Below are 57,671 nucleotides of genomic sequence, written 5' to 3'. Positions count from 1 at the left end.
GTCGCCGTCGATCGCGACCGCGGCGCCGGTGAAGCGCTCGTCCGGCTCGTTGAGGAAGTGCTCGAGGACCCACGTGTCGTTCGAGGAGTTGTAGCGGTAGATCTCGAGCACGCTGTGTCGCTTGTAGCCGATCACGAGGTAATCGTCGGACAGGGCGAGCGCGATGTCCTTGAAGCTGCTGAGCGCGGGGTAGCTGAGCGGGATGCGGGTGAGCGCGTGGCTGATGTTCTGGCCGTTCTCGCGCACCGCGCCGTTGCAGTTTCGCTGACCGCCGACCAGGGGGCACTCCGCCCATGAGCCGTTGGTCTTCCGGGCGATGAACACGGAGTTCGCGTGCGGCGAGGTGGAAGGGCTCGGGCCTCGCGTCGCGAACGCGAGGAAGCGGCTCGAGATGGCGAGCTGGCTCCCGGCCTGGAGGCTGAACTGGGCGACCCCCGGGAACTGGTAAACGCGCTCGGGCGTGGCGCTCGTCCCGTTCATCAAGTAGACGGCCCCCTGCATCGTGCTGGGGAACGTGGGCTCTGGCTCCCCGCTGATCTTCACGTGCTCCTGGAGCGCGCCCACCAGCGTGTAGGTCCCTGCCCGCGCCAGGGTCGTCCCGGCCTCGGGATAATCGGTGTTGCCGTGCGGCGTGGGCTTACCCACGACCACGCCGGCCGACGCTTGAGCGGCGACCAGACCGACACAACCAGCGAGCACCCCGGCGAGACTTCGGACCTTGATCTTCCTGGAAACCAAACTCATGAATCAACCTTCTTCTTTGAAACGAGGAAAGCGCCGGCTCAGGCTCGCGCGCACGGGAAGCGTGCGTCGCGAGCCCAAGCTGCGTCGATCCTCTCCGTCACTACATCCGTGAATCGCCGCGTCGCACCGACGCGGGAAGAAGCCGCTCGCGTCGACCGCGCGCTCCGCGGGCCGCTCCCGTGGGTGAAAGACGGACGCGCGCGTCGCGGATCGGGCTTAAAAGGCGCCGACTTCGCCGAGCAGCGCCCCGTTCTCGAGCAGGTACACACGGCCTCGAGGGGTCGACTCGCCCGCCTCCCAGCGCGATTCGACGGAGAGGTCGAAGGCGCCGCCGCACCCCGTGCAGCCGTCTCCCGAGCCACCGCCGGCGTATACGTCCGGGAACGGGTTCTCGTCGAAGACGAACGACAGGCGAAGGTGCGCGGCTCCGTCGTCGCCCCGATAGAGCGCCCCGCGCTGCTCGTGGTGGAGGATGCCGTCGGCGCTCGATAAACGCTCGATCACGAGGATCTGCAGATACCCGTCGGCACACTCGCCGCTGCGGTCGATGTACCCCACGGCCGGTGAGCTCTCGGTGTCGGCGACGAGCGACCAGCTCACGGCGCTCCTCATCCCGTTGGCCCATGCCACGTCGAAGCTCCCGGCCCGGCCTGTCGCGTCGAGGGCCTCCTGGCCGCTCACACCGAGGGGCGTCGGGTCGGTGAGGCCATGCTCCACGGCCCGACCAGCCGTCACCGGCAGGGAGTTACAGGGATCGGAGCCGACCTCCCCCGTCTGTCCCCCGGCGTGCGAGCACCCCATGAGCAGCCCCGCCAAGAGCCAGCAAGCGAGTCGTACGTTCATCCAAGCCTCCGCCCCCATTTGCCGCAGCGCACGAGCAAGCGCAAGCGCCGCGTAGCGCAGCCACGCATTATTCTATCGCTCCGATATGCTACCATCGATGCATATATGCGATACAAATGGCCGCAATACGATGAGATCGCAAAGGATTTCTGCCGGGCGCTCCGCGGCCGGCGCTCGCAGCGGCAGCTGAGCGTCCGGCTCGGGTACGGCACGAACGTCGCCTTCGGCTGGGAGTCCGGGCGGCGCTTTCCCACGCTCCCCACCCTGCTGCGCGTCGCGGCTTACAACGGCGTTGACGTCCATCGCGAGCTCTCGGGCTTCGTGCGCCAGGAGTCGGCCTTCGGCGCCGACGTCGCCGTCTCCGACCCGGCCCTCACGGCCACCTTCTTTCAGGTCATCAAGGGAGGGCTGAGCAACGCGGAGATCGGCGCCCGTATCGGGCGCAGCGCGTCCCAGGTGTCGCGCTTCATCGCGGGCGCGTCCCAGCCCCGGCTCCCCGATGCGCTGGCCCTCGTCGACGCGACCACCGAGCGGCTCCTCGACTTCCTCGCCCTCTTCGTGCATCCGGGGCAGTTGCCCTCGGTGGCGCGCGACTTCCGCGTGCTCGAGGAGCGCCGCCGCATCGCGACGGAGCTACCCTGGTCTCACGCCGTCCTGCGCGTCCTCGAGCTCGCGAGCTACGCGGCCCTCCCCCGCCATGACGACGCCTGGGTCGCCGCTCGCCTCGGGCTCCCGGACGACGAGGTGCGTGCGTGCCGCGAAGCCCTGTCGCGGGCGGGCCTGATCCGGTTGCGCGAAGGGCGGTACGCCACCACGGCCGAGACGGTCGACATGACCCGCGGCGCCGCCGAACCGCGACAACGACTGAAATCGCACTGGCTCGACGTCGCCGCGAACCGGCAGCGTCGCGGCGATCCGGGGCTGTATTCCTACAACCTCGTCAGCGTCGCGCGCCGCGACCTCGAGCGGCTGCGGGCCTTGCACGTGCGGTATTTCCACGAGCTTCGACAGATCGTGTCGGATTCGCTCGAGCCCGATTGCGTCGCGCTGGTGGCGATGCAGCTCTTCGAGCTGGGCGCGTGAGGCACGAACCGGGGCGTGTCCTTCCGCCCCAGAATTGCCGGTGGTTCTTCGATCGGCACGTCATTCGACCAGCCCGAGGCGTTCAGTCGGACACGGGGCGTCCGAGCAGGCGCTTCCGAAGCTCGGGGTTGCGGATCCAGCCGGTGATCGCGAGCAAAACGAGCAAGATGATCAGCGGCAGGTACTCCGGAAGCGTAAAGCCGTGGGTCATGTTCGTGGCCAGAGCGCCCGAGTAGTAGCCGACCATGAGCACGAGGCCGATCGCGGAAGAGCGCGGGATGAGGAAGAGGATCGCGAGGCAGATCTTCGTGACGCCGAGCGGCACGGTGATGCCCGCGATGCCCAGCCGTTCGATGAACGCCGCGCCTTCCGCATTCGAGGGGGGCATGAGCTGGAGGATGCCGCTCGCGAACGTGGCGAGGGACAGGAGGCCGGTCAAGATCCACGCGACGATCTTCCCGGCCTTGCCCGGGTTCGGGACGGAGCTCGGATTCCGCGCGCGGGCAAGGAGCTCCGGCGTGCGGAAGTACGCGCCGACCGTCATCACGAAGATGAGGATGAACGGGAACCACGGCCAGTTGCCTTCGACGTCATGCGTGAGGCCGGTGGCCGTCGCGCCGCCGAGCACGCCGACCATCATCACGAAGCCGAGCGTGGCGGTGCGGGGAACAAGAAGGAGAACGGCGGCGATGATCTCGAGCGCGCCGATCAGGTAGCGATGGTCCCAGACGCCGAGCGCTTTCGTGAAGTCGGCGGTGGGGGTGCCATCCTGGATGAAGAATTTCGCCAAACCGGAGGCGAGGATCATGAAAACGGCCAGCAGGACGGTGGGCGTCCAGCCGAGGATTTTTTTGGAGCGGGCAGTCATGTGGCCCCGATGATAGCAAATGAAGCGATCAAGGGAAGAGCAGGTACGCTCCCATCCAGGCCGGCATCGGGATTCGATGAGCGAGAGGTTTACGGGCTCTCCTCCGTCAGTCGTGATGTTCCGGAGGCGGCTCGAGCACATCGACGCGCTCCACTTCGTCGAGGAAGATGCCCATCGAACGACGCCAGTCCTTGCCACATCCGGAACGCCAGCGCAGAGGGCGGGACGCCGGCGATCAGCCCGAGCGCGACGCCGAGCCAGGGGCGGCGCTCGAGTCCTCCCGCGATGACCTTGGAGACGTCGCTCAAGCCGGTGCTCCTTGGCGGCGTGCTACCACGGTGTCGCTTGATTGCGAAGATCCTCGCGGTGCGCGCGGTCGCGCGCTCGATTTCAGCTCGCCGTGAACCCGGCGCGCGCGAGTCGCTCGAGCACCGCGGCGACGCCGTCGTCATCGTTGGAGCTCGTGATCTCGTCGGCGGCGGCGAGCACCTCGGGATGGGCGTTAGCCACGGCGACGCCATGTCCTGCCCAGCCGAGCATCGGCAGGTCGTTGGGCATGTCGCCGAATGCGATGACCTGCCCTGCCGCGATGCCGTGCTCGGCGCAGTACTTCTCCAGCGCGAGCGCCTTGGTGACGCCGGCCGCGGCGACCTCGACGAAGGCCGAGCCCGAGTGGGTGACGCTCGCGAGCGCCCCCGCGTGGGCGCGCGTGATTCGCAGCAGCGCTTCGAGCGGCCAGCCGGCGTGCTGGACGATCAGCTTGGTGACCCCCTCCCTGCAGAGCGCGAGCGCGTCGCCTCGCCGCATGCGCGGATCGTCGCGATCGTTCGGATGCTCGCTGGGAATGACATACCCGTGCTCGCACCCGTACTGGACCCCGGCCTCGATCGCGAAGGCGACGCCGGGTATCGCCCCCCGTAGGCTCTCGATGAGCGCGGATGCGGCGGCTGCCGAGAGGAGATTCTGCCGCAGCACGGAGTCCGTGGCCAGGTCGTAGACGAGCCCGCCGTTGCTGCAGATGGCCGTGCCGCGCAGGCCCGTCCGTGCCGCGACCTGGCGCGCGCGCCGGGGCGGTCGCGCGGTCACCGGCATGAGCGTCAGGCCGGCCGCCTCGGCCATGGCGAGGGCGCTGCGCGTACGCGCCGAAATCGAGCCGTCCGTCCGGAGCAGCGTGCCATCGAGGTCGAAGGCGATGAGTCGGAGCGCTTCCATTCTGGCCAGGGCGACGGATGACACGAGATGGAAGATCGAGAAGCCGATGTGGAACGCCATGTCGACGACGATCCGTCGCCGGAGAGCGTTCGTGACGGCGGCGCGCTCACGACGCGGAGACGATGCCGAGCGGCGCGCGAGCGCGGCGCGGGGACGAGACGAGCGGCAACAGATCCTCGCCCACGCGCACCGCCTCTTCGAGGTTCGGATACCCGGAGAGGATGAAGGTATCGATGCCGAGCGCCTCGTACTCGGCGATGCGCTCGGCCACTTGCCGATGGCTCCCGACGAGCGCCGTACCGGCGCCGCCGCGCACGAGCGACACGCCCGCCCAGAGGTTCGGCGACACTTCGAGCTCGCGTACGCCGAGCTTCTTGCCCGCGTGCAGCGAGAGCATGCGCGCTTGGCCCACCGACTCCATCGAACCGAGCCCGCGCTGCGCCTCTTCGATGGCGCCGGGCGGGATGCCGTCGAGCAGCCGCTTTGCCTCGCGCCAGGCGTCCTCTTCGGTGTCGCGCGTGACGACGTGGACGCGCAGCCCGAAGCGAAGCGTGCGGCCGAGGCCCTCCGCGCGGCGGCGCATCGAGGCGATGCGATCGCGCACCATGCTCGGCGTCTCGCCCCACAGCAGATAGACGTCCGCGTGCTTGGCAGCCACGCGCTCTGCGGCCTCGGAAGCGCCGCCGAAGTAGATGGTGGGACGCACGGCGAGCGGCTCCAAGAGCCCGCCGTTCTCGACGCGGAAGTGCGCGCCTTCGTGGTTCACGCCGGGTCCGCCGAACGCCTTGTCGACCACGTCCAAGAACTCGGCGGTCCGATCGTAGCGCGCGTCGTGATCGAGGAAGTCGCCGTACGCCCGCTGCTCCTTCGCGCTCCCGCCGGTCACGACGTTGAGCAGGAGACGATCGCCCGTGATGCGCTGCATGGTGGCGACGCTCTGCGCGGCCACGGCCGGGTACATCTGGCCGGGCCGGAACGCGACCAGCAGCTTCAGGCGGCGTGCGTGCTGCGCGACCGCCGCGGCCACGAGCCACGCATCCTCGCAGCGCGAGCCCGTGGGGATGAGCGCCGCGAGGAAGCCGGCGCGCTCCGCCGCCAGCGCGACCTGCGTCAAGTAAGCGATGTCCGGCGCTCGCTGTCGCTGCGCTTCGGCCTCGAGGTGGTGTGCGCTGCCGATCAAATCGCGGCCGTCGCCGTGCGTCGGCAGGTACCAGAGAAAGTCGCTGCTCACTGAAGTCTCCTAGCCGCGCCTCCATGCCATCACGATGTCTCGTTCGGATCTTCGTGGATGGTCGCTCATGGATGGCGTAGGCGCGGGCGCGTACCGCCGTGCGGCCGGGCCGCACACTGCAAGCGGCGCGCCCGGAGGCGGAGCCCCCGGCGCACCGGCCGGGAGCAAGGCACCTCTCCTCCCCGGCTACGAGGCTGTGCTGCGAGAGCAGCACTGGAGCGACCCAGCTGCTGAAGCAGTGCTGCCAGGGCACCACCCGGCACTCCAGCTTCGGGCCGGCGTCCCCGGGCAGGTAGTGCGCGAACACCACGCGAGCACCGACCTGGAGCTCAAGCATCCCCATCCGCTACGCCCTCCGTGGCGAACGACGTGGCTCAGTCGCACATCGCTTTGAGAGCGTCGCGTGTGAGCAGCTGTTATGGCCGATGCGCTTCATACTCTGAGAGTAGCGTGCTGATCTGCGCTCGCTCATCATCTGATGGGCCGCTCGTCAAGTCGTCCGCGATGCCCTTCAGCAAGTAGAACTCTGTCTCGTTCCTGATGGCTCCCCGTTTCAAAACTGCTCGATACCTCGACCAGTACCGCCTTCTGACTTCCGAGAATGTAAGTAATCCATTCGCTGCGAGGGCGGTGTCCGCTCGACGGATTTCCTCGCCGCTCAAATGTCCGTATTGCTCCACGATGTCATGAATGGCCTGCTTCAACCCTTGCAGGGCCTTCGAAGGGCCGAGCTCCTCGGCGATTTGCTCCAACACGTTGGCAGGATGGCGTGGATCGTCCGGCGGCATGAAGCTGGGGAACAGGCGGCGCTCCCAAAAGTCGAAGAATGCCCTCAGCTCCTGCCACTCGCGTTGCCTCTCCGGTGACATTTGACGAGCCACGAACATCACCTCTCGAGGGTAGTGCGACCTGTGGGTGTGCTGGCGGTGCGGCGTCAGTACCAGCCGCTCGTCAGACTGTATACCCGGGCTCGCCCTCATGGTCCAGAGGCTCCTCCTGAACATGACGTAGCCATTGAGTGAGCTGGGGCGCGACAGTGCGTGTCGTCGTTGTGCTCGCTTCGGATCGGGGCGGCCGATCGGATGAACAGCTGGTCCCATCGGCCGCCTGCTGCGATCGACGCCGACTCATCGAGCGAGCAACCGGAAGGTGAGGCTGATCCGCGGGCCCGCGGCCTCGACGGCGAGGATCGCATGTTGCCACCCCTCCTGGACGCTGGCGCGCATGATCAGGAGCGAGCCGGGCGCCAGGGCCATGTCGTGCCGCTCCTCCCGGCGAGAGCGCCGGCGGAAGGTGAGCACGCGAGGCGCGCCCAGCGACACGATCGAGGTCGTCGTTCCGGCGACGACGCCGGCGCTGGAATCCGAGTGAAAGCCCATCTTCGCCGCCCCGTCGGCGTAGAAGTTGGCGAGGCAGTTGTTGATCCCGTGCCCCGCCACGCCGGCGATGCGGGCCGCGAGCTCCTGCACGAAGGGCGGCATCTCGCAGTCCGGGTAGGAGATGCCCGAGTAGTTGTACGCCACCCCGCACGAGGCGGTTCGGCGTGAATGCATCCGGTCGTCCCACGCGAGGCACCGCTCCGCCATGTCGAACAGGGCTGTCGGATCGGCGACGAACCCCACCAGGTACTGAGCTTCTAGGTCTTCCGGCATGAGTCGCTGCGATGGAGCCAGCCGCCGACGCCGTGGAGGTTGCGCGCCATACGGCTCTCCGCTTTATCTTAGCCTCGAAACGGCAGATGAGGACGGCTCGCGCGGCTGGCACACCGCGATGAAGATCGCCTCCGCGCGCGCCGGCCGCTCGGCTCAGGCGAGGGACGCGCGCTCCGTCCACGCTCTACGCTCCACGCTTCTCGCGACATCCCCGCCGGCCGGGGACCTCCGGAAATTGGGCGGCGCCGCGAGAATTCTGCTAGGGGGGGCTCATGATCATCGCGCTCACCGGACAGAAGGGTGGGATCGGCAAGAGCACCACGGCCGTGAGCCTCGCCGTGGCCGCGCTGGCGAAGGGCCGGCGCGTGCTCCTCGTCGACGCCGATCCCCAGGGGACCGTCCGTACGTGGGGCGACGTGGCCGCCGAGGCGGGGCACGAGACCCCGACCGTCATGGCCATGGGCGCCTCGATGCACAAGCCGGGGCAGCTGCCGGACGTCGCCGCCGCGTACGACCTCACGGTCATCGATTGCCCCCCGCGTCACGGCGAGATCGCGCGGTCGGCGCTGATGGTCGCCGACGTCGCCATCTACCCTTGCGGCCCCACGGCCGCGGACGCCTGGGCCCTCACCGCCGCGATCGAGGTGTTCCGCGAGGCCGCGGCGCTGCGGAGCGCGCTCAAGGGCTGCATCCTCATCACGCGCAAGCAGGGCCGCACGGCCCTCGGCAAAACGGCGCGCGCGGTGCTCGAGACGTCGGGCCTGCCGGTGCTCGCCACGGAGCTCGGCTATCGCATCGCCTACCAGGAGTCCCTCGCCTGCGGGCAAGGGGTGACGGGCTACGCGCCGCGGGACGCCGCGGCCAAAGAGATCACCCACCTTCTCGAAGAACTGGAGAAGCTTCATCATGGCGAAAAAGCAAGTCGCGGTCTCGCTAAGAAAGCCGCCGTCGCCTGAAAAGGTCGACGCGTTCGTCGCGGGCGGCGAGGGCGGCGCGCCGGCCCCCGACGCGGTGAAGTCGAGGCCCGCCGCCGACAGGCGAGCGCACGACGACAAGACGGCCGAGGCGAAGCAGGAGCGCGCGCCGGAAGCGCGGGCGCCCGAAGCGGCGCCGAGCGTCGAGCCGCCGTCGTCCGTCGCCCCGCCGCCGCCGCAGGCCGGCGCGGCCGCCGAGCCGCAACCGCTCGCCACCACCTCGGAGCCGCCGGCCGTCCCGCCGGTGCTCGTCGGCAACGACGGCCGCGCGCGGCGCGCGGTCACGGTCTACCTGCCCGACCCGCTCGCGGACCGGCTGCTGCTCCACTGCATCGAGCACGACCGCGACGTGAGCAACCTGGTCGGCGAGGCGGTCGAGGTGCACCTCGACAAGCGCCTCGGGCCGGCGCCGGTCTCCGCCGCCCCCGCCGGCGGCGGGGCGGCCGCCGCGCACGAGGCCGCGCCGCCGGGCCCGAGCTACCGCGCCGAGCCGTTCCGCGCGGCGGACACCCGCCCGACTGGGCGCGTCGGCCGGATGGTCCAGGTCGGGCGGGTGCTGATGACCCTGTGGCGGCAGCGGCCCAGGGCGAGCTGACGCGCGCGCCCGGACCCGCCGCGCGACTCCCCCGCTCGAGCTCGAACGAACCCCTGCGCCGACCCTGAACGAACCCCTGCGCGCCGCCGCTCCGGCGTGGCCGGACGGCCCTTGGCAGGCGCGCGGGGGGGGAAAACAAGGATCTTCCTGTCTGCCCGCTATCTCGAATCGGCAGTGAGCCTCTCCGGTCCAAACAGGCCATCCGCGGTTCTGCCGAGTCCCAGCGCACAGCCCGCGTCCACCCTCCAGGCGGCATGACGCGCGTCGCGCCGCGGGCGCGGTCGCACAGGCCGCTCCGCCGGCGCGGCCGCGGACAAGCGCTCTGCCGCGCGCGCGCCGGTCGCTCGCCGCCAGACGCGGTGAGCGCTATCACCGCGCTGTCGTGAGCGCGCCGCGCCCGCCGGGCCGACGCCGCGACTTCCGGGGGGGACGTTGACATTCATGGGGTGAGCGGGCAGGCTCTGAGTCGCCGCGACGCCGCGCGAGAAGCGCACTGCTCCCGCCGCCGAGCGCGCCGTGGCTCCAGCGTCACGGGGCCGTTCGCCGCGGCGGCGATTGACCACCAGGACGAGCGATGACCCAGCATGTTCGGGACGAGGGGACGACCGCGCGTGGGCTCAACCAGAAGGAGGCGCAGGTCACGTCGGACGCCGGGCGCTCCGTCCACGCGATGTTCATGGAGGCGCCCACCGCCATCGCGGTGTTCCGCGGCCCCGACTGGGTGATCGATTTCACGAACCGGCTCGCGCAGCGGCTCTTCCGCGACCGCACCACCGTGGGCAGGCGCCTCTTCCAGTGCGCCCCGGAGCTCGCCGGCTCCCAGGTGGCCGAGCTGCTCGAGCGGGCCTACGGCTCGGGCCAGCCCGCCGCCGCGTGCGAGCTCCTCATCCTGCTCGACCGCGGCGCCGGCGACGGGGCGCTCGCCGAGGGCTATTTCAACGTGACGCTGCAGCCCATCCCGGCCGGCGCCGGCGGGGCGCACAGCGTGGTGCTCTTCGCGGTCGAGGTCACCGACCAGGTGCTCGCGCGGCGCCGCATCGAGCAGCTCGCCGAGCAGCTCGAGCACGAGCGCCACAAGCTGGAGCAGGTCATCCAGCAGATGCCCCACGCGGTATACATCGCGGAGGCCCCCTCGGGGCACCTCGTGATGGGCAACGCCCAGGGCGCCGCGCAGCTGGGCCGCCCCTTCGTCGCGTCGGAGGACGTCGAGGCGTACAGCGCGGCCTACCGCGGCTTCCACGCGGACGGCCGCCCCTACGCGCCGCACGAGTGGCCGCTCGCGCGCGCGGTCCTGCGCGGCGAGCTCGTCCGGGCCGAGCCGGTGGAGATGCTGCGCGCCGACGGCACCCGCGCCATCATCGAGTACAGCGCCGCGCCCATCCGCGACGGCTCGGGGCAGATCGTGGCCGGCGTCGCGGTGGGCGTCGACGCGACGGAGCGGATCCGCGCCCTGCGCGAGGAGCAGCGCCGCAGCGAGCAGCTCAAGGGGCTCGCCGAGGCGTCGCTCGCCGTCAACTCGGCGACGTCGCTCGACCGGATGCTCGCAGAGATCACCGAGCGGGCGCGCGCGCTCATCGGGGCGCACCAGTCGGTCATCAGCATGACCGACGACCAGAACTGGGCGCACGCCATCAACGCCGTCAGCCTCTCGGACAAGTACGCCGCGTACCGCGGCTACGACGCGAGGAGCGACGGGAGCGGGATCTACACGCTGGTCTGCAAGACCAACAAGCCGCGCCGCATGACGCAGGCCGAGCTCGAGGCGCACCCGGCGTGGCGGGGCTTCAGCGGCGAGGCGGCGCGCCACCCGCCGATGCGCGGCTGGCTCGCGGCGCCGCTCATCGGCCGCGACGGCAGGAACCTCGGGCTCGTCCAGCTCTCGGACAAGGAGGAGGGGGAGTTCACCGGCGACGACGAGTCGATCCTGGTGCAGCTCGCGCAGCTCGCCAGCGTGGCCATCGAGAACGCGCGGCTGCGCGAGGAGGCGCTCGCGGCCGAGAAGCGCTTCCGCTCCATGGTCGAGGCGACCGCGGTCGTCGTCTGGCGGACCGATCCGCGCGGCCACGTCGTGGAGGACTCCCCGTCCTGGCGCGGCTTCACCGGGCAGCGCTACGACGAGTGGGTCGACTACGGCTGGCTCGACGCCGTCCACCCCGACGACCGCGCGCGGGCGAACGCCGCGTGGCGAGGGGCCGTCGCGTCGAAGACCCGGTACGAGGTGGAGTACCGGCTGCGCCGGCGCGACGGCTCGTGGGCCGACACCGTCGCGCGCGGCGTCCCGCTGATCGCGGACGACGGCTCGATTTACGAGTGGGTCGGCTGCAACGTCGACGTGAGCGACATCCGGCGCGCCGAGGAGGCGTTCCGGGTCCAGCACCGGCTCGTGCGCACCATCGCCGAGAACGCGACGCTCGGCCTGTTCATGATGGATGCGCACCAGCGCTGCACCTTCATGAACCCGGCGGCCGAGAAGATCACCGGCTTCACGTTCGACGAGATCCGGGCGCTCGATCGCCCCCTGCACGAGATCGTGCACCACACGCGGCCGGACGGCAGCCGCTATCCCATGGAGGAGTGCCCGATCGACCGGGCGCTGCCGCGCAAGAGCCAGGAGCAGGGAGAGGACGTCTTCGTCCGCAAGGACGGCTCCTTCTACCACGTGGCCTTCACCGCGAGCCCGATCCTCGACGGCGACGTCCCCGTGGGCACGGTCATCGAGATCCGCGACATCACCGAGCAGAAGCGCGCCGAGGCGGAGCGCGAGCGCCTCATCGCCGCGCTGGAGCGGAGCAACAAGGAGCTCGACCAGTTCGCGTACGTGGCCAGCCACGACCTGAAGGCGCCCCTCCGCGGCATCGCGAACCTGGCGCAGTGGATCGAGGAGGACCTCTCGGGGACGCTCGAGGGCGAGTCGCGCGAGCACATGAGCCTGCTGCGCGGCCGCGTCCGCCGGATGGAGGCGCTCATCGACGGGATCCTCGACTACAGCCGCGCCGGCCGGGTGCGGCACGCGGCGGAGCCGGTCGACGTGGGCCAGATCCTCGCGGACGTCGTCGAGCTGATCGCGCCGCCGTCCGAGGCGAGCGTCGAGGTCGCGCCGGGGCTGCCGGTGCTGCGGACCGAGCGGATCCCGCTGCAGCAGGTGTTCATGAACCTCGTCAGCAACGCGCTCAAGCACGCGCGGCGCGCCGACGCGCGCGTGCGGATCGGGCACCGCGACGCCGGCCTGCTCCACGAGTTCTTCGTCGAGGACAACGGGCCAGGCATCGCCCCGGAGTTTCACGAGCGCGTCTGGGGCCTCTTCCAGACGCTCGAGGCGCGCGACAAGGTGGAGGGCACGGGAATCGGGCTGTCCGTGGTGAAGAAGATCGTCGAGAGCCGCGGCGGACGCATCTGGATCGAGTCCTCCCCAGGCCAGGGCGCGATCTTCCGCTTCACCTGGCAGAAGCGCGATCCGAGCGACTCCTGAAACGCGGCGCTCGCGCGGCAGAGCGCGAAAGCGGCAGGCTCAGCAGGTGTTCGGAACGCGTCATTGGAGTTGAACCCGACGGACCGGTGGTCCAAGCTCGAACGATGAGACGCCTCGACAGCGCCTGCGCGGGTAGGGCCAGGTCGGAGTGCGTCCGGGCTCACCGGCGGCCGCGAGACCTCCGCGGCGGTCGCCGTGCTGCACTGGGAATTGCCGCGGCGGCGATCGCGCGGAGGTTGACGTTCACGTCCTCCTCGCCAAGGAGATCCAGGAGACCATGAGCGTCGAAGAAAAACTGCTCAACATCCTCCTCGTCGAGGACGACGAGGTCGATGTGATGAACGTCCGACGGGCGTTCAAGCGCAACAACATCTCGAACCCCCTCTGGGTCGCCGGCAACGGCGTCGAGGCGCTGGAGATGCTGCGCAGCGGCTCCATCCCCGTGGAGCGCCGGCTGATCCTGCTCGACCTGAACATGCCGAAGATGAACGGCATCGAGTTCCTCCGCGAGCTGCGGGCCGATCCGGATCTCGTGGCCACGTCGGTTGTCGTGCTGACCACGTCGAACGACGATCGCGACAAGGTGGGTGCCTTCAACCTCAACGTGGCCGGTTATCTCCTCAAGCCCGTCACGTTCCTCAGCTTCGTTGAGCTCATGGCAGCGCTCAACAAGTACTGGAGACTCGTGGAGCTACCGTAGCGAAACTCGCCGTCTTTCTGCCCCCCTTCGCGAGGGGCGGTGAGGCGGTGAGACGCGCGGCGCCACGCGCGCTCGCGCGTCGCGATGGAGCGGCGCTGGCTATTTGCTGCGCTTGACCACGCCGAGCGCCTTCTGCGCCGCCTTGATCGCCGCCTGCGCCTCCTTGCCCTCGGCGCCCGCGAGCGCCGCCGCGATCGCGGTCGCGACCTCGCGCCGGCTGTGCGGGTGCACGTCGGCGAGCTTCAGGTAGAGCTGCGCCTTCTCGGCGAAATCGGCGTCGCCGCGCCGCGCCTCGATCCGCTCGAGCAGGCAGCCCGCCACCGCGGTGTCGTCCATCTTCTTCAGCGCGTCGAGCGCCGCCGCCCGCTTCGCGATCTCCGGCCGCGCCTCGATGAGCTCCACGAGCGGCGCGAGCGCCACGGGGCCGAACGCGCGGATCGCGTCCGCCACGATGCCGGGCTTGTACCCCTCGGCGTAGGCCGACAGGAGCTCGCTCAGCCCGCGGACGTCGCCCAGGTAGCCGAGCGCGTACGCGGCGATCTTCGCCTCCCGGTCGTCCTCGCCGCGGCTCGCCAGCATCCGCGCGAAGGTCTCGACCATCTCGACGTCGCCGAGCTGGGCGAGCGCGTAGGCCGCCTCCTCGCGCACGCCGCGGGCGGCGTCCGCGTAGAAGGCGCGGCGGAGCGCCGGGAGCGCGGCGAGGTCGCCCAGCTCGGCGAGCGCCTTGAGCGCCTCGAGCCGCTCCTCCTTGGTCGGCGCCGCGCCGAGCGCCTTGGCGAGCTCCTGCACGCGCTCCATCCGCGCGGCGCGGCGCGCGCGCACCGCGGCCCCGCCCGGCCCGGTCGAATCGGCCACGTCGAGCGCGTCGCGGGCGAGCGCCCGCAGGCCGGCGTCCTTGGCGTGCTCCGCGACCCGGCCGAGCATCGCCGCGGCCTCGGCGCGGGCCGGGCCGCCGTGCTGCACGACCGCCTGCAGCACCCGCACCGCGGTCAGCTTGGCCACGCGGCCGGCCTTCACCGTGAGCGCCTTCTCCGCGGCCGCGGTCGCCTCGGCCCCGAGCGGCGCGAACGTCCGCGCGATCGTCGGCGTGGCGGTGCCGTCCGCCCAGATCGGGAAGATGCTCCCGACGAGCTCGCCCGGCGGCAGCGACGCGTAGTAGCGCGCGTGGTGGACCGCGGCGACGTAGCGGTTCATCGCGCCCGCGGCCCGGCGCCGCGCCACCTCGTCCGGGGGGAGCGTCTCGTCCGGCCGCGCCACGGCGACGCTCTCGTAGGTCGGCACGCGCTCGATCGCCCCGTCCTCGCGATCGACGTGCGTCGCGCCGGCGAGGCGCACGAGCGCCATCTCGAGCACCTGGTAGAGCTTGATGAAGTCGTCGAGCCGGTCCGCCGGATCGGGCCGCTGCGGCAGGCCCTGGAGCAGCGCGGCCTGCTTCTCGAGGCGGAGATCGCGGAGCCGCTCGGCGAGCGGGTCGGTCACGCGGGCGCTCAGCCCGGTCAGGCCGGTGGCGAGCGCGTCGGCGAGCTCCTCGCGGACCTCGCCGAGCGCGATCGCCGCGGGCGAGGCGCCCGCCTCGCGGGCGGCGGCGTTCCACGCGGAGCCCTCGAGCGGCCCGCTCCGCGCGGCCGCGCCCTGCTCGACGACCGGGAGCAGCGAGAGGCCGAGCGGGCCCTCGACGATCGCGGCGAGCGGCCAGAGGGTGGGCAGCGCGGCGTCGATCCCGACGTCGCCGAGCAGCGCGCGCAGCCGGGCGTCGCGGAGCGAGCCGGCGAGCCGCTCCTCGAGCGCCGGGTCGTCGGGCAGGTGGAGCGCCTCCCCCTTGTCGTCGACCGCCGAGAGCCGCGCGCCGCGCGCGAAGAGCGTGTCGATGCGCACGGCCACGGGCACGAGGTCGGGCGCGAAGACGTCCTTGCGGTGCTCCTGGAGGGCCACGAGCGCCGCGCCGACGTCGGGCAGCGCCCGCGCGAGCACGGCGTCGAGGGCGCCGGCGTCGAGCGGGCGCTTGTCGCCGAGGTCGGTGAAATCGAGCCGGAGCGGCGGGTAGCCGGGGTAGGTCGTCGCCCGCGCCCCGGCGAGCACCTCGCCGGCGAAGCTCCGCTTCGGCTCGGTCCGCTTCGCCATGAAGGCGGGGAGGATCTGCTTTTCGCTGAAGTGCCGGCCGGACTCGAGGTCGAGGAAGCGGCTCTCCCGGATGACGAAATCGTCGCTCGTGGTCCGCGTCGAGAAGGCGTACTCGACGAGCGTGAGCCCGTCCGCGGGCTTGCGGTCGGACGCCTTCCACGTCTTGCCGACGAGCTCCTCGACGTGGCGGTCGTCGAGCGGCTCGCCCGCGAGGTGCTTCTCGAGCTTGCGGGCGGTGAGCAGGAGGTCGGCGATCAGGTTCGCGTAGGCGACCGCCGGGAGCGCGCCGCGGCGAGCGCCCGCCGGAGGACCGGCCGCGGCCTGCGGGCCCCGCGCGGCTCCGTCGACCACCCGCGCGCCCGCGGCCTGCCCCCGCAGCAGCGCGGCGAGGTCGAGCGTCCTGGCCGAGAGCCGCCGGAGGCGGTTTTCCCGGAGCCCCTCGGCGAGCTTCTCCATCTGCTCGATGCGGTCGGCCCCGATCGTCGCGACGCCGGCCACGCCGAGCTCGCGCACGAGCGTGCTGACCTGCTCGACGCCCGATTTCATCAGCGCCTGCGCGTTCGCGGCGCCCTTCTTCACGCTCTTGCGCGCGGTCTCCCCGCCCGGCGCGCCGGGCGGCGCCGCGTCGCTCACGGCGAACGACTCGGGCGCGCGCGCCCAGGCGACGAGCAGCGCCGCCGCGTGCTTGCAGAACGCGGTGTTGAAGGTGCGCGCCGGGCAGGTGCAGCGCCCCTTGAACCCGGGCGCCGGCGCGTCGCTGTAGACGAGCGTCACCTTGTAGGGCGAGGCCCCCGAGCCCCGGGCCTCGCAGAACAGCTTGTTCTCGTAGCGCGCGAGGTTCAGGAGCTGCCCGCCGTCGTAGAGCAGCGTGCCCTTCTTGAGCTCCCCCGCGTCCTGGATGAACGCCCGGAGCTCGGCGGCCCCGATGCGCTGCACCTCGCCCGGCGCCGCGCTCACGGGGCCTCCGCGGGCGAGCGCGCCGGGCCCGGCGCCGGGGGAAGTCCATCGTTCGGGAGGGGGGGAGCGGCGGCCGGCATCGGCCTCTGAGCCTACCATGGGCCGCGGCGCGGGAGCTCCTGGCCCAGGCGCCCGGCCGGGGCCGCGGATCCCGGGCTCAGGCCATCACGCCCTCGGGTCCGAGCGCGGCGCTGGCGGCCTGCGCCTCGCCATGAGGCGGTTCGGCAGCGACAGGGGACCGAGCGCGAAGGGGCTGAACAGCAGGTCAGAGGCGGTGGTCAAAATCGATGCTGTTTCGAAAGGAAACGTAACTTCCGAAGGGGAAATAACCTCCGCCGGAGGTGCGTCCTGCGTCGCAGCGACCTCGTGTCGACGCACTTCCTTTTGGGTAGTGACGAGGTCATGCTGCGCACGAGGACGAGGAATGAAGCGCTCTTGTCAGCACCTCTGCCAAAGGTTCCAGACGGCGATGAGCGTGCTCGCCAAGCCGTGGAACGGCCTGATCTTCGCGACGCTCGAGGAGGGGGCGCTGCGCTTCGGCGAGATCGGCGAGCGGCTCGACGCGATCAGCGATCGGATGCTCTCCAGCCGGCTGAAGGAGCTCGAGGCGCTCGGCCTCGTGGAGCGGCGGGTGCTGCCCGGCCCCCCCGTCCGCGTCGAGTACGAGCTGACCGCCGCCGGGCGGGGGTTCGGCGAGGTGGCGCAGGCGATCTCGCGGTGGGGGGAGATGCTCGCGGAGAGCGCGGCGCACGCCGGCGCGGCGAAGGGCGGTGCGCGCGGGGCGAAGCCCGGCCTAGCGGCGAAGCGCGCTCGGCCCCGCGCCGCGCAGCCGCGCAAGGGCCCATGACGGACGTCACGAGGAGTCCGCGAGATCCTGAGCGTCACTCAGGGATATCCTGATGCCGAGCCCTCGTATGGCGAGGTAGCGAGATGAATGCCTCTGTCGAGCTCGTGGAAGGCCTTGCCGATCCGGGGAAATGATGATGTGATTCCAGGGCTTCGTACGATCGGAAGCCGCCGATGATGCGGAGCGTCAACGCGGTGGCGTCCTCCGGGCGCCGCGGTGGATCGTCGTATGGCACCGAAGCTCCAGCGCCGACCCGCGGGGATGAGGCTCGCGCACCAGTTCTGGCTCTCGCTCGTTGTCCCGATCGCGATGGCGATCGCGCTGTATGGCCTGTTCTCCTCGGCGCACCGCAAACAGGTCCTGCGGCAGGAGGCCACGGCGGAGCTCCGGAATTACGCCACGCTGCTTCAGGCGTTCGTCGAGAGCGCGCTGCAGCGCAGGGACATCGCGCTCGTCCGGCGGCGGGCGGAGCACTTCGCGAGCGCCGAGCGCATCCAGGGCGTCGCCGCGTTCACCCGGGAGGGCGAGGCGGTCTTCATCACGGAGGGGGTCAAGGGGGAGCAGGAGCGCCTCGAGGCGCTCGCCCGCCGGGCGTTCCTGGAGGGAGGGGACATCGAGGAGCGCACCAGCCTGGTGGGGCAGCCGGTGCTGGTCCGCACGGTCGCCATCCATCCGAGCAGCGCCAATCCACCGCTGGTGGCCGTCCTGGTGCGCGACCGTCATTATATCGAAGTGCTGGAGAGCTCGTTGAATCGGGGCCTCGCGGCGACAGGCGTCGTGCTGCTGCTGGTCAGCGCGGTCGTGGCCGGGGTCGTGGGTCGCTTCACCGTCGCGCTCCCGGCCAGGGCGATCCTCTCCGGGGCCGAGCGCGTGGCGAGCGGCGATCTCGACGCGGCCGTGCCCGAGAAGGGCGCGGAGGAGCTGTCGCGCCTGGCCCACGCGTTCAACACGATGACCTGGTCGCTCAGGGAGGCCCGGGGGCGCGCCGAGCGGGAGGAGATGGCGCGGGTGAACGTGGAGCGCAGGCTGCAGCAGGCGCAGGCGCTCGCCGCCGCGGGGCAGGTGGCGACCTCGCTCGGCCACGAGATCGGCTCGCCGCTGAACGTGATCCAGGGCCGCGCGCGCCGGGCGGCCGACCTGCCCGGCTGTCCGGAGCACCTGCGCGCGGAGCTGGAGACGATCGCGCGGCAGTCCGAGCGGATCACGCGGGTCGTCTCCCGCCTCGTCTCCCTCGCTCGGCCGTCGCGGCAGCAGCAGGGGGACAGCGATCTGCGGCGCGTCGTCGACGATGTGGTCGCCTTCCTCGGCCCGGAGTGCAAGAAGCGCGACATCGAGACGAGCGTCGAGTGCCCGCGCGACAGCGGGTCGTGGGCGCGCGTCGCCCTCGACTCCGATCGCCTGTTTCAGGTGGTGTTCAATCTGTGCCTGAACGCCATCGAGGCCCAGGACGGCGGGGGCGAGCTCGTGGTGCGCGTCCTCCCCGAGCACGACGGCCCGGCGGGCTCTCGCGCGGTGTGCTTCGAGGTCGAGGACGCGGGGCCCGGGGTGCGCGCCGAGGACCTGGGCCAGATCTTCGAGCCGTTCTTCACGACGAAGTCGACCCGCGGCGGGAGCGGCCTCGGCCTCGCGATCGTCCACGGGATCGTCCAGGAGGCGGGCGGCTCGGTCGAGGTCTCGTCCTCGCCGACCGGCGGGGCGCGCTTCCGGGTCACCCTGCCCACGGAGGCGCCCGACTCGCCGTCGAGCCGGGACGCGAGCTCGGCTGCGAGCTCATCCGTGGACATGCAGGCGAGGCAGGGGGAGGAGGCGAGCTCTACAGGTGGCGAGGGGGCGAGCCTGGCCGCGGACCCAGAGGCGAGGAGAGAGGCGAGGAGAGAGGCGAGGACAGGGGGCACGGAGGAAGGACAGAAGGGATGAGTTCGAGCTCACCGAACGTATTGATTGTCGAGGACGACGACGACCTTGGCCGGTTCGTCGTTGACATCGCAACGGACCACGGTTACCAGGCGACGCACGTTGCCGATGCCCTGTCGGGCCTCCGCCTGCTGCCGTCGGGCAAATTCGAGCTGCTGATCACGGACATCCGCATGCCGGGCATGGACGGCATCGAGCTGATCGCTCGGGCCAAGCAGCACGACCCGTCCCTGGCGGTCATCGCCATCACCGCGTTCGGCTCCGTCGAAACGGGGATGCGCGCCCTCCGCGTCGGCGCCTCCGATTACCTCTCGAAACCTTTCCGTTCCGATGAGCTAAGCTCTCGCATGCGGCGCGCGCTCGAGCGGCGCGCCCGCGAGATCGAGCACGCTCGTCTCCAGCGACAAGTCGAAGAAGTTCTGCGCCGCGGCAAGTCGTGAGACGGCGGCGCACCAGGGGCCTCGCAGCGCCGCCCACCCCCGGCGTCGCGCGGGCCTGATCAGCCTCCAGCGGGACCGAGATTTCCAGGCGCGCACTCGTCGTCAGGAAGGTATCCATGCAACCGAACAACATCGCGGCGACCAAGGACAAGAACGGGAACGGCGCCAGCAAGAAGAAGCCGCCGTCCCGCAGGCGCGGCGCCGACGGGAACCACCTGGATGTGCGTGAGATGCAGCTCCAGGCGATCCTGGAGGTGCTCAAGGCGGTGAAGGCGGGCAACTTCTCCGCGCGCGTCGGCATCGGCGAGGTGCCGGGGACGATCGGTCAGATCGCCGACGAGGTGAACGACGTCGTCCAGCAGCTGCAGACGGTCGGCTCGGAGATCACCCGCGTGGCGCGCGAGGTAGGCACCGAGGGCAAGCTCGGGGCGCAGGCCGAGGTCCAGGGCGTGAGCGGGACGTGGAAGGACCTGACGGACAACGTCAACGTGCTCGCGGGCAACCTGACCAACCAGGTGCGCAACATCGCGGTCGTGACGACGGCGGTCGCGAACGGCGACCTGTCGAAGCAGATCACGGTCGAGGCGAAGGGGGAGATCCTCGAGCTGAAGAACACCATCAACAAGATGGTGGAGCAGCTGCGCGCGTTCGCGTCGGAGGTGACGCGCGTCGCGCGCGAGGTAGGCACCGAGGGCAAGCTCGGGGCGCAGGCCGAGGTGCGGGGCGTCAGCGGGACGTGGAAGGACCTGACGGACAACGTCAACGTGCTCGCGGGCAACCTGACCAACCAGGTGCGCAACATCGCGGTCGTGACGACGGCGGTCGCGAACGGCGACCTGTCGAAGCAGATCACGGTCGAGGCGAAGGGGGAGATCCTCGAGCTGAAGAACACCATCAACAAGATGGTGGAGCAGCTGCGCGCGTTCGCGTCGGAGGTGACGCGCGTCGCGCGCGAGGTAGGCACCGAGGGCAAGCTCGGGGCGCAGGCCGAGGTGCGGGGCGTCAGCGGGACGTGGAAGGACCTGACGGACAACGTCAACGTGCTCGCGGGCAACCTGACCAACCAGGTGCGCAACATCGCGGTCGTGACGACGGCGGTCGCGAACGGCGACCTGTCGAAGCAGATCACGGTCGAGGCGAAGGGGGAGATCCTCGAGCTGAAGAACACCATCAACAAGATGGTGGAGCAGCTCCGGACCTTCGCCGCGGAGGTGACGCGCGTCGCGCGCGAGGTAGGCACGGACGGCAAGCTCGGCGGTCAGGCGCAGGTGCCCGGGGTCGCCGGCACGTGGAAGGACCTGACCGACAACGTGAACCAGCTCGCCGGCAACCTGACCAACCAGGTGCGCAACATCGCCCTGGTGACGACGGCGGTCGCCAAGGGCGATCTCTCGCAGAAGATCACCGCCGAGGCGCGGGGCGAGATCCTCGAGCTGAAGGACACCATCAACAAGATGGTGGAGCAGCTGCGCGCGTTCGCGTCGGAGGTGACGCGCGTCGCGCGCGAGGTAGGCACCGAGGGCAAGCTCGGGGCGCAGGCCGAGGTGCGGGGCGTCAGCGGGACGTGGAAGGACCTGACGGACAACGTCAACGTGCTCGCGGGCAACCTGACCAACCAGGTGCGCAACATCGCCCTCGTCACGAAGGCGGTCGCGAGCGGCGACCTGTCCCAGAAGATCGCGGTCGAGGCGAAGGGGGAGATCCTCGAGCTGAAGGACACCATCAACAAGATGGTCGACCAGCTGCGCGCGTTCGCCGCGGAGGTGACGCGCGTCGCGCGCGAGGTAGGCACGGACGGCAAGCTCGGCGGTCAGGCGCAGGTGCCCGGGGTCGCCGGCACGTGGAAGGACCTGACCGACAACGTGAACCAGCTCGCGGGCAACCTGACCAACCAGGTGCGCAACATCGCCCTCGTCACGAAGGCGGTCGCGAGCGGCGACCTGTCCCAGAAGATCACGGTCGAGGCGAAGGGGGAGATCCTCGAGCTGAAGGACACCATCAACAAGATGGTCGATCAGCTGCGCGCGTTCGCCGCGGAGGTGACCCGCGTGGCGCGCGAGGTAGGCACCGAGGGCAAGCTCGGCGGCCAGGCGCAGGTGCCCGGGGTGTCGGGCACCTGGAAGGACCTGACGGAGAACGTCAACGTCATGGCCTCGAACCTCACCTCGCAGGTGCGCGGCATCGCCAAGGTCGTGACCGCGGTCGCGAACGGCGACCTCCGCCAGAAGCTGGCCCTGGAGGCCAAGGGCGAGATCGCGTCGCTGGCCGACACCATCAACGACATGACCTACACGCTCCGGGTGTTCGCCGAGCAGGTGACGACGGTGGCGCGCGAGGTCGGTATCGAGGGCAAGCTCGGCGGCCAGGCCAAGGTGCCCGGCGCGGCCGGCACGTGGAGGGACCTGACCGACAACGTGAACCAGCTCGCCGGCAACCTCACCACGCAGGTGCGCGCCATCGCCGAGGTCGCGACCGCCGTGACCAAGGGCGACCTGACCCGGGCCATCTCGGTCGAGGCGCAGGGCGAGGTCCTTCAGCTGAAGGACAACATCAACCAGATGATCTCGAACCTGCGGGACACGACGCGCGCCAACCAGGAGCAGGACTGGCTGAAGACCAACCTGGCGCGCTTCTCCGGGATGATGGCCGGGCAGCGGACCATCGAGGCGCTCTCCCGCCTCATCATGTCCGAGGTCACCCCGCTCGTCTCGGCGCAGCACGGCGCCTTCTACGTGCTGGAGTCCGAGGACAAGCACCCGACGCTGAAGCTCACGTCGAGCTACGCGTTCCAGAAGCGCAAGGGCATCTCCAACCGGTTCGCGCTCGGCGAGGGGCTCGTCGGGCAGTGCGGCCTCGAGAAGAAGAGCATCGTCGTCACGGATCTGCCGGACGACTACATCCGGGTGAGCTCGGGCCTCGGCGAGGCGCCGCCGCGCAACATCTGCGTCCTGCCGGTGCTCTTCGAGGGCGGCCTCAAGGCGGTGATCGAGCTGGCGAGCTTCCAGAACTTCACGCCCATCCACCTCACGTTCCTCGAGCAGCTCACGCAGTCGATCGGCGTCGTGTTCAACATGATCGGCGCCAGCATGAGGACGGAGGAGCTGCTCCAGGAGCTCCAGAGGTCCAACACCGAGCTCGGCTCCCGCTCGCAGGAGCTGGAGGAGAAGGCGTCGGAGCTCGAGATCAAGAACCGCGAGATCGCCCGCGCCAGCGCCTCCCTGGAGGAGAAAGCCAGGGAGCTGTCGCGCACCTCGAAGTACAAGTCCGAGTTCCTCGCGAACATGTCGCACGAGCTGCGCACGCCGCTCAACAGCCTGCTCATCCTCGCCAGGATCCTCGCGGACAACGAGGAGCACACGCTCACGCCGAAGCAGGTCGAGTACGCGAAGACGATCGCCGCCGCGGGGCAGGACCTCCTCCAGCTCATCAACGAGATCCTCGACCTCTCCAAGATCGAGGCCGGCAAGATCGACGTGAAGACCCAGCGGGTGTCGCTGTCCGAGCTCGCGGAGTACGTCGAGCGGAGCTTCCGGCAGATCGCCGAGCAGAAGGAGCTCGAGTTCTGGGTCCGGGTCGCCACCGGCGTGCCCTCGACGATCATGACGGACCTGCAGCGGCTGCAGCAGATCCTGAAGAACCTCTTGTCGAACGCCTTCAAGTTCACGTCGTCCGGGCGGATCTCGCTCGAGATCGAGGTGGCCAGCCGGGGGCTCTCGTTCAAGCGGGACACGCTCATCAAGGCGAAGACCGTCCTCGCGTTCGCGGTCACCGACACGGGCATCGGCATCCCGCCGGACAAGCAGACGCTCATCTTCGACGCGTTCCAGCAGGCCGACGCCTCCACCAGCCGCACCTACGGCGGCACGGGCCTGGGCCTGACCATCAGCCGGGAGCTGGCCAGCCTGCTCGGCGGCGAGATCTCGCTGAACAGCACGCCCGGGCTCGGCAGCAAGTTCACCCTCTACCTGCCGGCGGAGCGGCCCGAGCAGAAGGCCGCGCGGCCGGTGCGCGCCGAGCTGCCCGAGCCGATCGCGCCGCTGCTCACGAACGGCTCCGCCGGGGTCGCGCTCACGGGGCGGAACGTGCTCGTCATCGACGACGACGCGCGCAACGTGTTCGCCATCACGAGCCTGCTCGAGCGGCGCGGGGCGCAGGTGCTCCTCGCCGAGAACGCGCGGCACGGCATCGAGCTCCTGCGCGAGTCCGACGCGAGCATCGATATCGTGCTCATGGACATCATGATGCCCGAGCTCGACGGTTACGAGGCGACGCGCGAGATCCGGAGCGATCCCCGCTTCAACGAGCTGCCCATCATCGCGGTGACGGCCAAGGCGATGCCGGAGGACAGGCAGAAGTGCCTGGACGCCGGCCTGAACGACTTCGTGGCCAAGCCCGTCGACGAGGGGCGGCTGATGTCGGTCATGCTGCACTGGCTGCGGCCCGACTGACCCACGGAGCCGCACGGTGTCCACCGCTCCAGCGACGACCAGCATCCTCCTCGTCGACGACCAGCCCGAGAACCTGGCCGCGCTCAAGGCGATTTTGGTCGACGAGAGCTACCGCCTCGTGACCGCCGCGAGCGGGAAGGACGCGCTCCTCAGGATCCTGTCCGAGGATTTCGCGGTCATCCTGCTCGACGTGCGGCTGCCGGACATCGACGGCTTCGAGGTGGCCTCGCTGGTCAAGCAGCGGGAGCGGTCGCGCCACACGCCGATCATCTTCCTCACCGCGGCGACGGACGACCTCTCGGCCATCTACAGGGCGTACGCGGTCGGCGGCGTCGACTACCTCCTGAAGCCGCTCGAGCCGGAGGTCGTGCAGGCGAAGGTCGCGGTCTTCGTCGAGCTCCACCGGCGCGGCGAGCAGATCAAGGAGCAGGCCGAGCTCCTGCGCAAGGCCGAGGAGCGGCGGCGCGACGTCGAGGTCGAGGACCTGCGGCGCGCCGCCCAGGCGAGGTACCAGAACCTGGCCGACGCCATCCCGCAGTGCGTCTTCACGGCGAAGCTCGACGGCAGCGTCGATTACGTGAGCTCGCGCTGGCTGGAGTACACGGGGCTCGCGTTCGAGGCGCTCCGCGGCTGGGGCTGGCAGGCCGCGGTGCACCCGAACGACCTGAACCAGTTCGTCAGCAAATGGCGCCGCTGCATCGAGGCCGGCGAGCCGCTCCAGGGCGAGTGTCGCCTCAGGTCGCGCCACGGGGCGTACCGCTGGCACCTCTGCCAGGCGGTCCCGGAGCGGGACGTGTGGAAGCGCGTGGTCGGCTGGCTCGGCAGCTTCACCGACATCGACGACAGCAAGCGCCACGAGCAGGAGCGCATCCACCTCCTGACGCGCGAGCGGGCGGCCCGCGCCGAGGCCGAGGCCGCGGTGCGCCGCTCGGAGCTCCTCGCGGAGGCGTCGAGCGCGTTCTCGGCGTCGCTCGACGAGGCCAGCGTCGCGGCCGCCCTGGTGCGCATCGCGGCGGAGCGCATCTGCACCTGGTGCGTGCTCGACCTGCGCAAGGAGGGCGGCGCGTGCAGGGTCGCCGCCGCGCATCGGGCGCGCGACGCGGCGCGGTTCGCGGAGCGGTTCGGCCCGCGGGAGCTCCCGCTCGCCGAGGGCGGCGTGGGCGCGGTGCTGACGAGCGGCCGCCCCGACCTGCGCGTCGAGTGCGCCCCGCGCGACGTGGCGAGGGCGCTCGACATCGACGATCCGGGCCAGATCCAGGAGCTCGGGGCGAGCAGCTACCTGTGCGTGCCGCTCGTCACGCGCGGCAACGTGCTCGGCGCGCTCAGCATGGTCTGGGTGGAGCCGGGCGAGCGCTTCGAGCCCCCGGATTTCGCGGTCGCCCTCGACGTCGCGCAGCGGGCGGCGCTCTGCCTCGAGAACGCCCGCCTGCTGCGGCTCACGCGCGAGGCCGTGCAGATCCGCGAGGATTTCGTGGCGGTCGCCTCGCACGAGCTCAGGACGCCGCTCAGCGCGCTGGTCTTGCAGATCCAGGGCCTCACCCGCGCGATCGGCCGCGCGGACGGCGGGCTGCCGGCCGAGCAGGCGCTCGCGAAGCTCGCCCAGGCGGAGGCGCAGATCGAGCGGCTCACGCGGCTCATCGACACGCTGCTCGACGTGACGCGCATCAACAGCGGCCAGCTCGAGCTCAGCCTCGAGGACGTGGACCTGTGCGACGTGGCGCGCGAGGTGGCGGGCCGCCTCGAATCGGAGCTGGAGCGGGCCGGCTGCTCGCTCGACCTGGACGTCCCGGCGTCGGCGATCGGCCGGTGGGACCGGCTGCGCATCGATCAGGTGATCACCAACCTGCTCACGAACGCCATCAAGTACGGGCGCGGCAAGCCGATCCAGATGCGGATCTCGGTCGACGGCAGGTCCGCGGTGCTCCAGGTGATGGATCAGGGCATCGGGATCGCGCAGGAGTACATCGCCCGGATCTTCGGGCGCTTCGAGCGGGCGGCGCCGACGAGCTCCTATGGGGGCCTCGGCGTCGGCCTGTACATCGTGGACCAGATCCTCCGGGCCCACGGCGGGAGCATCCAGGTCGAGAGCGCGCCGGGCATGGGGGCGAGGTTCCAGGTGGCGTTGCCGCTCCCGCCCCGAGCGGCTGGATCCCCGGGGCCGCTGGGTGAGCGCCCTGGATCTCCGTTGACCGGTCCTGCCGGCTGAGCCGAGATCCACCCTCCGAGCGTGCGAGGCGCTCCTGGAGGTGCGGGCGCCGCTGCGTTGCGCCACGGTTGCAACCGGTGGTTTCAACCATGAAAGGCGGCCCACGCCCATCCCGAGAAAACGGGCGATGCCGGCATCCAGCCATCGTTGGCCTGCAACGTGCAACGTGATCGTAACAGAGCGCCCGGTGCAACCACCGGGGGCAGTCCCTCGCCGATCACCACGGAGACACGGAGGCACGGAGCGAACCCAGACCCGTGCCTTCGTGCCTCCGTGGTGCGTGCATCCGCCCGTGAGAGGCGGAGAGGCGAGTGGATCTCCCGGGTGGACATGTTCACGTCCGGACGGGCGCTCCAGGGCTCGTGATCTCCGCACTGCGACGCTGCGTAAACGATCGAAACAGTTTATAGGTTGATGAGCCCTCCGCTGAGCGACGTGATCGGTCCGCCACCCAATCGGAAGTTCAAGTGAAGCTTTCTATCAGCCTAGTCGGCCCCTCGATCAGCACTGGTGCGCTGATGGCCCAGCCCCCCTCGCTGGAGGTGGTGGGTCGCGCGGCCGGCACCCGCCGGCGGGTCTCCGCGAGCGCTGCCCGGGGCGCCACGTCGCGCAAGCGCGCCGCCGCGCGGCGGACGGACGAGCGCGCCGCGAAGGCGATCCGTCGCGCACGCTGAAGCGGCGACGCGGCGCGGAGGTCGAGGGCGCGCCTTCGCTGACGAAGGCGACGTCCCGAGGCGCGCCGATCGGGCTCAGGCCCCGCCAGGCGGGGGCCACGGAGGCACAGACGACGCAGAGGAAAGAGAAGAGCCTCTGTGTCCTCTGTGCCTCCGTGGTTTTACCGCGCCTCGGCCTCCAGCAGCGGGCCGAGGTCCTGTCCTCTCATCAGCCGCTCCACCACCTTGACGAGCAGCTTTGGCGTGCAGCCGAAGCAAGGGGTCCCGAGGGCGGCGAGCTTCTGCGCCATCTCGTGGTCGTAGGAGGGCTTGCCGCTGTCGGACAGCGCGAGCAGGCAGATCGACTTCACCTTGCTGTCGGCGAGCTGGCGCATCCGGGCGATGAGCTCCTCCGCGTTGCCGCCCTCGAAGAGGTCGGTGATCAGGATGAGCAGCGTCTTCTCGGGGCGCTCGATGAAGTTCGCCTGAGCGTAGGCCACGGCGCGGTTGATGTCGGTGCCGCCGCCGAGCTGCGCCGTGAACAGCACGTCGACCGGATCGACGAGCATGGGTGTCACGTCGACGACCTCGGTGTCGAAGAAGAGGAGCCGCGTGCGGAGGACGTCGAGCGACGCGAAGATCGCGGCCATGATGGAGCTGTAGACGACGCTCTCGCCCATGGAGCCCGACTGGTCGACGAGGATGGCGACGTCCCACTCGTGCCGTCGCGTCTGGTTCGCCCAGAAATAGAGTTTGTCGGGGACGATGCGGCGCCGGTCCGCGTCCCATCCTTTGAGGTTCTTGCGGATGGTGCGTTTCCAGTCGAGGTTCCTGAGGACGCGCAGGGGGCTCGTCGTGTTCCGCCGCAGCGCGCCGAGGACGGCGGTGCGGACCTCGGACTCCAGCGCGCGCCGCACCTCCTCGACGACCTCGCGCACGATCTGCCGGGCGGTCTCCCGCGCGGCGTCGGGGATGAGGCCTCGCGCGCTCATGAGGGTGGCGACGAGCTCGACGTTCTTCTCGAGGAAGGGGAGCGTCTCGGGCTCGAAGAGGAGCTGAGTCAGCCCCTTTCTCTCGATGGCGTCCTTCTGGACGAGCGCCACGATGTCGTGGCTGAAGAACTCGCGCACGGCGGACAGCCACTCGGGCACGTAAGGCCGCGAGCCGCCGAGATTACCGGCGCGCTCGTCGTAGATGAACGAGAGGGCCTTGTCGAGGTCGCCGAGCCGCCGCGGGTCGACGTGGAGGGCGGGCGCCGCGCCGCCGAGGCCGCCGAGGGAGAGGCGCGGGTCGACCCGCTCGGCCTCCGGGCCGAGCGCGAGCCGCCAGCGCAAGAGCGCGTCGCGGTCGGCGTCGGAGAGGTCGTCCGGCGCGGCGGCGGGGGAGGGGGGCGGAGGGGCTTTTCCGGGCTTGCGGGCGCTCATCGCGGCGGGGTGTCGAGGGGGTCGCGAACTGTCCAGAGGACCTGTCTGGCGGAAGCCCGTTAAGCCGTCCCGGGGCGCATGCAACGAGCCGTCGAGCGCGCTGTGCGCGCGCGCTGCACAGAGGCAGAATAGGGGGCGCGGCGGACGGGCACAAGGAGATCGGGCGCGCCGGATCGCGCGCGTTCGGCGGCGTCCCGCGCGCCGCGGGCGGGGGACGGAGCGAGCGGCCGGGTGGGGCGGGCGCGCGGCGGAGGAGGGCGAGGGGACGATGCGGGCGCGGACGGGGAAGCGGGGCATGCGGTCGGGCGGGGGCGCCGCGGGACGCCGTCGCGGCGGGGCGCTCCGCCGTGCGGCCCTGATGGCGCTCGCGGCGGCGCCGGTCGCGGTCGCGGCTGCGTGCCTCGAGGGCGGGGTCCCGTGCGGCGACGGCTTTTGCGCCGTCGATCACGAGTGCGTGTTGACCCGGGAGGCGACGCACCTGTGCCTCGCCCCCGGCAAGCGCGACCTCTGCGGCAACGGGGTCGTCGAGGGCGTCGAGATCTGCGACGACGGGAACACGGCGGACGGTGACGGCTGCAGCGCCGACTGCCGGTCCGACGAGCAGTGCGGCGACGGGGTCGTCGATCCCGCGCTGGAGGAGGTCTGCGACGACGGCAACGCGCGGGACGGCGACGGCTGCAGCGCCGACTGCCGCTCCGACGAGCGGTGCGGCAACGGGGTGGTCGACAGGGTGCGCGGGGAGACGTGCGATTGCGGCGCGGGCGACGTCCTGCCCGTCGAGGCGCAGTGCCGCGGGGCGCAGAACGCGGCGTCCGGCGGGTACTGCCGGGACGACTGCCAGGTCCACTGCGGCGACGGGCGGGTGGCCGAGGAGGAGGCGTGCGATCCGGGGGCGCTCATCACCACGCCCTGCGCGGCGCTGCGCTATGATTTCGGCCGGCCCGGCTGCACGAGCGCGTGCGATGGGCTCTCGACGGCGTCGTGCGGGGACTGGAACTGGCGTCTCCAGGAGCCCGGCACGACGGCGCCGCTGCTCGCCGTGTGGGGACACGGGCCGAACGACGTCTTTGCCGTCGGCGACGCCGGCGCGATCGTGCATTACGACGGTCAGCGCTGGGAGCCCATGCACTCGACCTCTCCGATGTGGCTCGGCGGCGTGTGGGGGAGCGGGCCGCGCGACGTGTTCGCCGTCGGCAATCGCGGCACGATCCTGCATTACGACGGCGAGCGCTGGGCGTCCATGGACTCGTCCACGACGGCGGTCTTGCTCCGCGTGTGGGGGAGCGGGCCAGAGGACGTCTTCGCCGTCGGCCTGGCAGGCACGATCCTGCGCTATGACGGCGAGCGCTGGGAGCCCATGGCGTCGCCGGCGTCCGCGGCCCTGTACGGCGTGTGGGGGAGCGGGCCGCGCGACGTGTTCGCCGTCGGCGATCGCGGCGAGATCGTGCGCTACGACGGCGACGGCTGGCAGCGCATGGATTCGCGCACACCGGCAGCGCTGCTCGGCGTGTGGGGGAGCGACTCCAACGATGTCTTCGCCGTCGGTGAGGACGGCGAGATCGTGCATTACGACGGCGAGCGCTGGGAGCCCATGGCGTCGCCGGCGTCCGTGGCCCTGTACGGCGTGTGGGGGAGCGGGCCGCGGGACGTCTTTGCCGTCGGGCTGGCAGGCACGATCCTGCGTTATGACGGCGAGCGCTGGGAGCCGATGGTGGTCCCCTCGAAGCTGCTGTACGGCGTGTGGGGGAGCGGCCCGAGCGATGTGTTCGCGGTCAGCATCGACAGCGCCATCGTGCATCACGACGGCCAGAGCTGGCAGCCCATGGAATCGCCCACGCCGGAGGCGCTGGTCAGCGTGTGGGGGAGCGGGCCGAGGGACGTCTTCGCCATCGACGACAACGGCATGATCGTGCATTACGACGGCGAGCGCTGGGCGTTCATGGATACGCCCCTGTCGTCCGGTCTATCGAGCGTGTGGGGGAGCGGGCCGAAGGACGTCTTCGCCGTCGGCGAGAGCGGGACGATCTTGCACTACGACGGCGAGCGCTGGGAAGTCATGGAGTCGTCCACGCTCGACCTCTTGTTCGGCGTGTGGGGGAGCGGGCCAGACGACGTGTTTGCCGTCGGCGTGGCGGGCACGATCGTGCACTATGACGGCGAGCGCTGGCAGCCCATGGCGAGGCCCGTGCAGGTGAACCTGGGGCCCGTGTGGGGGAGCGGGCCGAACGACGTCTTCGTCGTCGGCGAGAGCGGAACGATCTTGCGGTACGACGGCGAGCGCTGGGAGCCGATGGCCTCGCCCGAGTTCGCGCTCCCGCGCGCGGTGTGGGGGAGCGGGCCGGAGGACGTCTTCGCCGTCGGCGAGAGCGGGACGATCCTGCGCTATGACGGCCGGCGCTGGGGGCCGATGGAGTCGCCCACGTCCGCGCGCCTGCTCGCGGTGTGGGGGAGCGGGCCGAAGGACGTCTTCGCCGTCGGCGAGCGGGGCACGCTCCTGCACTATGACGGCATCTCCTGGTTGAAGCTCAATTCCACGACGGACCGTCACCTCCTCGACGTGTGGGGCGACGGCGGCACCTCGTTCATCGTCGGCGAGGGCGGCGTCATCTACCGTCATACCCGGATGGCGCCGCCGTGAAGGCCGCGCAGGCTCCCTCCTTCCAGAGAGCGCGCCGCCGCCGCGCGGCGGCGCTCGTGTCGCTCGCGCTGCTGGCCGCGGTCGCCGCGCCCGCGCGCGCCCAGGCGCCGCCCGCGCTGCCGCCGTGGCACCGGGGCGTCTCCGAGGAGCGGAAGCAGAGGGCGCACGCGCTCTTCCACGAGGCGCGGGACCTGCACCGGCGGATGATGCTGGCGGAGGCGCGGGAGAAGTACCAGGAGGCGCTCGCTTCATGGGAGCACCCCGAGCTCCGGCTCTACCTGGCGCGGGTGCTCCGGAGCATCGGGCTGCCGCTCCTCGCCCACGAGAGCCTGCGCCTGTCGCTGCAATGGGGGCCTGGCTCGCTCACCCCCGAGCAGGAGCGGGAGGCGCGCTCGACCTTGCGGGCGCTGGTGCAGCACGAGCTCGCCGCCATCGAGATCCGCTGTGATGAGCGGGGGGCCCGCGTGCTGCTCGACGGCAAGCCGTGGTTCGTCGGCCCGGGCGCCGCGCGCCGGATGATCACGCCCGGAGAGCACGTGATCACGGCGAGGAAGGAGGGGTATTTCACCGTCGTGAAGCCCGTCCTCGTGCTCGCCGGCAAGGAGGCCTCGGGCCGCGTCACGCTGAGCGTCGACGCCGTCATCGCCGAGCGGCGGTGGGCTCCGTGGGTCCCCTGGGCGACGCTCGGGGCCGGCGCGGCCCTGGGCGTCGCGGGCGCCGGCCTGTGGTGGCAGGCCGACGTGCACCACCGGGACGCCGACCGGCGCCTCGGGGGCGGGTGCGACCCGTGGTGCACGCCGTCGGCCCGCGACGCGTACGACGCCAGCGTCGTCGAGAACCGGCTGGCGATCGGCGCGTTCGTCGCGGGTGGGGCGGCGATGATCACGGGGACGGTGCTGCTCCTCATGAACGGGCCCCAGTCCCACCGCACCGACGATCGAGGCGGTGTTCGGATCGAGCTCTTGCCCGTGCTGCCGGGCGACGTGGCCGGCCTTTCAGCTCGGCTCGCCCTCTGATCCGGCGGTGTGCCCGGCGGCGCGGCGGGCAGGGGGGAGCGTCGTCGGGCGCCGGCGCTCGTCCGGCGCGTGAGCGCTCATCACACCTTGTTGGTCATGGATACCCTTCATCCTCGCGTCTGCATCGCCCGCCGTGGCGGGCCCAGGCCACCGGGTCGCCCTGCGCCTCTCCTCGACGAGACCACGGGCGTGTGAAGGCCAGAGCGCGTCGCGCGCAGGAACTCCGCGAGCGCCGTGACCGCGTGGAGGTCGCCGGGCGCGAGGTCGCTCGTCACCGCGTGGAGCTGCTGGCGAGCCGAGTCGACGTCGCGAGATCGCATGGGCTCGCCGCCGGCGCCGGGCCAGGCGCGCTCGAACGACGCGGGTATCAGGCCGCGGGCCTCGAACCATTGGAGGATGGCGGCGTGGATCCGCTCCATCCGGAAGGCGCGCCATCGGCGGAGCTGGTCCGGCCTGCCGGAGAGCACGGCCTTGAACCGCCGAAATGAACCCGGCCCCTGGAGGCACTGCAGGAGCAGCGCCTGGAGCTCGATCTCGTCGACCGTCGGGATGAACGCCTGCAGCCATCGATACTGATCCCGCGCAGCGATGGCCTCGACGCGCACGCAGGCCGGATCCGCCTCGACGCGGACGCGCGTGTCCGGATCGGCGAGCCCGTCGACCAGCCGGATCAAGGCGCCTGTCTCGAGGTGGAGAAAATAGCGGATGTGTTGGGCGGTGTTATCGAAGGCGCTCGCGAGCGCGCTCCAATCGACAGGGACTCTCCGACCCGCAGCAGCGGACTCCGTCGTGGTCGTGCTCATGTTCGCGCGTGGTCCATAAGCAGCTCTCATGCCACCCACGCAGGAGGCGCGCGCCCCCGCTGCGCAGCGCGCTCGAGGGCCAGCCGTCCTGCGCTGGCCGCGGTGGGTGTCGCGTTGTGCAACACGTCGATGAAGCGCGGAGTCGCGCGCCTCGCGGCGCCTTCAGCGACCGCCGCTCGCGTCGGGCGGGGCGCGGCGCAGGCGCGCTCGGCGGCAGGGCGGCCGGACGGTCACGGCTTCGGGTCGCTCGAACGCCCGCCGCGCATGCCGTACCGCTCGAGCTTTCGATACAAGGTCGCCCGGTCGAAGCCCAGGATCTGCGCTGCCTGGCTCTTGTTCCCGCCGACCACCTCCAAGACGCGCAAGATGTAGCGTCGCTCGACCTCCTCCATGGGGACGAGCTCGGTCGGATCGTCGCTCGAGACGAGGACATGGGAGCGCGCGTAGGTCCGGATCTTCTCGGGCAGATCGTCGACGGTGATGTGATCGTACCGCGCGAGCGCGACCGCTCTCTCGATGCAGTTCTGGAGCTCGCGCACGTTGCCGGGCCACGCGTAGGCCATGAGCTTCTCCGCCGCGGGCGCCGAGAGGCCCTCGATCGGCCTCGCCTTGACGGCCGCGAAGTGCTCGAGGAAGTGCTGCGCGAGCAGCAGCACGTCGGCGCCGCGGGAGCGGAGCGGCGGCAGGTCGACGTGGACCACGTTGATCCGGTAATAGAGATCCTCGCGGAAGCGGCGCTCTTCGATCGCCGTCTCGAGGTCGCGGTTCGTCGCGGCGATGAGCCGGACGTCCACCGGGATCTCCTCGTCGGCGCCGACGGGCCGGACGACGCGCTCCTGGAGGGCGCGCAGGAGCTTCGGCTGGAGCCCGATCGGCAGCTCGCCGATCTCGTCGAGGAACAAGGTCCCGCCGTGAGCTCGCGCGAACAGGCCGCTCCTCGCGCCCTTGGCGTCGGTGAACGCGCCTCGCGCGTGGCCGAAGAGCTCGCTCTCGAGGAGGGCGTCCGGGACCGCCGCGCAGTTCACCGCCACGAACGCGCCCTCGCTCCGCCGGCTGCGCTGGTGGACGGCGCGGGCGACGAGCTCTTTGCCGGTGCCGCTCTCTCCCGTGATGAGGATCGATGTGTCCGAGTCGGCGACCCGATCGAGCAGATCGAACACGCTCCTCATGACCGGGCTGCTGCTGAGGATCTGCTCGTACCCGCGGGCGTCGGCCACGGCGCGCCGCAGGCGGCGGACCTCCTCGCGGAGGGCGCGGTGGCGCAGGGCGCGCTCGACGGTCAGCCGGAGCGCGTCGAGCTCGAAGGGCTTGGTCACGAAGTCGTACGCGCCGGCGCGGATCGCCGACGTGGCGGTGTCGAGGCTGCCGAACGCGGTGATGACGATGACCGGCAGATCGGGCCGGTTCTGGACGATCCGCTCGCAGAGCTCGAGGCCGTTCATGCCGCGCATGGTCATGTCGGTGACCACGACGTCGAAGTCCTCGACCCCGAGGAGCTCGAACGCCTCCGCGGCCGACGTCCGCCACGCCGTCCGGAATCCACGCTTCTTGAGCCCGGCGTCGAGGAGCTCGCAGACGCCGCGCTCGTCGTCGACGATCAGGACGCGCCCCGTCATGGCTTCCACTGTGGCAGGAACATCGTGAAGCAGCTCCCCGAATCCACTCGGCTGTCGGCATGGATCCAGCCGCCGTGCTCCTTGATGATCCCGTAGGTGACCGACAGGCCGAGCCCCGTCCCTTCGCCGACGGGTTTGGTCGTGAAGAACGGCTCGAAGATGTGCTCGAGGATGTCGGCCGGCATGCCTCCTCCCTGGTCACGAACGGACAGCGCGACGTAATCCCCCTCGACCCCACCACCCTGGTCGTCGGGGGGACTGGCGCGCTCTGCCCGGACTCCAACCGTCAGCGTGCCGCCGGACGGCATGGCCTGGATGGCGTTCACCACCACGTTCGTGAGCGCCTGCTGGAGCTGGTCAGCATCCGCGTGGACGAGCAGCGCCGACGTGTCCCCTTCCTGAACGATCGTGACGCCCTGCTTCTCCGCCAGTGGCCTCAGCATCGTGAAGGTGCTGCGGAGCACGCTCCCCAGCGGGGTTTCCTGCTTCTCCGCGCTGCGGCGCCGGGCGAAATCGAGCAGCTGGCGGATGATCTGGGTCATTCGTTGCGCCTGCTCGAGGATGATCTGTCCGTTGGCCGGCACCTCGTCGCCGGAGACGTCCCCGTCCACCAGCATGCGTGCGCGCCCCGCGACGACCTGGAGGGGCGCGCCCAGCTCGTGCGCGATCCCGGAGGCGAGCTTGCCGACGGTGGCGAGCCGCTCGGCGTGGCGGAGCTGCTGGAGCGCGGCGAGCCGCGCTGCCGCTTCGGACTCGAGCTTCTGGTTCGCCGCAGCGAGGCGATCGCACATCGCGTTCATCTCCCGTCCGAGCTCGCCGATCTCATCCTTCTGGTGCAGCGACAAGCGTCGGGAGAGGTCACCCGCGCCGATCCGCCGCGCCTGGTCGATCAGCGTTCGCATGGGACGTCCCACCAGCCCGACTCCGAGGGACGTGGTTAGCAACCCGCATACCAGCGCCAGAGCGGCTGTCGTGACGGTGGTGTTCAGGATCATGCTCCGGATGGTCCGGCGCGCGCCCGCCAGCGATTCGGAGAGCAGCAACGCGCCGACGCGGTCGCCGGGCACCGGCACGGGCATGCAGGTGATGAGCACGTCCGCGTCTTTGCGGGGGATCCTGTGCACGACGGTTTGCCCCATCGAGACGGGGACGAGCAGCTCTGGCGCCAGCCCTGGCCGATACGCTTCGCTCGCGTGCTCGTCGAGCCAGACCCACCGGATGTCCACCTGTCGCTCGCGCTCGTTTGCATCGTCGACCAGGCGCAGCGCGCGGGCCTGCCCTTCGGAGCGCCACACCTCGGTCACGGCGGCGGCCAGCACGCGGCCCATCGTGTGGTGGTCCCGCTGCACATCGTTCTCGAAGATCCTGGCCTCTCTGCGGATCTGGACGTAGGCGCTCAGCGCAAGCACGAGGAAGACTCCGAACACGAGAGCGAGCGTCAGCTTGCGCGCGAGCTTCATGCCGGAGGCGTAGCGCAGGTGGTGCGCGGGGAGCTACCCGCACGAGGCCGCCGCAAAGTACGACATGCCGCATTTTGCGACAACAGCGCAGGGCGTCGGCTCCGGATCAGGAGCAGGCCGCCGAGCGCGTCGGGCGTCATGCGCGGCACGACTCCCCGGCGAGATCCGGCGCTCGCTGGGCTGACGCCGTGCTTGTGCCCAGAGCCGATCACCCGGGGAGGCGGAGCTGCGGTGGACGGCGCTGGCGCGCGATCTCACCTCGGCTTCTCGGCCGCCTTTTCCGGGCAGCAGAACAGGTGATCGGGCACCAGCATGGCGCAGCCGTCTTTCCAGGGGTCGTCGGGCGCGTAGTCCGTCCGGTTCTCCGCAGGATAGAAGTACGCCCTGGGCCTCTCTGGATCCGTGCAGGCCCTGTCGCGCTCCGGCGCTGCCTCGCGGCGCTTCGGCGCGCCTTCGCCCCTGGAGCAGGCCGCGAGCGCGGCGCCGGCCACGACGAGCGCGAGGAGGGCGGCGACGGACCTGCGAGCCCAGGGCGACGCGCGCCTCCGCGGTCGTCGCGGCGATGGTCGCCGGTGAGCGCTGACGGTGTTCGGGCCTTCCGGGGGTGTGGAGATCATCGTTCGTGTCCTTCCCGCGTCCGGCGTGGCGGCCTGGCGCCGTCCGGCGTGGCGGCCTGGCGCCGTTCTCGCCTGGTCAACCTATGGAGACGGGCGTACCGCTTCCCTCTCGGCGCAGCCTTGCACGTCGCCTCCGCTCGCGTGCTCTCCGGCGCCGACGCGCCGCACCGCCTCGTTCTTCAACGATTGCATCGGGCCTGCAACGGGCTCGACTTCAAGCGCACGCAGGCCCGCGGAGGGCAGCCGAGACCCGCGCAGGCCGCTTCGAAGCTCGGATAGCAGCAGCCGTCGGCGAAGACGTCGCTCGCGCCGCAGTCGCCGAAGCTCTGAGCGGGATGCGCCGGAGCAGCGCATCGTGCGGGCTTGCTGGGCGGTTTGGGATGCGCCCTGGGCGCGTGACTGGGAGCAGGGCTCCGGTCTGGCTCGGACGCCGGCGCGCTTCCCACCGCGGGCTCGGCGCCAGGGGCCGGCCCGTGGTCGGACGTGGATGCCGGTGTTGGCTCGGAGCCGTGCGTCGCCTCGGGCCCGTGTGTCGGCTCGGGGCGTGGCGCTCGCTCGGCGGTCGAATCAGGCCCTCGACCGGTCGGCGCGGCGCCGGGCTCGCGCCGAGGGGGCGAATCAGGCTCTCGACCCGGCGCAGCGGCCGGGGCTGCGGTCGAGGCGGTCGGGCTCGGCGTGCTCGCGCAGTGGACGAGGAGCAGAAGCAGCGAGAGAGGGCGCCCGAGCGCGAGCGTCCGGACCGATGCCAGCTTGCGTGCCACCGAAGGAGCATCGCACGATGGCCCGCGCGAAGCCAGGAGGGCTCCCATCGCACGCGCGTCACACGCGCGATCGGTCAGCCGCTGGCGCCGCCCCCCGCGCCGGCGATGTCGGTCGAGGCGTAGTGTCTCATCTCCTGGATGCGCTCATAGAACGGCTTCACCTTGGCGAAGAAGGACGGGAACGACGCCGTCTTGCGGAACCCCTGGAGGTGGCCCTCCAGCGAGCCCCAGCTTATGCGGACGACGAAGCTCGCCGGATCCTCGACGCAGCGGGAGACCTCGTAGTCGATACAATGCTCGGAGCCGCGCAGCTCGGCGGCTGCGTCGCGATAAGCGGCCAGGAACGCCTGCTCTTGGTCCGCGGGGATGGCATAACGAATATACTCGATGATCATGGCAGCTCCCTGGGTCGGGTGGCCGGAGGCGCTCCGTGCGGCGGCGCGCGCGCTCCGGAGAGCAGGGATACGTGGCCGCGGCCCTGCCGTCGAATCGACAGTCCGCGCGCCCATCCATCGATGGTGTCTATGGGTTGGCGTGCTATCCATCGATCATGCGCCTGCAGTCGGTGGACACCCACCTCGTCGTCGCCTTGCACGCTCTGCTCCAGGAGAAGAGCGTCACGCGCGCCGCGCGCCGCGTCGGCGTGACGCAGCCCTCGATGAGCCACGCGCTCTCACGGCTGCGCGCCCATTTCGGGGACCCGCTGCTCGTCCAGGTCGGCAGGCAGATGACGTTGAGCGAGCGAGCGCGCGACCTTTTGCCGAGAGCAGCGGAGGCCGTCGAGCGCCTCGAGCAGGTCTTCAGCCCGGCCGAGCGGTTTGACCCGGGGCGCTCCAGGCGCACGTTCCGGCTCGTCGCGACCGACAACCTCGAGCTGCTCGTGCTCCCGGCCTTGGCCCGGCTCCTCGCCGCGGAGGCGCCGCGCGTCGACGTGCGGTGCCGCAACATCCCGGCGGATTTCGCGGAGCTCCTGCGCTCCGGCGAGCTCGACGGCAAGCTGGGTCGGGGCGGGCCGGTGCCCGACGGGTGTCGGTCCATGTTGCTGGCCGCCGAGCGGCTCGTCTGCGTGATGCGGCGAGGCCACCCGGCGTCCCGGAAGCCGCTCACGGCGGCGCGCTACGCTGCCTGCGAGCACCTGATGGTCTCGCCGCATGGAGAAGATCACGGCGTCGTCGATCGGGAGCTGGCAGCGCGGGGGCTGCGCCGGCGGGTGACCCTGACGGTGTCGCATTTTCTCGTCGCTCCGTTCATCGTCTCCGGCTCCGACCTGCTGCTCACCGTGTCCGCGCGGGTCGCCGAAGCCGTGGCGTCGAAGCTCGACCTGGTGGTGCGGCCGTGTCCGGTCGAGATCGCGGGCTATGCGCTGACGCTCGTCTGGGCGGAGCGCTCCGAGCGCGATGAAGGGCACCGCTGGCTTCGGGCCGCCATTGCGAGGGCCGTCGCCTGCGAGCCGGTCGAGGGCCCGGGCGCGTCCGGGTGAGGATCGGCGCGGGCTGCGCGTGCGCTGGTGCACGCCGAGGCGCGATGGGGCCGGCCTGCCACGCGGCGTGGGCCTGCGATGACACGTGCCTCAGGCGCGGCGCGGGTTTTCCGGGTCGTGCTCTGCGGCACGCGCCGTGCTCCTCCGGGCCGGCATGCCGTGCATCCGAGCCGCTGCGCTGATCGCCCTGGTGACGCTGACTTCCGGCTGTGCCGCCCGGTCGCAGCCCGCATCTCCCGTTCCCGTCGAGATCCCGGTCGCGCCTGCGCAGCGCACGGCCGAAGCCCAGGCGGCCGGGAACGCGGCGCCCGGCGGCGTCGTCCTGGTCTGGGGCAGCGTGGGCGACGGAGCGCCGCGGACGTGGCATCTCGCGGAGGGCGGCGCGGTGATCCGCGAGGAGCCCGGGATCGTCGTGGCGACCCGGCGAGGGGAGTGGCGCTGGGAAACGCGCGAGGAGCAGGTGGCGACGTCGGCCTGCGAGATGGGGCTGGGGGAGATGCGCGAACCGGGCGAGGGCACGGCGACCCGCGCGGCGCTCGTGCTCCGCGGGAAGGGCGAGCGCCAGGAGGTGATTTCGCCGCCCGATGGGGACGAGAGCAACGAGATCCACCACACGGCCGCGCTGATCGGGAGCGTGGGGCCGTACCTGTTCATCGAGGAGCGGACGTATACGGACCTCTGCGGGGCGCACGGCTTCGAGGGCGCGGGGTTCGTGGCGTGGGACGCCGAGCGGCGCGCGGCCGTCGATCTGCTGGCCGAGGTGCGCGGCGTGACCGCGCTGCAGAGCGCGGCCGAGGCGCTGCTCGACGACGGCGAGGACGGCGCAGAGGCTGCGGGGCAGGAGCGGGATGCACCGGAGCTCGTGCAGATCGCGCCAGCCTACGATGAGCGGGGGGCGCTCCGGCTGACGGCGCAGCTCGCGCGATCCGCGTGCTACGCGTGCAGCGACGGGGCGTGGAGCTCGTACTCGCGCTCGGCGGTGGTGCCGGTCGAGAGGACGCCGGCGCGCCTCGCGGCGTGGGCGTCGACGCCGCCCGACGTGCGGGCGTTTCTGGAGCGGACGCCGGGGGTAAGGCTCGGTGGATGGTCGCAGGCCGGCCAGGAGGAGTGAGCTGGACTGGGACTACGCACCCAGGTTGGCACGAGTGGGACTACGCACCCAGGTTGGCACGAGTGCTCGAGTGCTCGATCCCCCGGGACCCGCCGCCACCGCCGGACCTGCCGCCGGACCCGCCGGACCCGCCGGACCCCACCCAGGTTGGCGCCGGCGCCGCCGCCGGACCCGACCCAGGTTGGCGCCGCCCCCCGGACCCGACCCAGGTTGGGCGACTACCCGACCCAGGTTGGCGACCTGACTACTACCCGACCCAGGTTGGCGCACCCCTCAGATTGGGTCCCGAACCCAGGTTGGAACTAACCCAAGATTGGAACTAACCCAGATTGGACCCGATCCAATGTTGGACCCGATCCAGGCCATCAACGCGGGTTACGGGTGTAAGTTGGGCTATGTCGCGGCGCGCCGACTCAGAGTGGCGGAAACTGGCGGAAAACCGCTGCCGCCACCCATGCGACCGTGCAAGTCCTTGAAATGATTCATGCCGACTCATGGCGCGGCGTTTGTATCTGCGCGCGGCCATGAGCCAGCCTCGCCAAATCGCTCCAGGTGCGACCTACCTACTCACCCGCCGGGTCATGCGTCGGCACTTCCTGTTGCGCCCCGATGCGGCCATCAACCAGCTGTTAGTCTACGCCCTCGCTATATCGGCTCGCCGCTACGGCATCGAGGTTCATGCCATTTGCGCGATGTCAACACATCTGCACTTGGTCGTGACCGATGTGCAGGGCGTGCTGCCGCGCTTCTTGCAATTTTACCATCGACTGGTCGCATTGGGCACCAAGGTGCTGCGGCAGTGGGAAGGGCCAGTATGGGACCATGAGGCCACGAGCGTGGTACAACTCGTGACGCAGGCGGCGGTGGTAGAGAAGATCGCGTACGTGCTCGCGAACCCTGTGGCTGCTGGCCTGGTTCGGCACGCGAGCGAATGGCCAGGCGTCAAGGTGGATGTGGATGACCTCGGTCGTGGAGTGCTGCACGCGCTGCGCCCGTCCGCATATCTCAATCCAAAGAATCCGCAGTGGGTCGAGCAAGCGACGCTCTCGCTCGCGCTGCCGCCTACCATCGAGCAGGAGAACGCGGAGGACTTTCGCCTGCAGGTCGCGGCAGAGCTTGAGCGCCAGGAAGCTCAGGCCCATGCAGAGGCGGAGCAACAAGGCCGCCGCTTTTCGGGCGCCGAGCGAGCCAGCGAGATCTCCCCGTACGAGCGAGCCACGAGCCGCGAGGAGCTCGGTGCACGCAATCCAACGTTCGCCGTGGGCCGCAACCAGGGCGACGCTTGGCGAACCGCTACGGCCGCTGTACGTGCGTTTCGCATATCCTATCGCACGGCGCTTAAACAGTGGTGTGCTGGCGTGCATAACGCCGTGTTCCCGGTGGGGACATGGTGGATGCGCACGTTCCACGGTGCCAGGGTGAACGACGCGGCGCTTGCAGCGTAGAACGGCGATCGGGAGCGCGACAGCGACTCGGGCAGGGACGGCGTTGTCTTGACGCGTTGTGGGGCGTATATGCCCGTGTCGGCGAGGCGGGAGCGGCCGGCGGATGCTCGGCGCTGCATCACGCGCCTTGCGCGCATATGCCGTGCCGGGCCAAGCGGGCACGAAGCGGCGCCCATGCCAGGCTGTCGAAGCCTCTGATCGATGGCAGGAGACGGATCTTTGCCGGCCGTCGCGTCTCGCTCACCAGGTCAATCCGGGTCGTTGCCCGGCAGCCCGCGGACTGGAGCAATCCGCATGGGCAACCCGTAGCAAGCAGCAACCCGGGTCGGGTAGCAACCCGCAACCCGGGTCGGGTCGACCGACCAACCCGGGTCCGCAGGTGGTCGCAATCCGGGCCCGGTCGCGGCCGCCGCCGTCGCAGGTCGCCACCGCAGGTCGCCCGCCGCTCCGCCGCGCCCCCCCCACGCAACCAGGGTCAGGTCGCCCCGCCCCGCGCTCCCGCGCCCCACGCAACCAGGGTCAGGTCGCCCCGCAATCCGGGTGTGCCCAACAGGTCGCAACCCGGGTCCGGTCGGCCCGGCCCGGGTCCGGTCGGCCCGGCCAGCGGCCCTCCGTCAGAGCAGGTCGTCCAGTTCGTCCATCGCCTGGGAGAGGTCCTCGCTCATCTCCTTCAGCTTCTCGCGGTCCTTCTCCAGGAGCACGGCCTGCGCAGCGCGCGCCTTGTCTCCGAGCTTGCGCGCCGCGAGCACGTTCTCGAGCAGATACCGCCGCTCGGTCGCGCCGAGCGTCGCGAACGCGCGCCGCAGGATCGGCAACGTGTCTTTGAAGCGCTCCGGCGCGATCCCCCCGAGGAAGGCGTCGAGCGCCTCAACCACGGTCCGGCTCTTGACGAGGACGAGCGCGTTCACCTCGAGGAAGCCGGCCAGGAACGACGCCGCCGGCTCGGGCGGAGCCGCGCCCCCGAGCCGCAGGCCGACCACCCTCGCCACCTCCGCATCGTCGATCGCCTGCGCCAGGTAGAGCAGCCCGCAGGCGAAGCCGGACGCCGTCGGGTTCACCGCGTCGCTGTCCACGAGCCCCCGCGCCGCGGCGAGCCACGCCGCGCGGTCGACGATCGGCTGCGACAGCGCCACGTCGTGCAGCGTGCGCAGCGCCTCCTTGGCCGTGGCGACCGCCTCGTCGCTGCCCGTGCAGCCCCCCTGCACGCGCAGCACCGCGCGCGCGAACGTCTTCTCGAGCATCGGCGCGATCACCCCATCGCCGAGCGACGACAGCGACCGGGACGACCCGAACGACGCGAGCCCCGCGAAGGCGCGGCACGCCCGGGCGAGCGACGGCAGATCGCTGTCGCCCGCGGCGAACTGGTCGCACGCCCTCAGCGCCGCGGCCACCGCGCGGGCGCTCGACGCCAGCACCCCGTTCAGCAGCACGTCGGCGGCCTCGCCGGTCGTGTGGCACGCCGCGAGGTCCTCCTCGAGCAGCCGCGTCGCCACCCGCTCCAGCGTGTCGCCGAGCACGATCTTCTCGACCAGCGCAACGTCGGTGGCCGGCGTCCACTGCGCCTCCCACGTCTCGCTGAGCTGCCCGAGCAGCTCGTCGGGCGGCGTCTCCTGGGTTGCCTGGCCGCCGCGCCGCCTCGCCCCGCCGCCGGCGCGCCGCGCCCCGGCGTAAGCCGCGTAGGGAATCTTGGCGATGCGGAGCCGGTGCAGGAGCACGCTCGTGCCGACCTCAACCTGGTTGGTGAGCGACAGCCGGAACGACTCGGGCGCGTCCGTGGCGGGGAGCCTGCGCTCGCGCACCTCGCGCCAGAACTCCTCCTGGAGCGAGTTCTTCCCGATGCCGCCGCCGACGCGACCCACGTTGCGCCCGATGACCGCCGGCCACAGAAATCCGTCCACGTGCGTCGCGTCGCCGCGGCACATCGTCGCGATGGTCGCCTCGCGCACCTCGTCGAGGCCCGGCTCTGCCTTGCCGCGGAGCTCGGCGAGCGTGACCGCGAGGCGGAACGCCTCGATGGTGTCGGCGAGCGAGGCCATGAAGCCGCGGAGGCGGAGGTGCTCGGTGAAGTCGATCAGCACCTCGAGCGTCGCGCGCCGGAAGTCGCCGCCCGCGTCGTGCGCGCGCTGGTAGTACTGCGGCGCCCGGTTGCCCGCGCCGTAGCCGAGCTGCTCGGAGAGCCGCGGGAAGCTGAACGGGATGAGCGTCACGCCGCACGGCACCGGCGCCGGCAGCCGCGCCTCCAGCGCGGGATCGACGTCGCGCGCCGCGAACGCCGCCGCGTGCGCCGCGCCGAGCACGGCCGCGACCTCGTGCGGGGCGAGGTCCGGCCCCATGCGCTCGAGCAGGCACCGCGCCATGTACGCGTCGCGCGCCCGGTGGACCAGCCGGTCCCCGTCGCTGCGCGCGAGGTCCGCGTACGCGAGGAGCGCCTCGCGGAATGACCTCGGGTCGTAGCGGGGCGCCTCGAACGAGGCCTCCCAGAACTCCTCGAACGAGCGGAAGCCCCGGGCCCGCGCGCACGCCTCGTAGATGCTCTCCTGCTCCCCTTCCGCGGACGCCGGCGCCTCGCCGCCGTCCTCGCCGTCCTCGCCGCTTGCGCCGTCCTCCGCGCGCCCACCGCCTTCCGCGTCGCTCTCCCGCTCGTGACCGCCGGGGTCCTCGACGTCGTCGTGGCCGACCATGGCGCCCTCGAACGGCGCGAGCGTCATGCCGACGGGGACGTCGATGAGCTCGACGCGCACCCCGTGCTCGAAGGCCCATTTCACCGCGACGTACTCGGGCGAGTAGGCGGCGAACGGCCACAGCGACGACGCGGGCGTCCCGTCGGTGCGGTAGCCCAGGATCGCGACGGGCGGGACCGTCTTCGGGTCGACGAGCGCCTCGAGGAGCGGCGTCGCGTCGCTCGGGCCCTCGACGAAGATCGCCTTCGGGCGCACCTCGTCGAGGTAGGCGCGCAGCGTCGCGCTGGAGCGCGGCGAGTGGTGCCGCACCGGGAAGAGGTGGACGGCGGCGAGCCGGGCCAGGTCCATCGGGGCTCCTTCAGGGCGCGAGGCGCTTCTTGGCGGCGGCGTAGAACTCCTTCCAGAGCCCGGTGCGCCCCTTGGCCACGGTCTCGCAGTACTCGCGCACCGCCTTGAGGTCGTCGCCGCCCTCCTTGCTCACGGCGCCGAGCAGCGAGCGGGACAGGTCGTCGGCGGTCACCTTTCCGGTGCCGAAGTGCTGCGCGAGGATGCCGCTGTTGAAGAGCACGCTGATCGCCTCGGCGGTCGACAGGACGGACCCTGGCGCCTTCACCTTGGTCTTGCCGTCCTTGGTGACGCCGGCGCGGAGCTCCTGGAACAGCGTCACGAGCAGCTTCGCGAGCTCGGCCGGCGGCTCGACGCCGACCTGGTAGTCGCCGCGGAGCTCGGCCTCGCGCTTCTGCACGATGCGGATCTCCTGCTCGAGGTCGTCGACGACCGGGACGGTGATGAAGTTGAAGCGGCGCTTGAGGGCGGCGCTCATCTCGTTGACGCCGCGGTCGCGGGTGTTCGCGGTGGCGATGAGGTTGAAGCCGCGCTGGGCGGGGACCACCTGGTCGAGCTCCGGGACGGCGATCTGCTTCTCGGACAGGAGGGAGATCAGCGCGTCCTGGATCTCGGACGAGGTGCGGGTGATCTCCTCGAAGCGCGCGAACCGCCCGTCGCGCATGGCGCGGAGGATGGGCGAGGGCACGAGCGCCTTCTGCGACGGCCCTTCGGCGAGGAGCAGGGCGTAGTTCCAGCCGTATTTGACGTGCTCCTCGCTGGTGCCTGCGGTCCCCTGGACGACGAGCGCGCTCGTCCCGCTGATGGCCGCCGACAGGTGCTCGGAGAGCCAGCTCTTCGCGGTGCCCGGCTCGCCGACCAGCATGAGGGCGCGGTCGGAGGCGAGCGTCGCGAGGGCGACCTGCACGAGGGCGCGGTCGCCGATGTACTTGGGGGTGATCGCGACGCCGCCGACGGGCTTGTCGCTCCCGAGGATGTAGGTCTCCACGGCCCTCGGCGAGAGGCGCCACCCGGGCGGCCTCGGCGCGGTGTCCTCGGCGGCGAGGGCGGCGAGCTCGTTCGCGTACTTGGTCTCGGCGGGCTGGCGGAGGTCGCTCATGGGCGGGGGAGAGGCTACCGCAGAACGGGGTGGGGAGAGAACGACACGGGCGGAGGTCGAGGATGCGCTCGGAAGCTTCGTGCTCGATCTGCTCCCGGGAGCGCGAGGCGCTCAGGCACGCCGCTCGAAGGCGAGCTTGACGCCCATGCCGACCATCATCGCGCCGCTCGTCCGGTAGACGCCGGTGAGGGCCCTCGGACGCGCGCGCAGCCACGCGGACAGGGTGCCGGCGAAGTAGCCGACCAGCCCCTTCACCAGGAAGGTGAGCAGCGAGAACGCCACCCCGAGCCCGCTGATGAGCAAGGTCGGGTGCTCGGCATCACCAGGGACGAACTGGGGGAGAAAGGCGAGATAGAAGATCGTCACCTCAAGAAGAGAACGATCTGGGTCTCCGACATCGCATCGATCATCTGTGTTGGATTCCTTACATGGTCGACTGTAACCGAGCCCGAACGCCGCAGCTAAAGGACAGGGCTCCGCCGAGCAGGATCGCGGCGAACCACAGGCTGTCGCGCGGTGGTCAGAGCACGTCCCGGAGGCCGCGACGAGGCCGCTATCACCTCTGCCAATGTGTGCCGAACTGAGTCAATCGGAGGGGGCTCGGGTCTCGCTGAGCTCCGTGCTCTGCTACACACTGGCGCATCGTGGGCAGCGCTAGCGCATCGTGGGCAGCGCTAGATCGAGCGCGATGGCGTGATCGCAACCCCATGGGGCAGATGAGCACGCAGTTTGCACTGACCGCGCTCGAGGACGGAGCCGCACTCACGGACGGCTCCCCCACTCCTTGGAAAGATGATGATCATGAAAGCACATCGACTCGCCTGGGTCGCGCTCCTGCTGGTCGCCGCACAGGTTCCGTTCGTTGCCGCCTGCTCGGGCACGGTCGACGGCTCGGGCGATCCCGAGCCGGATACCGGGAACGATCCCTCCGGCGAAGGCGGCGGCGACGTGAGCGCGCCCGAGACAGCGCCCGACCTGTTCGCATGCGACCTCGAGCTGAGCTGTGAGAAGATCTCGCGGCACCTCGGCCCGGAACCACGAGAGGCGCTGGAGTGCGCGGCCAGGCTCCTGCTTTCGGGCGGCACGGGCGTCCTCGCGGCGCTCGATACCCCCGGACCGTTCATCGACGAGACAGAGTCGCTCATCGTGGTGCTGGGCGACGGCACCGCGCTCGTGCAGACCCGCGAGAGGCACTGCGGAGCCCCCGACGAGCCGCCCTGCCAGCCCGACACGTGGGAGGCGCCGTCTCTGCATCAGATCTGCGATGTCGACATCCCTGAGTCCATGGAAGAAGCGTGCGAGGAAGACTCCGAGGAGGGGTGTGTCTGGGTGCCGTGGTCAGGGCTGAGCAACTGCCAGGCCGTGGACGACGCCACCTGCACCGACATCGCTGAGCGGCTCGCACCGAGGTGATCGCCCGCCTCGCCCGGCTCCGGTGAGCCAGACACCTGGCTCCGTGGCGGTCAGGCGAGCGGCGGATTCATGTGCTCAGGCGGCCTCCTGCCGCGCCCCCATCGCGGCGAGCGGCGGTATCCCGAACCGCGCGCGCACCTCGCCGAGCGGCAGGTGGACGACGTCCCAGAAGTCCCAGCGGTCGCTCAGATCGACCTTGCAGGCCGCGCCGCGCGCCGGTCACGTCCGCGCGCCGGTCACGTCCGCGCGCCGGTCACGTCCGCGCGCCGGTCACTTCCGCGCGCCGGTGACCTGGATCTCGCGGAGGCGCGCCCGCGCCGCCGCGTAGTACGGCTCGATCTCCTTCGCCGCCGGCGTCCCCCAGAGGTTCTTCCGCTCCTCCGGGTCGCCCGCCAGATCGTACAGCTCGAACCGGGCGCCGCCCGAGATCGTCAGCTTCAGATCGCCGCGGATGAACGACCGCCGCGCGTCGTTGTATGGCCCGGCCGGCATGTCGATCAGCACGTCGCGCGCCGCGGCCTGCTCGCCGGGCGCGAGGAACACGTCGGGCAGGAGCGACACGCCGGACAGGAAGTCGGTCGCGGGCGCGCCCTCCCCCGGCCCGGGGACCCGCATCAGATCGAGCAGCGTCGGCGCGAGGTCGATCAGGCTCCGCCGCGCCGAGACGCGCGACGGCGTCGCGCCCGGCACATGGACGAGCAGCGGCACGCGCACGAGCTCCTCCCAGAGCTCGAAGCCGTGGCGGAACATCTTGTGCTCGCCGAACGCCTCGCCGTGATCGCTCGTCACCACGATCGCCGTGCGCCCGCCGTACGGCGCCGCCGCGACCGCGTCGAGCAGCCGGCCGATGTGCTTGTCCGTGAAGGCCACCTCGCCGTCGTACAGGTCCCGCTGCGACGACGCGCCGAAGCCCGGCACGTCGTCGTGCCGGAGGTAGTCGGCGTGCGGATCGAGGTAGTGGACCCACAGGAAGAAGCGCCCGCCCGTGTTCTCGGGCGACCCGAGCAGCCGCAGCGCGGCGTCGGTCAGCGCGGGGCTCGTCGCCTTGTTGTCGACGTCCCACGGCGCGCCCTCGGGCGGCGCCGCGGACATGTCCACCACGTCGAACCCGCGATCGAGCCCGCCGAAGCTGCCGAAATAACGGTGCCCGTGCACGCTCATCGTGCGCACCCCCGCCGCCTTCAGGCGCTGCGCGACGAACGTGTCCTCCTCGCCGAACTTGTTGAAATGGCCCCAGTTTCTGTGGGTCTCGCTCCCGTACTTGCCGATGAGCATCGGGCCGATGCTCTTGCCCGTGTAGGACGCGAGCGCGTACGCGCGCTCGAACGCCGTCGAGCGGGCCGCGAGCGCGTCGAGGTTCGGCGACACGGGCCGCGGGTTGCCCGCGTAGCCGAGATCCCAGCGGAGCGTGTCGATCGTGATGAGGACGACGTTCAGGTCCTGGGGCAGGCGCGCCGCGGGCGATTCGGCGGGCGCGGCCGCCTTCGGGGCCGGGGCGAGCGCGGCCAGCGCCGCGGCGGTCAGGTCGCCGCCGGAGCAGTCGTCGTCGACGCCGTTGTCGAGGATCTCCTCGGCCAGCGGGTGGACGCGCGCGTCGCGGTCGTCGCAGTCGCCGCCGCCGAAGAGCCCGGCCGAGCGGTCGCCGTCGCGGTCGGCCAGGCGGCGCAGGACCGCGAGGCTCTTGCCGCCGACGGGCGCGCCGCGCTCGAGCGCCTGGCCCACCGCCGGCGCCGCGTTGAGCGCCGTGGCCGCGCGCGCGGTGAGCGCGAGCGGCAGGAGCGCGACGAGGAGCGCGACCGGGGCGCGCACCGTCCGGACGGCGACCGGCGCGAGGAAGGCGGCGAGCGCGACGACGAGCAGGAGCGCCGGCGCGCGCAGGTCGAGCTCGGGGCGCTTGAAGATGCCGTAGATGCCGAGGAAGCCGCCCTCGCCGGAGACGCCGCCCGTGGCGACGCCGACCGCGAACAGGGCCGCGGCGATCCCGAGCGCGACGCCGCCCGTGACCGCCGGGTCGACGCAGGCGGGGCGCCCGTCGCTCGCGTTGGCGAGCGCGCGCCGGAGCGGCGGCGTCAGGGCGAGGACGGCGAGCCCCGCGATGAGGCCGACGCCGAGCGAGCCCGCGGCGACGGCGGTGCCGACGAGCAGGGGCGCGGCCTCGAGCCCGAGCAGCGCGCGGGCGAGGTGCGCGCACAGGGTCATCCAGAGGAAGGCCGCGAGCACCGCGAGCGGCACGAACGCCGCGATGTCGGCGGGCCGGCCGATCGCCCGCACGCGGAGCGAGGCGACGAGCGTGGCCGGCGACGGCGGGCGCGACGGGTCGACCACGATCGCGCCGAGGCCGCCGAGCAGGCCGACGGCGAGCGCGACCGGCGCGAACACGCCGATGTCGGCGAGGTAGGTCGCGCGCTGGAAGGCGGGGTCGTCGCCGGCGAAGGCCGCGGCCCAGCCGGCGTCGAGCGACGCGGCCACGACGCCGAGGACGCTGGCGCCGAGGGCGCTCTTGGCGAGCCGCCCTGCCCACGCGCGGGCCAGCGTCGGGACGGCGGGCCCCGGCGAGCTGGGGGTGCGCTTCACGCGGGGCTCCGCTTCCGCGCCATCGGGTGGGCGTTCCGCGCCATGGGGTGGGCGGCGTCGTAGACCTTGAGCAGGTGGTCGATCGACACGTGCGTGTACCGCTGCGTGGTGGCGAGCGACGCGTGCCCGAGCAGCTTCTGGATGGCGCGGAGGTCGGCGCCGCCGTCGAGCAGGTGGGTCGCGCAGGTGTGCCGGAGCGCGTGCGGGTGCAGGTCGGACCGGCCGGCGCCGAGCGCGCCGTAGCGCTGGACGAGGGCCTGGACGCGGCGCACGCCGATGCGCGCGCCCCGGCGGGACAGGAAGAGCGCGCGCGGGTCGCGGGCGCCGGTCGTCGGGTCGGTGAGCTCGTCGCGCCGCTCGAGGTAGCGCTCGATGGCGGCGACGGCGTGGGAGCCCAGCGGGACCATCCGCTCCTTGTCGCCCTTGCCGATCACGCGCACCGAGGCCCTGTCGGCGGGCTGCCGGTCGACGTGGGCGAGGTCGAGCCCGCAGAGCTCGGAGACGCGCAGGCCGGCGCCGTAGAGGGTCTCCAGGATGGCGCGGTCGCGGAGCCCCTCGGCGGTGTCGGCGCCGGGGATCTCCATGACCTCGGCGGCGGCGTCGACGTCGAGGAAGGTCGGCAGGGGGCGCCGGACCTTGGGGAGGGCGAGCTGGGCGGCCGCGTTCTTGTCGACCTCGCCGCGCCGCTCGAGGTAGCGGAGCAGGGCGCGGGCGGCGCCCACCTTGCGCGCGATCGAGGCGGGAGCGTGGGTGCGCGCGAGCGAGCCCAGCCAGCTGCGCAGGAGGAGCACGTCGAGGCCGGTCACGGCCGTGTCCTCCACCGCGGCCGCGTCCTCGCCCGCGGTCGGGGCCTCGCCTGCGGCCTGGCCGGCGGCCGGGACCTTGCCGGCGGCGGGGACCTTGCCGGCGGCGGGGACCTTGCCGGCGGCGGGGACCTTGCCGGCGGCCGGGGCCTTGCCGGCCGCGGAGGCCTTGCTGCGCGTCGGCGCGGGTCGGTGGTCGGCGTTCGCGGCCGCCTTCTCGCGGGCGAAGCGCGCGAGCTGCTCGAGGTCGCGCCGGTACGCGGCCACGGTGTGGCGCGACGCCCGTCGCTCGGCCGTGAGGTAGGTGAGGAAGCGCGCGATCGCCTGCTCCAGCGTGGTCTCGCCGGATCGATCGCCGCCTCGCCGCACGTGCATCACCGGTTTGCCCTACCACCAGGACGCGGCGGCAGGCAAAGACTCGCCGGCAGCCCGCCGGGGCGCCGCGCTCCCGCCGCGCGGGCGCGCCGGGAGGCAACCCGCAGGCCGGGTGGCGGCGGCTGCCCGACTCGGGCCCCGTCGAGGTCGCGGCGCGCGCTGCGCAGGGCCGGTGCGCCGCTCGCCGCGGCCGGTGCGGCGTACGGCCCTCGGGGGGGCGCGGACGCGCCCGGCGCGCGTCCCTGCTGTTCAGGTCGTTCGGTGACCATCGCCGTGGCTTCGTGACTTGAGTTACCGAACCGCGCTTCGAACATGGGTTGTTCGCTGTGGCGCGGCGGACATCGGCCTTTGTTTCGCTGCGGGAAGGCTGCGGGAAGATCGACGGCTGCGCGCTCGCGCGCGGGCGCCGCTCAATCGGCGTTGCGGTGGCGGGCTGCGGGCCGGATTCCGGACATGACGGGGAAGACGAAGAGGAAAGGCCGAGGATCTCCCCGCCTTCCGCCCTCGCGCCCCTCTCCTGGGCAGCTCGGCTGCCGCCTGTCATGGACGTCCGCGGATCGCGCGCGTGATCCCGATACGTGCGCCGCTTTCGGTGTGGTACGAGGGCCGGCGCGCTGGCGACGACGCGCGGGGCGTGAGGAGCATGAAATGACGAATGCAGTCGTGAGCGAGCCGGCCACCGAGGTCCCGCCGAAGCTCTCCTTTGCCCAGACCCTGAGGAGCCTGCCGCGCTCCTTCTGGATGGGCTGCATCATGGAAATGTGGGAGCGGCTCGCTTACTACGGCGTGCGCGTCGTCATGCCCATCTACATCGCCCAGGCCGACGAGCCTGGGGGGCTCCACTTCAGCCAGCAGGACAAGGGCACCATTTACATGGTTTGGGCCCTCATCCAGTCGCTGCTCCCGATGATCACCGGCGGTTACGCGGACCGGTACGGCTACAAGCGCACGATCTTCGTCACGGTCTGGCTGAAGATCATCGGTTATCTGCTGATGGCGACGCAGCGGAGCTTCACCGGCTTCCTGCTCGGCGTGGTCGTCCTCGCGACGGGCACGGCCCTCTTCAAGCCCGGGATCCAGGGCACGCTGGCCCAGTCGATGGATAAGTCGAACTCGTCGGTCGGCTGGGGGCTCTTCTACTGGCTCGTGAACGTGGGCGCGGCGGTCGGCCCGCCGCTCGCCGGCTACCTCCACGGCAAGGGCTGGCCGTGGGTGTTCTACGGCTGCGCCGGCATCATCTCCCTGAATTTCCTGATGCTCTTCACCTACCGGGAGGTCGACTCCGGCGCCGACAAGACCGCCGACGCGTGGAAGGTCTTCAAGGACACGATCAAGAACATCTGGGACGCGCGGCTCATCACCGTGATCCTGCTGCTCTCGGGGTTCTGGCTGATGATGTATCAGCTCTGGGACCTGATGCCGAACTTCTACACGGACTGGATCAGCAGCACCTCGTTCGTGCAGAACAATTCCTGGCTCCCGTCCTCCTGGCTCGACGTCAAGGATGCGCGCGGGGTCCAGCTGAAGCAGGAGAACGTGCTCAACCTGAACGCGGTGTGCATCGTCCTCTTCCTCGTGCCGTTCTCGTACCTGGTGGCGAGGATGAAGGTGCTCTCGGCGATGACGCTGGGCATCCTCGTCGCGACCTTTGGCATCATCGTCTCCGGGACCACGACGTCGCTCTATGTCCTCTTCCTGGGCATCCTGCTCTTCTCCATCGGCGAGATGCTGACCGGCCCGAAGAAGAGCGAGTATTTCGCGCTCATCGCGCCGAAGGGGAAGAAGGCGCTCTACCTCGGCTATGTCAACATCCCGGCGGCGATCGGCCCGGCGATCGGCGCGCAGATGGCGGGGATCCTGTATGGCACGCGCGGCGAGAAGGCCACGCTGGCCCTGCGCTACCTCGCCGAGAAGACCGATGTCGCCAAGGGGAAGGCCTGGAACGGCGACGTGGCGTCGCTCCCGGAGCTCCTCGGGGTGTCGCGCCAGGAGGCCTTCCGGAAGCTCCAGGAGGTGCTGCAGATCGACGCGACCCAGGCCACGCGCCTGCTCTGGGACACCTATCAACCCTACGAGATCTGGTACTCGTTCGCGGCGGTCGGGGTCGCGTCGCTCGTGGGGATGCTGCTCTTCTCCCAGCGATCGAAGCGGTGGAAGGATCTCGACGTGTAGGCTCTGTCTGCCGAGCTGCTGCGCGGCCCGATCCATCGGTCGGGCTCGCGGGCATGGCACTCCGCATCATTCCAACGCTTCGGCCGCCGTCGTGGCGGTGACGGCGCGCTCGTGCCACCGTTCCAGCACATCGAGCTCGGCGCAGCCTTCGATGCGTGCGTCCTCCTCCGGGCGCAGCGCGAGCTTCCGCTGCGCGAGCACCCTTCGCAGCGCGGTCCGGGCCTCGGCGATGCGGCCCTTCTCGACCAGCTTCTGCTGCACGTCCGGGTTCGCGCCGAGCAGCGCCTGGAGGATCTCGCGCTCCCGCGCCTTGACCTCGGGGTCCTCGCCCTTGCCAACCCACCACAACAGCTCTTCGCGTACGGTCGCGGACATCGCGGTGGATCTTACCATGCCGAGCACCCACGCGAGCGGCATTCGCGAAGCGACCCACCGGGCGAACTCGTCGAGCGCCCGTCCCGAGCGGGCCACCAGGAAGGGTACGAGCTCGTTGCGCAGCGGCAGGTCGTTCGCTGCGATCCACAGGAAGGGGAAGAACGACGGCTCCACACGGTAGCAGCCCGGCCCGATCGCGACGAGCGCGCGTTGCGTCCGCAGCCAATCGGGCACGTGCGGCGCGACGAGCCAGAGCGGCTCCTGGCCCAACCACCCACGTGCGCTCTCTTCCGCCCGCTGCACCTGCCTCGCCTGCCGCCGGAGCAATGCGCGCTCCACCGCCGGGAAATCCAGATGGTCACCCGGCATCTTCAGCTCGACCAGGATCTCCTCGTGCATCCGGGCTTCCGGCCACGGCGCGGACAGCCCTGCGATGCGATCGGGGTGGCGTACGAGCAAGAGCCCATCGCCCTGCACCTTCACCAGGCCGATCTCGGGCGGATCCTGCCACGTGACGGCACCTCCGGTGAGCCGCTCCGTCTCGTCGGCAAAGGTGCGCTTGGCGAACTGATCCGGCTGGCCCACGCGCGGCGCAGTACCAGAGCGTGTTCACCGGAACTAGCGCATATCGCCGTGTTCATGGGCCCTTCGGCCCTTACGCACGACGGTACCTGCGCGTCTGAGAATCGCATGTGCCACGAGTTTTTTTATGGTGTGGACCGCTCGCTCTGCCGCTGGATTGGCGGAGGGACCGCCTACTCGCACGCCTCGCCGAGGATGTACCCGTGCTTGCAGATGCAGCGACACTCGACCTCGAGCTCGGGCTCGTTGCACGCCGGCCGGACCTGAGTCGTGTGGCTCGCCGTCCGGCCCTCCCGGTCCTTCACCTGCACCACGATCTCGTAATCCTGATCGAAGATGTCGCGGCTCGACCAGTTGTTCGGACAGACGCCCACGTTCGCGAACGTCGAGATGTCGACGTCGACGCTCGCGCCCCAGCCGTCGCCGGTCGGCTTCAGGTTGACCGTCCTCGACTCGGACATCACCCGCCCCGACCCGGGGTCGCGCAGCGCGCCGGAGAGCTGGACGCCGCACGCGCCCAGGTTCGTCGCGCGGACGCCCAGGAAGAGCACCCGCCCGCCCTGCGGCGGCATGACGATGTCGACCGCGTCGCCGTCGCTCACCGGGCGCGATACGCCGCTCGAGTCGAGCGCGATGACGTCGATCTGGATGGGCGCGCCCTCCTCGCCCAGGGTTCCGAGCTTGCACATCTCCTCGACGACCGGCGGAGGAGGCTCCCCGTCGTCGCCGCACGCCGGCGCGACGAGCAGCAGCGCCGCGAGCGCTCGCCGCGTCGCAGCGCGAGCAGCCGTCATCGATCCCGCCGCTCCGGCGCCGGCGGAGGGCCCTCGTCGTCCTCCGGCTCCTCCCGCGGGATGGGCGCGCGCGGCGGGCGCCTCGTGGCGCCGAAGGAGCTCGAGCTGATCGGCGGCGCCGCGCGCGAGTCGGGCGCCGCAGGCTGGGACGGCGCGCCGCCGCGCCACGGGCCGCTCGCCTCCGGATCGGCCGGCTCCGGCGGTCCGCCGGACGCCGCGCTCCCCTCGATCAGCCCCGCCTGCGGGAACGGCGTGCGCTCGGCCAGGTAGGCCGCGAGCAGCCGGTCGCGCTCGAGCTCCTCCGTGCTCGGCGGCGGCGGGGGATCGAGCGTCGGCAGCTCGTCGGTCCAGGTCAGGTCCGCCTCCTCCAGGCTCGGGACGGAGCTGGCGCTGCTGGAGAACCTCCGCGGCGCGTTCCGCTCGGTCGGGACAGGCTCCGGCGCGTAGCTGGGAGCAGCGCGATCCAGCGCATGGCTGGACGGACGGTCGGGCGCGTACCCGGGCGCGCGGTCGAGCGTGTGGCTGGACGCGCGGTCCGAGGCGTACCCGGGCGCGCGGTCGAGCGTGTGGCTCGACGTCCGCTCCAGCGTGTGGCTGGACGCGCGGCCCGGCGCGACGCTGGGCGCCTGGCTCGGCGCATTGCTGGGCGCGCGGCCCGGCGCGTTGCTGGGCGCGCGGCCCGGCGCGTTGCTGGGCGCGCGGCCCGGCGCGTTGCTAGGCGCGCGGCCCGGCGCGTTGCTGGGCGCGCGGCCCGGCGCGACGCTGGGCGCCCGCTCGGGCGCGACGCTGGGCATGGGCTCCGGCGGGAAGGAGGGGCTCCGCGACGTCGGCGGCGGCGGCGGGGGCGGCGGATCGATGGTCGGCAGCTCGTCGTCCCAGTCCCAATCCTCCGGATCCACTCGGGAATCCGACCGGCGCGACGGCGGGCCCAGCCGCAGCTCGGCCGACCTCCGCGAGATCGGAAACCCCGCCGGCGGGCCGATCGTCGGCAGCTGGCCCACGCCCGGATCCCGCGGGGGCGCGTCCTCCCGGCGCTCCATCCGCCGCGACGGGCGCGTCGGCTCGGGCGCCGGCACGGAGTACCTCGTCGACGCGACCTGCCCGAACGGCCGCGAGTCCCGCGGCAGCCGCGGCGGCGGCGGGACCGCCATGGCCGCGCGCGCCGCCGCCGTCGAGGGAGGCGGCTGCGTCGAGATGAGGTTCTCGTCGCGACCCCGCTCGGCCGACGGCGGGCGATCCGCCGGCGCAGGCTGCCGGGGCCGCACGCTGGTCGGGGACGACGCGGCCTGCGCCGAGCCAGCGAGCGGCCGGCCGAGCCACGCGGCGTCCTTGCGCCCCTGCGACGAGCGCGCGCCCTCCTCCGCCGGCCGCACCGCGCGCGGCGCGAGCGTGTCGCCCGGCTCGGTCGCCGGGACCTCGTCGCCGAAGAGGAGCGGCGCGGCCCCGGCCCCGCGCGACTCCACGCCCGCCGCGCCCCGCCCCGAGCGGAAGCCGAATGCGGCGCGGATCGCCCGCTCGTGGTGCGGCTCCACCTCGACCGGCCGGACGATGAAGCACGGCTCCGCGCCCGGCGCCCGCAGCGACAGATCGACGTCGAACGGCGCGCTGACGAGGTGGCCCTGCTCGTCGAACAGGATGCGCACCGGCGGCTGCGCGAAGTGCGCGGGCGACGACGGCGTCGCGAGCACGACCCCGAGCTCGCCGGTGCTCAGCTGCACGAACGTCCCCGTCGGGATGATGCCGAGCGCGCCGATGAGCAGCTTGCCGATCGCCCGATCGGTCGCGCTCTCGGCGCCCGAGACCATGCGCTGGAGCACGGCGTCGAGCGACGCGCCGCCGCCCGACGCGCCCTCGAGCGACGGGAACGGCGCGGCCCGGAGCTCGGTGAACTGGCGGGCGGCCGCGAGGATCCGCGCGAGCACCGTGGGGCTGCGCCGGCCGCCGTAGAGCGGGCCCTGCCGGCCGCCCGGCCGCAGCGCGAGCGCCTCGTAGGCGATCACCGTGCGCGTGATCGACGGCGCGTGCAGCTTGCCGAGCGCCGTCAGCATGACCGCCGCGCTCGCGGGCTGCCGCTCCTTCTCGTCGTCGCTCAGGCTGCGCTCGAGCAGCGAGCGCCCGGCCAGCTCCTCGCCGCCGGCCGAGCCCGCGAGCGCCCCCGTGAGCCGCAGCCTGCCCACGTCGTAGAGGAGCGCCGCCGTGACGAGGCTCCCGAGCATCCGCCGGTCCGTCGTGAGCTGGCGCGCGATCCCCAGCGCGACGATCGCCGTCGACACGCAGAGGCCCGCCTCGTCCGGATCGGCGACCTTGCCCGCGGCGACCGAGAGCAAGAGGCGCGCGTCCTCCTCGGCCGCGGCGACGAGCTTCTGCGCGACCCGCTTCACCCGCTGCGGCAGCGTCGGCTCCGACGAGCGCAGGGCCGCGTAGAACCCGCGCATCACGAGGATCGCCGCGGCGTAGGTGCGGCTGATGCGGCCGATGCGGGTGCCGTCGCCCTCGATGGCCCCGGCGGGGAACGGGTTCGTGAGCTTGCGGACCCGGACGCCGCGCAGGCTCGACTGGAGCAGCCGCGCGGCGATGCTGCGGTCGCGCTGCGCGTCGGCGAGGAGGCGGGCGAAGGCGGCGAGCTCGGCGCGGCGGACCGTCTTGTCGAGCACGAGCTCCGAGACGTCGCAGGCCTCGAAGAAGCTGCCGAGCTCCAGGGCGACCTCGTACGTCTCGCGCGAGGCGCGGAGCATCTGGCCGTTGATGAAGAGCGTGTTGCCCGCGAACACCAGCGTCGCGGCCTCGCTCCCCGACAGCTCGCAGAACTGGACGATGCTGTCGATCGCCGACGGGACGAGCGACAGCACCGCCTGGTTCGAGTCGCTGTGCAGGAGGCACGCCTTCGCGAGCCGGTAGATCATCTGCACCAGGCCGAGCGCCGCGCGGCGCCGCCCGTCGGCCTTCACGCCCGAGATCGCCATGTCGCCGGTGCTCTCGTGGAGGTTGGCCTTCTCCTCGCTCACGGCTTCCTCCCGCGGGGCGACGGCGACGGCGCCGGCTTCGTCGACGGCACCCCGCTCGTCGGCGCGGGCTCGATCGCCGGCGCCGGCGCCGGCCGGGCCGACGGGCCGAGCGGGAACGACGCGGG

General features: G+C 71.5%; 40 protein-coding genes (2 of these 40 cut by a window edge). 17 read left to right on the top strand and 23 right to left on the bottom strand.

All coding sequences use genetic code 11. From position 1 onward, the window contains the following. Both WMF33_RS43340 and WMF33_RS43335 read right to left on the bottom strand, forming a co-directional pair. Positions 1 to 744 carry the 5' portion of a carbohydrate binding domain-containing protein gene (locus WMF33_RS43340; protein WP_437334080.1) on the bottom strand. The gene continues 1,062 nt to the left of window position 1, outside the view, so only the first 744 of its 1,806 coding nucleotides appear in the window; it begins with the start codon at positions 742 to 744; its stop codon lies off the left edge, out of view. A 216-nt stretch (positions 745 to 960) separates the two neighbouring features. Next, positions 961 to 1,587, bottom strand: coding sequence for a hypothetical protein (locus WMF33_RS43335; protein ID WP_437334079.1), 627 nt, complete (start codon positions 1,585 to 1,587; stop codon positions 961 to 963). 18 nt (positions 1,588 to 1,605) lie between these two features. Here WMF33_RS43335 and WMF33_RS43330 point away from each other — a divergent pair, with 18 nt between their 5' ends. Beyond that, on the top strand, positions 1,606 to 2,670 hold the full coding sequence (locus WMF33_RS43330) for a DUF4423 domain-containing protein (RefSeq protein ID WP_437334078.1): 1,065 nt from the start codon (positions 1,606 to 1,608) through the stop codon (positions 2,668 to 2,670). An 82-nt stretch (positions 2,671 to 2,752) separates the two neighbouring features. Here WMF33_RS43330 and WMF33_RS43325 read toward each other — a convergent pair whose 3' ends face one another. From WMF33_RS43325 to WMF33_RS43305, 5 genes are all read right to left on the bottom strand, one after another. Further along, positions 2,753 to 3,538 carry a DoxX family protein gene (locus WMF33_RS43325; RefSeq protein WP_437334077.1) on the bottom strand — a complete coding sequence of 262 codons (786 nt, stop codon included), beginning with the start codon at positions 3,536 to 3,538 and terminating at the stop codon, positions 2,753 to 2,755. 390 nt (positions 3,539 to 3,928) lie between these two features. Further along, entirely contained in the window at positions 3,929 to 4,750 is an 822-nt protein-coding gene (locus WMF33_RS43320; RefSeq protein WP_437334076.1) for an HAD family hydrolase, read from the bottom strand. A gap of 106 nt (positions 4,751 to 4,856) precedes the next feature. Then, positions 4,857 to 5,981: an LLM class flavin-dependent oxidoreductase gene (locus tag WMF33_RS43315; RefSeq protein WP_437334075.1), complete on the bottom strand. Its 1,125-nt coding sequence runs from the start codon at positions 5,979 to 5,981 to the stop codon at positions 4,857 to 4,859. Positions 5,982 to 6,397: 416 nt separating this feature from the next. Continuing rightward, positions 6,398 to 6,871: a hypothetical protein gene (locus WMF33_RS43310; RefSeq protein WP_437334074.1), complete on the bottom strand. Its 474-nt coding sequence runs from the start codon at positions 6,869 to 6,871 to the stop codon at positions 6,398 to 6,400. Positions 6,872 to 7,108: 237 nt separating this feature from the next. Next, a complete protein-coding gene (locus WMF33_RS43305; protein ID WP_437334073.1) occupies positions 7,109 to 7,633 on the bottom strand; it encodes an alpha-ketoglutarate-dependent dioxygenase AlkB in 525 nt (174 codons plus the stop codon). A 272-nt stretch (positions 7,634 to 7,905) separates the two neighbouring features. Between WMF33_RS43305 and parA the strand changes: the two genes are divergently transcribed. The 4 genes from parA (at position 7,906) to WMF33_RS43285 (ending at position 13,371) form a co-directional block, all read left to right on the top strand. Then, on the top strand, positions 7,906 to 8,589 hold the full coding sequence (parA, locus tag WMF33_RS43300; protein WP_061624607.1) for a ParA family partition ATPase: 684 nt from the start codon (positions 7,906 to 7,908) through the stop codon (positions 8,587 to 8,589). 55 nt (positions 8,590 to 8,644) lie between these two features. Beyond that, positions 8,645 to 9,202: a hypothetical protein gene (locus WMF33_RS43295; RefSeq protein WP_437334072.1), complete on the top strand. Its 558-nt coding sequence runs from the start codon at positions 8,645 to 8,647 to the stop codon at positions 9,200 to 9,202. 574 nt (positions 9,203 to 9,776) lie between these two features. After that, complete coding sequence (locus tag WMF33_RS43290; protein ID WP_437334071.1) at positions 9,777 to 12,671, top strand: PAS domain S-box protein; 2,895 nt, start codon at positions 9,777 to 9,779, stop codon at positions 12,669 to 12,671. 277 nt (positions 12,672 to 12,948) lie between these two features. Then, positions 12,949 to 13,371, top strand: a complete 423-nt coding sequence (locus tag WMF33_RS43285) for a response regulator (RefSeq protein WP_020740846.1) — start codon at positions 12,949 to 12,951, stop codon at positions 13,369 to 13,371. Positions 13,372 to 13,470: 99 nt separating this feature from the next. On the opposite strand, the gene WMF33_RS43280 is transcribed toward WMF33_RS43285, so the two are convergent. Continuing rightward, complete coding sequence (locus WMF33_RS43280; protein ID WP_437334070.1) at positions 13,471 to 16,449, bottom strand: HEAT repeat domain-containing protein; 2,979 nt, start codon at positions 16,447 to 16,449, stop codon at positions 13,471 to 13,473. Positions 16,450 to 16,873: 424 nt separating this feature from the next. On the opposite strand from WMF33_RS43280, the gene WMF33_RS43275 reads away from it, so the two are divergent. The 5 genes from WMF33_RS43275 to WMF33_RS43255 all read left to right on the top strand — a co-directional run bounded on the left by WMF33_RS43275 (position 16,874) and on the right by WMF33_RS43255 (position 26,304). Continuing rightward, entirely contained in the window at positions 16,874 to 17,296 is a 423-nt protein-coding gene (locus WMF33_RS43275) for a winged helix-turn-helix transcriptional regulator (RefSeq protein WP_437334069.1), read from the top strand. Positions 17,297 to 17,524: 228 nt separating this feature from the next. Continuing rightward, positions 17,525 to 19,213, top strand: a complete 1,689-nt coding sequence (locus WMF33_RS43270) for an ATP-binding protein (protein WP_437334068.1) — start codon at positions 17,525 to 17,527, stop codon at positions 19,211 to 19,213. Beyond that, positions 19,210 to 19,650: a response regulator gene (locus WMF33_RS43265; RefSeq protein ID WP_044986901.1), complete on the top strand. Its 441-nt coding sequence runs from the start codon at positions 19,210 to 19,212 to the stop codon at positions 19,648 to 19,650. Before WMF33_RS43270 ends, WMF33_RS43265 begins: the two co-directional genes overlap by 4 nt. Positions 19,651 to 19,766: 116 nt before the next feature. Further along, on the top strand, positions 19,767 to 24,098 hold the full coding sequence (locus WMF33_RS43260; protein WP_437334067.1) for a HAMP domain-containing protein: 4,332 nt from the start codon (positions 19,767 to 19,769) through the stop codon (positions 24,096 to 24,098). A gap of 16 nt (positions 24,099 to 24,114) precedes the next feature. Beyond that, positions 24,115 to 26,304, top strand: a complete 2,190-nt coding sequence (locus WMF33_RS43255) for an ATP-binding protein (RefSeq protein WP_437334066.1) — start codon at positions 24,115 to 24,117, stop codon at positions 26,302 to 26,304. Between the two features lie 835 nt (positions 26,305 to 27,139). Here WMF33_RS43255 and WMF33_RS43250 read toward each other — a convergent pair. Beyond that, entirely contained in the window at positions 27,140 to 28,381 is a 1,242-nt protein-coding gene (locus tag WMF33_RS43250; protein WP_061629686.1) for a VWA domain-containing protein, read from the bottom strand. A gap of 268 nt (positions 28,382 to 28,649) precedes the next feature. Here WMF33_RS43250 and WMF33_RS43245 point away from each other — a divergent pair, with 268 nt between their 5' ends. Next, entirely contained in the window at positions 28,650 to 31,019 is a 2,370-nt protein-coding gene (locus WMF33_RS43245) for a DUF4215 domain-containing protein (protein WP_437334065.1), read from the top strand. Then, a complete protein-coding gene (locus WMF33_RS43240) occupies positions 31,016 to 32,035 on the top strand; it encodes a hypothetical protein (protein ID WP_437334064.1) in 1,020 nt (339 codons plus the stop codon). The genes WMF33_RS43245 and WMF33_RS43240 overlap by 4 nt, the downstream gene beginning before the upstream one ends. A 107-nt stretch (positions 32,036 to 32,142) precedes the next feature. Here WMF33_RS43240 and WMF33_RS43235 read toward each other — a convergent pair whose 3' ends face one another. From WMF33_RS43235 to WMF33_RS43215, 5 genes are all read right to left on the bottom strand, one after another. Next, positions 32,143 to 32,838: a UPF0158 family protein gene (locus tag WMF33_RS43235; protein ID WP_437334063.1), complete on the bottom strand. Its 696-nt coding sequence runs from the start codon at positions 32,836 to 32,838 to the stop codon at positions 32,143 to 32,145. Between the two features lie 230 nt (positions 32,839 to 33,068). After that, on the bottom strand, positions 33,069 to 34,454 hold the full coding sequence (locus tag WMF33_RS43230) for a sigma-54-dependent transcriptional regulator (protein WP_437334062.1): 1,386 nt from the start codon (positions 34,452 to 34,454) through the stop codon (positions 33,069 to 33,071). Next, positions 34,451 to 35,914 (bottom strand): sensor histidine kinase, encoded by a 1,464-nt coding sequence (locus tag WMF33_RS43225; RefSeq protein WP_437334061.1) that lies wholly within the window; start codon positions 35,912 to 35,914, stop codon positions 34,451 to 34,453. Before WMF33_RS43225 ends, WMF33_RS43230 begins: the two co-directional genes overlap by 4 nt. A 254-nt stretch (positions 35,915 to 36,168) precedes the next feature. Beyond that, the gene (locus WMF33_RS43220) at positions 36,169 to 36,531 is read right to left on the bottom strand and encodes a hypothetical protein (RefSeq protein ID WP_437334060.1); all 363 of its coding nucleotides are present in this window, start codon (positions 36,529 to 36,531) and stop codon (positions 36,169 to 36,171) included. An 835-nt stretch (positions 36,532 to 37,366) separates the two neighbouring features. Next, on the bottom strand, positions 37,367 to 37,687 hold the full coding sequence (locus tag WMF33_RS43215; RefSeq protein WP_437334059.1) for a putative quinol monooxygenase: 321 nt from the start codon (positions 37,685 to 37,687) through the stop codon (positions 37,367 to 37,369). Between the two features lie 155 nt (positions 37,688 to 37,842). Between WMF33_RS43215 and WMF33_RS43210 the strand changes: the two genes are divergently transcribed. From WMF33_RS43210 to WMF33_RS43200, 3 genes are all read left to right on the top strand, one after another. Continuing rightward, positions 37,843 to 38,772, top strand: a complete 930-nt coding sequence (locus tag WMF33_RS43210) for a LysR family transcriptional regulator (RefSeq protein WP_437334058.1) — start codon at positions 37,843 to 37,845, stop codon at positions 38,770 to 38,772. A gap of 154 nt (positions 38,773 to 38,926) precedes the next feature. Beyond that, the gene (locus tag WMF33_RS43205) at positions 38,927 to 39,883 is read left to right on the top strand and encodes a hypothetical protein (RefSeq protein ID WP_437334057.1); all 957 of its coding nucleotides are present in this window, start codon (positions 38,927 to 38,929) and stop codon (positions 39,881 to 39,883) included. A 524-nt stretch (positions 39,884 to 40,407) separates the two neighbouring features. Next, positions 40,408 to 41,328 (top strand): transposase, encoded by a 921-nt coding sequence (locus WMF33_RS43200; RefSeq protein WP_437339573.1) that lies wholly within the window; start codon positions 40,408 to 40,410, stop codon positions 41,326 to 41,328. Positions 41,329 to 41,942: 614 nt separating this feature from the next. Here WMF33_RS43200 and WMF33_RS43195 read toward each other — a convergent pair. The 3 genes from WMF33_RS43195 to WMF33_RS43185 form a co-directional block, all read right to left on the bottom strand. After that, positions 41,943 to 44,357, bottom strand: coding sequence for a DUF5682 family protein (locus tag WMF33_RS43195; RefSeq protein WP_437334056.1), 2,415 nt, complete (start codon positions 44,355 to 44,357; stop codon positions 41,943 to 41,945). Between the two features lie 10 nt (positions 44,358 to 44,367). Further along, entirely contained in the window at positions 44,368 to 45,453 is a 1,086-nt protein-coding gene (locus WMF33_RS43190; RefSeq protein WP_437334055.1) for an ATP-binding protein, read from the bottom strand. A gap of 111 nt (positions 45,454 to 45,564) precedes the next feature. Then, on the bottom strand, positions 45,565 to 45,819 hold the full coding sequence (locus WMF33_RS43185; RefSeq protein ID WP_437334054.1) for a hypothetical protein: 255 nt from the start codon (positions 45,817 to 45,819) through the stop codon (positions 45,565 to 45,567). A gap of 435 nt (positions 45,820 to 46,254) precedes the next feature. Here WMF33_RS43185 and WMF33_RS43180 point away from each other — a divergent pair, with 435 nt between their 5' ends. Beyond that, the gene (locus WMF33_RS43180; RefSeq protein ID WP_437334053.1) at positions 46,255 to 46,866 is read left to right on the top strand and encodes a hypothetical protein; all 612 of its coding nucleotides are present in this window, start codon (positions 46,255 to 46,257) and stop codon (positions 46,864 to 46,866) included. Between the two features lie 270 nt (positions 46,867 to 47,136). On the opposite strand, the gene WMF33_RS43175 is transcribed toward WMF33_RS43180, so the two are convergent. Both WMF33_RS43175 and WMF33_RS43170 read right to left on the bottom strand, forming a co-directional pair. Further along, positions 47,137 to 49,440, bottom strand: coding sequence for a sulfatase-like hydrolase/transferase (locus WMF33_RS43175; protein WP_437334052.1), 2,304 nt, complete (start codon positions 49,438 to 49,440; stop codon positions 47,137 to 47,139). Continuing rightward, positions 49,437 to 50,618 carry a tyrosine recombinase XerC gene (locus WMF33_RS43170; protein ID WP_437334051.1) on the bottom strand — a complete coding sequence of 394 codons (1,182 nt, stop codon included), beginning with the start codon at positions 50,616 to 50,618 and terminating at the stop codon, positions 49,437 to 49,439. The genes WMF33_RS43175 and WMF33_RS43170 overlap by 4 nt, the downstream gene beginning before the upstream one ends. A 648-nt stretch (positions 50,619 to 51,266) precedes the next feature. Between WMF33_RS43170 and WMF33_RS43165 the strand changes: the two genes are divergently transcribed. Further along, entirely contained in the window at positions 51,267 to 52,790 is a 1,524-nt protein-coding gene (locus WMF33_RS43165) for an MFS transporter (RefSeq protein WP_437334050.1), read from the top strand. A gap of 66 nt (positions 52,791 to 52,856) precedes the next feature. Here WMF33_RS43165 and WMF33_RS43160 read toward each other — a convergent pair whose 3' ends face one another. The 4 genes from WMF33_RS43160 to WMF33_RS43145 all read right to left on the bottom strand — a co-directional run. Then, positions 52,857 to 53,750 (bottom strand): hypothetical protein, encoded by an 894-nt coding sequence (locus WMF33_RS43160; protein WP_437334049.1) that lies wholly within the window; start codon positions 53,748 to 53,750, stop codon positions 52,857 to 52,859. Positions 53,751 to 53,920: 170 nt separating this feature from the next. Continuing rightward, entirely contained in the window at positions 53,921 to 54,541 is a 621-nt protein-coding gene (locus WMF33_RS43155; RefSeq protein WP_437334048.1) for a hypothetical protein, read from the bottom strand. Continuing rightward, the gene (locus tag WMF33_RS43150; RefSeq protein WP_437334047.1) at positions 54,538 to 57,546 is read right to left on the bottom strand and encodes a hypothetical protein; all 3,009 of its coding nucleotides are present in this window, start codon (positions 57,544 to 57,546) and stop codon (positions 54,538 to 54,540) included. Before WMF33_RS43150 ends, WMF33_RS43155 begins: the two co-directional genes overlap by 4 nt. After that, positions 57,543 to 57,671, bottom strand: partial view of a protein kinase domain-containing protein gene (locus WMF33_RS43145; RefSeq protein WP_437334046.1) — the final stretch only. It continues 3,516 nt past the right edge of the window; the window shows 129 of its 3,645 coding nt (coding positions 3,517-3,645); its start codon lies beyond the right edge, outside the window — the gene reads right to left on this strand; it ends in the stop codon at positions 57,543 to 57,545. Before WMF33_RS43145 ends, WMF33_RS43150 begins: the two co-directional genes overlap by 4 nt.

Origin of the sequence: Sorangium sp. So ce394 (assembly GCF_051474665.1) — a bacterium.
GTDB lineage: Bacteria > Myxococcota_A > Polyangia > Polyangiales > Polyangiaceae > Sorangium > Sorangium cellulosum_D.
This window is presented reverse-complemented; position numbering and strand designations above follow the sequence as displayed.

Bases quoted from the DNA above. Each gene is read 5' to 3' on its own strand.
- WMF33_RS43335 (WP_437334079.1), bottom strand. From the start codon at position 1,587: ATGAACGTACGACTCGCTTGCTGGCTCTTGGCGGGGCTGCTCATGGGG.
- WMF33_RS43325 (WP_437334077.1), bottom strand. From the start codon at position 3,538: ATGACTGCCCGCTCCAAAAAAATCCTCGGCTGGACGCCCACCGTCCTG.
- WMF33_RS43320 (WP_437334076.1), bottom strand. From the start codon at position 4,750: ATGGAAGCGCTCCGACTCATCGCCTTCGACCTCGATGGCACGCTGCTC.
- WMF33_RS43305 (WP_437334073.1), bottom strand. From the start codon at position 7,633: ATGCCGGAAGACCTAGAAGCTCAGTACCTGGTGGGGTTCGTCGCCGAT.
- parA (WP_061624607.1), top strand. From the start codon at position 7,906: ATGATCATCGCGCTCACCGGACAGAAGGGTGGGATCGGCAAGAGCACC.
- WMF33_RS43290 (WP_437334071.1), top strand. From the start codon at position 9,777: ATGACCCAGCATGTTCGGGACGAGGGGACGACCGCGCGTGGGCTCAAC.
- WMF33_RS43285 (WP_020740846.1), top strand. From the start codon at position 12,949: ATGAGCGTCGAAGAAAAACTGCTCAACATCCTCCTCGTCGAGGACGAC.
- WMF33_RS43275 (WP_437334069.1), top strand. From the start codon at position 16,874: ATGAAGCGCTCTTGTCAGCACCTCTGCCAAAGGTTCCAGACGGCGATG.
- WMF33_RS43270 (WP_437334068.1), top strand. From the start codon at position 17,525: ATGGCACCGAAGCTCCAGCGCCGACCCGCGGGGATGAGGCTCGCGCAC.
- WMF33_RS43265 (WP_044986901.1), top strand. From the start codon at position 19,210: ATGAGTTCGAGCTCACCGAACGTATTGATTGTCGAGGACGACGACGAC.
- WMF33_RS43260 (WP_437334067.1), top strand. From the start codon at position 19,767: ATGCAACCGAACAACATCGCGGCGACCAAGGACAAGAACGGGAACGGC.
- WMF33_RS43250 (WP_061629686.1), bottom strand. From the start codon at position 28,381: ATGAGCGCCCGCAAGCCCGGAAAAGCCCCTCCGCCCCCCTCCCCCGCC.
- WMF33_RS43245 (WP_437334065.1), top strand. From the start codon at position 28,650: ATGCGGGCGCGGACGGGGAAGCGGGGCATGCGGTCGGGCGGGGGCGCC.
- WMF33_RS43235 (WP_437334063.1), bottom strand. From the start codon at position 32,838: ATGAGCACGACCACGACGGAGTCCGCTGCTGCGGGTCGGAGAGTCCCT.
- WMF33_RS43230 (WP_437334062.1), bottom strand. From the start codon at position 34,454: ATGACGGGGCGCGTCCTGATCGTCGACGACGAGCGCGGCGTCTGCGAG.
- WMF33_RS43225 (WP_437334061.1), bottom strand. From the start codon at position 35,914: ATGAAGCTCGCGCGCAAGCTGACGCTCGCTCTCGTGTTCGGAGTCTTC.
- WMF33_RS43220 (WP_437334060.1), bottom strand. From the start codon at position 36,531: ATGATCTCCACACCCCCGGAAGGCCCGAACACCGTCAGCGCTCACCGG.
- WMF33_RS43215 (WP_437334059.1), bottom strand. From the start codon at position 37,687: ATGATCATCGAGTATATTCGTTATGCCATCCCCGCGGACCAAGAGCAG.
- WMF33_RS43210 (WP_437334058.1), top strand. From the start codon at position 37,843: ATGCGCCTGCAGTCGGTGGACACCCACCTCGTCGTCGCCTTGCACGCT.
- WMF33_RS43205 (WP_437334057.1), top strand. From the start codon at position 38,927: ATGCCGTGCATCCGAGCCGCTGCGCTGATCGCCCTGGTGACGCTGACT.
- WMF33_RS43200 (WP_437339573.1), top strand. From the start codon at position 40,408: ATGAGCCAGCCTCGCCAAATCGCTCCAGGTGCGACCTACCTACTCACC.
- WMF33_RS43195 (WP_437334056.1), bottom strand. From the start codon at position 44,357: ATGGACCTGGCCCGGCTCGCCGCCGTCCACCTCTTCCCGGTGCGGCAC.
- WMF33_RS43190 (WP_437334055.1), bottom strand. From the start codon at position 45,453: ATGAGCGACCTCCGCCAGCCCGCCGAGACCAAGTACGCGAACGAGCTC.
- WMF33_RS43180 (WP_437334053.1), top strand. From the start codon at position 46,255: ATGAAAGCACATCGACTCGCCTGGGTCGCGCTCCTGCTGGTCGCCGCA.
- WMF33_RS43170 (WP_437334051.1), bottom strand. From the start codon at position 50,618: ATGCACGTGCGGCGAGGCGGCGATCGATCCGGCGAGACCACGCTGGAG.
- WMF33_RS43165 (WP_437334050.1), top strand. From the start codon at position 51,267: ATGACGAATGCAGTCGTGAGCGAGCCGGCCACCGAGGTCCCGCCGAAG.
- WMF33_RS43155 (WP_437334048.1), bottom strand. From the start codon at position 54,541: ATGACGGCTGCTCGCGCTGCGACGCGGCGAGCGCTCGCGGCGCTGCTG.